Below are 57,671 nucleotides of genomic sequence, written 5' to 3'. Positions count from 1 at the left end.
CATTAAGAGAACGTGCGTAGTAACCTTTTTCTTCATCATTTTGTTCAGGCACTATCGCCGCTACAAAATAATGCTCAATCATCGCTGCCCAGCCATCCTTCGCTTTCTGATCGAATGGTTTTTCATCCAAATCATCAAACTTCACTTTTTCATATTCATTACCTGTGTTTGAGAATACAGGTCCGCTATAGGTATAAATGAAGCGTGAACCACTGGATTGTTTTTGACGATTGAATTGTGCATACGGGTAAGCAGAAAATGCATCAGCGGTATTATTGATAATCTTGTAGTCAACATTCACCACATAGCTATCACGTTTGAATGTATAGGTTTTCACTACTGTCAGGCCGTTATCAGCTTGCCAGTAGAGCGGCACTTTAATTTCGTCCTGGCCATCTCTTAATTGATAGTTTTGCTGATCAGCTTTATAGATAGCGTAGTGTGTTGGCACATCCATATTCGAACGCAAGCCAGATTGTGAAACGAAATAAGCATCACTTTTATCACTCAAAAACTGCACCGGTGTATTGGGCTCTTCAGAGCTAACGGCATATTTCAATAAGGCCAGATTTTGAATATCACCACCTTGTGTGCTGATTTCAATATCCATCACATCCGTTGTTACATGGATTTTTTGTTTCGTCGCTGCAGACGATTGCGCCGATTCAGGCACATCAGGTAAGGCTTCAGCAGAAACCGAAGGCATATCTGGCAACGCTGCATCGTTTGCGGCCAACGAGCCATCATCGATCTGGGTCGAGGTCGTATTTTGTTCGGTTTGTTGAGGATGTACGTAATCTTTTTGCCATGCCTGCCATAACAATAATGACACGATGAGCAGACCAAAAATAAATAGGGTTCTGAGATTATCCATTACGATTCTTTGTTTTTAGTTCAGGTACAGGATCAAGTCCACCCTCATGCCAAGGGTGACAGCGGGATATTCGACGCAAACCAAGCCAAGTTCCTTTTACAGAACCATGACGTTCGATTGCTTCTATCATGTATTGTGAGCAGGTTGGCTGAAAACGACAATGCATGCCGATGAAAGGGCTCAGTAAAAGTCTATAACCTCGGACGAGGCTGATTAGGATTTTTGCCATTGCGCCACCACTGTTAACCAATGTCGCTCCAATGCTGCCCATATTTGAGTGCTATCTCGTTCTGTCACACCGGGGCGTGACAATACAACAATATCGATGTTTGATAAGGCGGATTGATTCTGTCGAAATGATTCGCGAATAATCCGCTTTAAGCGGTTGCGTTGATTGGCTAATTTCACGTGTTTTTTAGCTATCGCTAGTCCCAGTCGGGGATGTCCCACTGAGTTCTCAACCGTTAAAACCGTCAGGCCCCCACCACCAGTGCGTTTTCCTTGACGGAACACCCGAGAAAAGTCTCCCGGGCGATTCATTTTCATGGCTCGGCCGAATGTTGCCAAGTCATGCCCTCCCTGAAGGATGTCAGAGAAGATTATACTGACAGTCTTGCGCGACCTTTTGCACGACGTGCGTTAATAACGCGACGACCACCAACTGTTTTCATACGTGCGCGGAAACCGTGTGTGCGTTTGCGCTTCAGATTGCTAGGCTGAAAAGTTCTTTTCATTTCACCAACTCCAGAAATATTGATTGTTTTGCTGCCTGCGGTGCTAACAGCAGCAAAAACCGCCGAGGCAAAAGACACGGGATTATAAAGTTTTAAGGCATAACAAGTCAAACCAGAGTGACTTTCATTTTTTCTGTGGTTATTTTACTTGCCAAAAAGCTGGCTTAAGGATAATACTTGCCAAAAAGCTGGCTTAAGGATAACTTTAGACCTCCTGCGTTACCAGCTATACTATCAAAAAGCTTAGCTATCCAACGCACCTCATTTTTGTTTAAACCGGTATAAATCAAGGAGTTAATGTGTCATCACCCCTTTGGGAAAAATGTCTGTCCCATCTCGAAGGTGATTTGTCGGCACAGCAGCTGAATACTTGGCTTAGGCCGCTGCAAGCGATCGAAACCGAAGAGAGCTTACGCTTACTAGCGCCCAATCCTTATGTAAAAGCATGGGTTCAGGAGCAGCTAGAAGCACAGATAAATCAGCTGGTTCATCAATTAACTCAAGGCCTTATCGAATATGTTTCGATTGAAGTAGGTACCATTGATCATGTGCCTCAACGGCCAAAACGTGTGGCAACCACTTCCGCGCCAGCCAAAACCAATAAAGAAGAAAAGTCAGAAACGATAAAGTCAGAACCCGCACTTGGTAGTCCTATCAATCCACTCTTCACCTTTGATAGTTATGTCGAAGGTAAATCTAACCAGATTGCACGAGCGGCATCGCTGCATGTAGCGGAAGCACCGGGAACAAGCGGTTATAACCCACTCTTTTTATATGGCGGTACCGGACTCGGCAAAACCCATTTGATGTTGGCCGTGGGTAATAAAATCAAGCAAAACAATCCTAAGGCTCGTGTGATTTACTTGTCATCTGAACGTTTTGTTCAGGACATGATTACCGCATTACGCAACAACGCTATTGATCAATTTAAAACTCACTATCGTAGTGCAGACGCATTATTGATTGATGATATTCAGTTCTTTGCCAAAAAAGAGCGCTCGCAAGAAGAGTTTTTCTATACCTTTAATAGTTTGTTGGAGGGTCAGCGCCAAATCATTCTGACCTGTGACCGTTTCCCCAAAGAAGTCGACAACTTGGATGAGCGTTTGCAATCACGCCTGGGTTGGGGCTTAACCGTGGCTATCGAACCACCAGAGCTTGAAACACGTGTGGCGATTCTGATCAAAAAAGCGCAACAAAACCTGATTACACTACCGGAAGACGTGGCTTTTTTTATCGCCAAGCGTATAAAATCGAATGTACGTGATCTGGAAGGCGCATTGCAGCGCGTTCTGGCTTTTTCTCGCTTTACCAATCAGCCCATGTCAATTGATATGGCACAGGAAGCATTGAAAGATCTGCTGGCACTTCACCAAAAGCTAGTGACACTGGAAAGCATCCAGAAAACAGTGGCTGAATATTTCAAAGTGCGTGTGTCTGAATTACTGGCGAAAAAACGTACACGCTCCATCGCGCGACCACGGCAAATCGCCATGGCGCTTGCCAAAGAGCTAACCAGTCACAGCCTGCCAGAGATTGGTGAATCTTTTGGTGGCCGTGACCATACAACTGTCCTGCATGCGTGCCGGAAAGTTGCTGAATTAAAAGAGTCGGATCCCCGCGTGGCTGAAGACTACCGTAACCTTTTACGAACACTGTCGAGTTAACCCGAGAGAATCATCATGCAATTTACTGTCAGCCAAGATACTTTAGTGCGACCGCTGCAACTGGTGTGCAGTATTGTTGAACGCCGCGCTACGCTACCGATCCTGTCTAACGTTTTATTACGTGTTCAAGGTGACCAACTATCTATGACCAGTACCGATATGGAACTGGAAATGATCGCTACCTTACCCGTAGCCGTTGAAGAAGAAGGTAAAACCACCGTTTCAGCACGTAAGTTGCTGGATATCGTCAGAGCGCTGCCAGGTAATGCGACCATCAGCGTGAATGCGGCAGATGGTAAAGCGGTAGTCAAAGCCGGTAAAAGTCGCTTTTCATTGGCGACATTGTCCAGTGATGACTTCCCGGACAGCGAAGGTGCTAATTACATTGATGAAATTTCATTGCCACAATCGGCACTGAAATCTTTACTCGACGAAACCAGTTTTGCCATGGCAAGCCAGGACGTGCGTTATTACCTGAATGGTTTATTGCTCGAACGTGACGATACAACCTTACGAGCTGTTGCTACCGATGGACATCGTCTCGCATTGGGCAGCCTGACCACAGCCACCCCTGTCAGCGAAAAAAACAGTGTTATCGTGCCGCGTAAAGCGATTATTGAACTCGGTCGCCTGCTCAATGACAGTGATGACATCGTTAAAATGGCCTTCAGTAATCAACAAATCAAAGTTGAATTACCTGATATTCACTTCACCTCCAAGCTGATTGATGGCCAGTTCCCTAACTATGAACGCGTTTTGCCACTCGGGGGTGATAAGGAAGTTCTGGCGGATCGTGATGAATTAAAACAAGCTTTATCACGAGCGGCTATCTTGTCGAATGATAAACACCGTAGCGTACGTATCAACTTAGATACCGATCAATTAAAAGCTACGGTTACTAACCAGGAACAAGAATCCGCTGAAGAAGAAATCAGCGTGGACTACAAAGGCGCGCCATTAGAAATTGCCTTTAATAATGCCTATCTGCTGGACTTACTGAATGCCATTCCGGATAACAAAGTGAAACTGCTTTTCACTGATGAAACCAGTAGCGCACTTGTGACCCCGGCTGATGAAAAATTCGAACGCCAATACGTCGTTATGCCAATGCGTCTCTGATATGTTTTAGAGAAACATCCTTAAACTCACATCAGCACCACATTAACAATACAAGTTTATTTGTATTCAATATGAAGGACTTGGAGAGAGTAACAGTATGAAACTAACGCCCTTTTACAAAAGGACTTTAGTCGGTCTACTGAGTTTATTTTTTATTGCTTTAGCAAGTTGTGGTCAATCACGTGATGTTGAACTGCCTGAAGACATCAAACAAATAACCCATGGCGATCTCGACGCATGGCTAAAAAAGACGCCTTTTGAAGGCTTATGGGATCCCGGCGAAGACAAAAAAGCAGATACCATTGTCATCACCAATGTGCATCAAGTATTTCCTTTTATCGGCAAATTAAAAAATGCCTCGGATGATAATAAAAACTTTACCGGGCAAGATGGTGATATCCACGAAGATGCCTGGCAGGTATTCAAAGATCCCAAATGGGGTGAAGTTGTCACCTACGCACAACTGGCTTACGACCCAGAAGAGCTGTTTTTATCTCCTTCTTACTCCGAAATGGGAAATCCGGCATTTTCAGGTAGCCAGGACATCAAGTTAAGTTATTCAGGCAATCTGACAGCCACGCAGGTCATAGATCGTAAGGGCGATAGTAAAGCCGCTATCTACTGGGTAAACAGTAATATGCAAACGTATCTGATGGGGTTTTATCAGAATCAGAACCTGGTATTTGAGGTGGCATTTCCCTGCAAAATAGAAGAGAAAGCCATGTGTCTTGGAAAATTAAAAGACATTAATAAAAAGCTGCAACTCAATATCTCAAGCTGGGAGAATGCCAGCGTCGATATGCTTCAGCCCAGTGATAATAAGGATAGTTTCTGGCAAGACCCTTATACCGGCATCTTTCCGGATGACTATGAAATCCCTTCGGTAAAGGTCAAAACTCGTTTCACTGATTTCAAACTGCAAAACCTGAATGTCCCACAGCAAAATGCTGCCTATCTATTCAGCTATGAAAATAACTATGGGCTGCATTACATCGGTTTCAATAAAGAGCCATCGCTGCTGAGCCGTGCTGAGTTTGATAAAGCACATGAAACTCAGAAACATATTGAGGCAGGTAGTCTCGATGTAAAAATTTATCTGTCAGAAAGCGAGAAAGATAATCTTCATCAGATTAAAGCAACCGCTTATATGAAGAATAAACAACAGCTGACCATTAACGCCAGTTATCCTGTTAAGGACCCAGATGCCCGTGATGAAGTCATGGATATTCTTGAGCATCTGAAAATTGCTCAATTCTGATAAATAACAAGGCGTAGATAAGAACCGTTCATATAGAAGCCAAAACTCTATTTATTATGCGTTTGATTACGATAAGCTTAGTCAGGACTAGTTGGTATTTATAAGGCTAATAAGGACAGAAGGAATAGATAGACCATGATGCACAAGATTCAATGTGAATGTGGCAGCCTGCTTGGACATATTGACGGTAAAGGTATCACCAGCAGGGTGATTTGTTATTGTACAGACTGTCAGGCATTTGCAAAGTATCTTGGTAAGTCGGCTAACATTCTCGACGCGCATGGTGGCACCGATATCGTCCAGTTAGCTCAGCCTCGTTTGCATATTACCCATGGGTTAGAGCATCTGGCCCTATTACGACTTTCTCCTAAAGGATTATTACGCTGGTACGCCTCCTGCTGTAATACTCCCATCGGTAATACTCTGAGCAACCCAAAAGTGTCGTTTATTGGTTTGGTGCACTCTTGTCTGGATAAGACGTGGTTAGAAACCGATTTTGGTCGTGACGTGGCCAAAGTGAATACGGAATCCACAACAGGTGAGCCTAAACCCAAAACCAGTGGTTTATTCGGTAATGTCATGCGTTTTTTTGGCATTGTCCTGTCAACGTTGATTAGTGGTAAATATAAACACTCCGAATTATTTACCAAAGATGGCGCACCCATCGTAACGCCAACCATTCTCACCGATGAGCAACTCGGCCAGTTAAAAAAGCAGAAGTAATATCAACATGATTTTTCGGCTTCATACCCCGATTATGATAAACCGTTATAAACCTTAAAAAGGCACAGAATATGGATATCATCAAATGGGCTGAAAAACTGATGTCGATGGACGAAAAAAGTTGGCAACGGCATGCTAACCCATGGAGTGTGTATTCACGTTTTACTACCTTGCCCTTGCTCTCTCTCGCCTTTTATTCACGTGAGTGGATGGGGATTTATTCGTTAGTACCTATTGTTTTGGCTTTTGTCTGGATTTGGCTTAACCCACGATTATTTAACGTCCCATCATCCACCGATAACTGGGCGTCGATGGGCACCTTTGGCGAACGACTGTATTTAAATCGCAAAAATATCCCCATACCAGTTCATCATCAACAGGTTTGTATGCTGCTGCAAACATTGTCAGCTTTAGGCATACCGTTTTTTATTTATAGCTTATACAGCCTGAATGTTGGGTTGCTGATTGCCAGTAATATCTGGATTATGGTGTTCAAAGCCTGGTTTGTGGATCGTATGGTGTGGCTATACAGGGAGATGAAAAACAGCGATAGCAAGTACGCTTCCGAGAAAAACCATAAACAATAAAAGGTAATCCCATCAATTATCTACATCCTATATAATCACTGACTGATTTATACAAGCCAGACAAAAAATACGATGATAAATAGCACGCCAACACATAAGCCACGCCCGTTTGTAGACCTGATGGTCAGTATCGTTTTACCGTCAGTTATCTTGATGAAATTGAGCGGACCGGAAGACTTGGGAGCCAGTGGTGCATTAATGGCGGCACTGGCTTTTCCTCTTGGCTGGGGAATATTCGAACTTATCAAATACCGTAAATTCAACTTTATCGCTCTGCTGGGTTTAATCAGTGTATTACTCACCGGCGGCATTGGTTTATTTGAGCTCGATACTAAATGGTTAGCCATCAAAGAAGCGGCTATCCCTGCCATTATAGGTATTGCTGTTCTCGGCTCAACCTTCACCCGTTACCCACTGATCAGAGCCATTTTGTATAACCGTGAAATCATGGATGTCGATAAGATCAAAGACCGCCTTGAAGAACAAAACAGCACAGCGTTATTTGAAAAGCGTCTTCTCAACGCGACCTATTTATTAGCAGGTACCTTTTTATTTTCAGCCATTATGAATTTTTTACTGGTGAAATGGTTGGTCACCAGTCCAACTGGCAGTGAGGAGTTTAATGAGCAACTGGGCTTGCTTACACTTTATAGCTACCCGGTTATTGCGATTCCTTCCATGTTGATGATGATCGGTATCTTTTATTATTTATGGCGGACTATTCATGATTTAACCGGCCTTAAACTTGAAGAAGTTGTATCACCGAAGGTCGCCAATAAATAATCACGTGTCCTCTGTCAGACTGATTCATCATCCAGACTATCTCGTGCTGTTGCCAGCAGAGCGATGCAGAGTTTTAAGCTCGGCTGTGTTAAACGGCGGACTGCAAGAAGCCAGCGCTTTACTCAATATGCGGGTGGACAAACATTCTCCGCTACCCTGTCTGGCACCAGAACAAACCTTACTAGATAAAGCAGAAGCACTGGCATTACCAGCAGTCACTATCGGCATGATGACCGCTGCCTCCATGCAGTCATTAGGTCACCATATTGAACACAGAGAGACTTTAACGGTTGAGTGCTGGGTAACGAGCGGGCTGAGTAATGTTAGACGAGTAGGTGATAAAGCCGATGATCACGCTGTGCCGGGCACCATCAATATCTGCTTATATATTAATCAAGCATTATCCGATGCTGCACTTGCCGAAGCCTTGATATTACTCACCGAGAGTAAAGTGACAGCTATTCGTGATGCCGAGATTATCAGTCCGGTTTCTGGCCTGCCCGCCAGCGGCACAGGCACTGATAGCCATGCCGTTTTTTGTCCCGAAGCTGAACCTCAACATGCTTATTGCGGCAAACACACAACGCTCGGCGAGTTAATAGGTAGGGTGGTACTGCAGGCCTGCACCATCAGTCTGAATCATTCTTTACGCAGTCTGACCGAAAGCTGATAACACGATTTCCCCCCTTTTCGATTCGGCTCAGCTATCATGCTACGAATTTTGTCTGCTGAGTGATGACTGTATGGATATTCTTCAAAGTATTATTTTGGGGTTTGTTGAAGGCCTGACGGAGTTCTTACCCATTTCTTCCACCGGACATCTGATTGTCGTCAGTGACTGGCTCGGACTGGCACAAACAGACAGCAATAAAGCTTTTGAAGTCATTATCCAGTTAGCCGCAATTCTGGCGGTGATTGCCAGTTATAAAGAGCGTTTTTCACCTAAGTATGTCGGTTTGTGGACAAAGGTTGCTTTATCTTTTGTCCCGGTCGGGCTTGTTGGTTTGTTATTTCACGATCAGATAAAAGCCCTGTTTTCTGTTCAGATTGTCGCTGTGATGTTTATCGTCGGCGGTATTATTTTTTTACTGACAGAAAAATTTATCGGCGAGAAACCACCACAAGTTGATGATATCAATGAGGTTAGCTACACGCAGTCTTTGATTATCGGCATTGCTCAGGTGTTTGCATTAATTCCCGGCACCAGTCGAGCAGGTTCCACCATTATCGGTGCACTGCTTGTAGGCTTGAGTCGCAAAGCCAGTGCTGAATTCTCATTTTTACTTGCCCTGCCAGTCATGGCGGCTGCATCAGGGCTGGATTTGATATCGCATTATCAGGATTTTGCCAATACATCCTTCTTACCGCTGATCGTTGGTTTTGTTGTCGCTTTTATCACCGCTTATCTGGTCATTAAATTATTTATCCGTTTTCTGGCGAACTTTACCTTTGTTGCTTTCGGCTGGTATCGCATTGTGTTTGGCGTCTTGTTACTCGTGCTGTATTAAACAACATCGCCTTGAACAGACTCATTTCAGCTTGAATTCATCGTATTTTGTATACTAGCTTGCATGGCCTCTAAACACGTCACTAAAGCTATTGAGCAATTTTTCTTCAAAGGTGGAGCTACACGAGCATTATTTCGTTGGCTGGATTTTCGTTTATTTGTTTCACAAAAAAATAATAAGTTAATACCGTCATCTGACAACCGTTCTCACTCCGCCACAGAGTACTTACAGGCATGGCAACAGCAGATGTCACTGACCACACCAGCCACGGGTATTTTACGGCTCCTTGCTGTCATCGCCGTGCTGATTGGTTTTACTGCCATGGCTGGGGTGTTAAATGTCAGTCAAGCCTCATTTATTAACATCTGGGTGCCACTCGCTTTATTTGCGTTTTTACCGCTATTACTCACATTAAGCAGCTTTTACTTTTCTTTTGTATCGCCCGCCAAACATAATCTGCATCATCATCCATTGCTGCATTGGTTGATAAATAAACTGAACCTGCAACAATTCATTCCCTACAAAAATTTACTGCTACCCTGGTTATTGTGGCAATTACAATCAGCGGCTATTTTATTTTCAGCCTCTGCATTACTGGCTTTTTTTATTCTGGCGACATTTCAGGACTATCTGTTTGGCTGGTCATCCACCCTCATTACTGATAGTGCCACTATGACACAATTAATGACGGCGATAAGCTGGCCCTGGCATTGGCTGCTAGAAGCGCCCACCGCCGAGTTAATCCAGCAAACTCGATTTAGTGCTCAGGCCAGTGATCTGACTGTTTCGGCCAACGATGTATGGTGGATGACATTGGTGATGGCTATCGTGGTTTACGGTATTCTGCCCCGCCTGCTGTTAGCATTATTATTGCGCCAACAGTTTATCCGGCAATTGCGTAGTAATATTCAAAACAGTAGTGATGTGGAACAGTTTATTGTGGCGCAACAGCATCAGGTCAGTCGTAATCCTATTCAATCTGATGATCATCATGTGGAAAACGGCACGGTCAGTTTACCCTCGACAGAAACGGTACTGATAAGCTGGCAGCAACCTGACATTCACTTTAATGTGGAAAAAAACTTAGGCTCGGATGACTGGTTACAAGATGAACAATGGCTAAACTCAGCAGCCAGCCAGTTTGATAAACCGGTATGGATTATCATTGATCCTATGCAGACACCCACAGGTGAACTGGCAGATTGTATTGAATTACTTCAACAGCATAATGAGTCAATCAATCTGGTGTTATACCCGATTAATGCTGATGATTCACGTTACCAGCAACAACGAAAATCATGGCAGTTTTTTGCTCAACGGCATGCGGTTACATTAAAAGAAGGTCATGCACATGTCTGAGTCTGTCACACATCCTGTCTTCGCCGTCGTGGGTCATCCGAATAAAGGTAAATCCAGTATTGTCGCTACCCTGACCCGTCAGGATGCCGTCAAAATATCGGAAATTTCCGGCACCACCACATCGGCACAGACCTTTGATCTGAATATTGATGGTGAGACACAGTACACACTGGTGGATACACCCGGCTTTCAACGTCCAAGACAAGTGATGTCCTGGTGTCAGCAACACGCCCCGAACGCAGCTGAACGCAAAAATACCATTCAGGCATTTGTACGTGAGCAGCGCGCCTCAGGCAATCATAAATTTCATGATGAAGTTGAGTTATTACAGCCAATTTTAAATGGTGCCGGCATTATTTATGTGGTGGATGGTTCTATTCCCTATAGCCCTGAATTTGAGGCCGAAATGACCATTCTGCAATGGACAGGTCAACCACGTATGGCATTGATCAACCCGATTGGTGGCGAAGCCTATGTGCAGGAATGGCAGGATGCATTAAGCCAGTATTTCAGTGTGGTGCGGGTGTTTAACCCCATGACGGCAGACCATCAGAAACAATTCACTATTTTGTCGGCCTTTGCTGAGTTATACGAACCCTGGCGTCACAATATCGAGTCCACGGTTGAACTACTCAAGCAATATTTCGAGACCCTCGAACGACAAGGTGCATTCGTGGTGGCAGAGCATATTCAGCGAATACTCAGTCATGTCAGTGAAATCAAAGTGCCTGCCGACTTTGTGAAATCGCGTTTGCAAGACAAATTAAAACATGATTATCAAAGCACGCTGCGTCATATTGAAGCGAGCATGCAAAAACAGTTACAAGCCTTATTCGCACATCCTGAAATGCAGATGCAAACGCAGCAGTTAAGCGCCGACTATCCTGACTTATTTGATAGCAGTCATTGGTATCTTTATGGTTTAGACAGACAAAAAATTGTCGCTTTATCTGCCTCTGCTGGCGCGGCGGCTGGTGCTGTCATTGATGTTGGTATGGGTGGCACATCACTGATGACCGGCGCATTTTTTGGCGGCTTAGTGTCTGGCGCCGCATCATTATTCGCTACAGCCAAACCAGAAAACCTCAAAATTAATGGTATCCCCTTAGCGGGTGAGACATTAAAAGCCGGGCCAATGAAAGAACTGACCTTTATTTTTGTGGTGCTGGGTCGTGCCGTCGATTTTCTGGAAATCATTCTACGCCGCACCCATGCCGATCGTTCTGTCGCAGAGCTACCTGAGACTAACCTGACCGCACGTATGAATCATTTACCCAAAGTTGAACAGGTGCAACTCACCCGCTTGTTACAAAAAGCGCACAAAGGTTTAAGTGACTCAGAATTAGTCAAACTGCGTGACTGGATATTAAAACTCTGCCTATCCCCTTCAGCATAAACCGGACAGTATTTACATTTTCTTAACAACGGCTTTTATACCTTGGTTTTATCATTTTGATAAATAAAGGGGGCAGCTATGTCTCGTATTTTGCTGATTTTACTTATGCTATTAAGTCCTATTGCCTGGGCAGAGGTAATACAAAGCCTGCATTCACTGTCAGAGCTAAAATGGAAAAACCGACTTATCCTGATTGATGCCGGTGATGATATTAATACCTATCAGGATGAACTCTCGCAGAGGGATGCAGAGATAAATGACCGTGATATTGTCTGGTTTCTGATCAACCAAAGTTCTCTACGTACTAACTACACAGGTACAGTTACGGATAATCTCACCAGAGAAGTTCGTCAAAAACTACAACACCATAACAGCTCAGTTTTATTAATGGGTAAAGATGGTGGAGTCAAAGCTACTGACACACAGTTAAGACTTCATAAGCTCTTCAGCGAAATTGATAGCATGCCGATGCGTCAGCGTGAATTACAACATCCCTAGCTATATTAGTCACTTGTAAGCTGAACCAGCTAGGACTTGTGTCTAACTATACGCAGTCAAGACACTGTGCTATTAATGACCATAAACCGGTGCGAAGAGTCATCAGTGTGATGATGCTTTCGTCAACGCTGTTTTAGTCATGGAGGGTGTGTCTGTGGATATCATCAGTGCATTATTTGATGGCAGTTTTATGCCCCATGGCCATTGTTTAAAATGGCAAGCAGACTTACTTTTCCTGCATGTTGTTGGCGATACGCTGACAGTCATTGCCTACTTCCTAATTCCTATCGCCCTCATTCAGCTGGTCAGAAAAAGAGACGATCTCGCCTTTAACTGGATATTTGTGATGTTCGCTGCCTTTATTTTTCTCTGCGGCGTGACACATCTAATGGCTCTGATTAATATCTGGCATGGTTATTATTTCCTTAGCGGACTCAGTAAACTCGCTACCGGCATCGTATCCATTATGACCACCGTGATGATTGTCTATTTATTACCCAAAGTGATTGCGATTCCCAGTAATAAAGACTTTAAAGTAAAAAATGAACAATTACTGTTGGTACAAAAAGAGTTACTTGCAGCAAATCAATTATTAGAACAACGGGTGGAAGCACGTACCAAAGAATTAGAAAAGTTAGCTCGTACTGATGCACTGACCGGTGTACTTAATCGAGGTGGTTTGATAAACAATTTAACGGATGAAATTGATCGGTCAGTTCGCTATAAACATCCGCTAAGCTTGTTGATGATTGATCTTGATCATTTCAAATATGTGAATGACCAATTTGGTCACCAACGTGGCGATACCGTATTAATTGAGGCTGTTAACATCGTCTCGAAAGCATCTCGACACAGTGACACACTAGGCCGCTACGGTGGGGAGGAGTTCCTTTTACTGCTTCCTGAGACAAATGTTACCGAGGCAAAAATACTCGCTGATCGCATCAGACATGATATTGAGCAACATCCATTTTGTCAGGATGAGGGCCTCAATATTTCATTGACCTGTAGTATCGGGGTGACTGAATATGAAGCTGGGCAGACACAATCCAAGCTACTACAAACTGTCGACCAATTGTTATACAGTGCCAAAAATTCTGGCAGAAACAGAGTCACTGTTAATGATGATATAGCCGCAAAAGATCCATAAAAAAGCCATACGGCATGGGGCTTTTACCCAATTCCGCATGGCTAATCAGCTTTCGAATATGAACTTAACTTATTCCGGCTTAGAACTCATAACCATAACTCACCATATATTCTGCCGGTGCGCCATAACCAATTTGGTTTCGACCTGAGGAGCCACCTGTTGCACCCAGGAAATATTTTTCATCAAAGATGTTGTAGGCATTGAACTGAATTTTATGCTTACCCACCCGATAAGCCGCCATTAGATCCACCAAGGTATAGCTATCTAATTTAACTGCTTCATTGTCACCAGCATAGCGTTCTCCGACATACTTGATGTTGCCACCCACTCGCCAGTGACTATCAATTTGATAGGTTGAACCTAATGAGAACAACTGATCGGACACATCATTCGGTTTTTTACCTGTATCTTCATCTTCTGCATCTAAATAAGTATAGCTGGCAGTGGTACTCCATTGCTCTGTCAACTGACCACGAAGCTCTAATTCAAAACCATTATGTTTTGAGGTATTTCTATCCGTTACATCGCCTGTTGTGGCATCCGTTACAGGCCGCTCTTGTTCAATTTGGAATATGGCAGCATTGAACATTAAAGCATCACCTAATGTATAAGCTTTGAAACCAATTTCTTTTAGATCAGCCGAGTAAAACTCCGCCGCACCATTACTTACAAAGGTGCCGGCATTGGGCAGTTGCCATGACCGTGAAAACGTCGCATAGGTCGATAAATCTTCAGTCAGACGATAACTGGCACCTACACGATAACTCCATTTGTCATCATCCAGGTTTTCTTTCGGGTTACCCACACGCTGTTGTTCCAGGTCCATCTTGTCGTGACGCACATTACCGGTCAACGTCAGATCACCAATGGTGTACATATCCTGCACATACAAACCATAGGTTTTGGTATCATTCTTTCTGAAGGGTTCAAAACCACCATTAACCACATGCTCCGTGACAGGATCATAGATGGATTGGTCTGCTTTTGAGACAGTACTTAAGTCTAAGTCAATTTTGGTTTGTGTATATTCTGCACCGAACAAGAATTCATGTGAGCCGACAGACCATTTTAATTCCGATTGCAGGGCGTTAAAACGGCGGGGATCATAGCCAAAATCATTTACAGATTGTCCGACAGTAGCTGTAGCAGCTGTTACATTCCTTTGACGCGTACCTTGTTGTTCCAGCTCAACACGGCTAATCACCACACGATTATTCCAGACTAAATTCGGGGTGAATTTGAATTCATCGTTCAGTGAGAAACGCACACTTTTTGATTCTTGATAATCATTGCTACTACCAAAGTAGGTGCTGCGAGACACATTCACTGGTTTGCCATTGATGGATGGCACACCACGGTAAGGTACCAAATCCTGTTTTGATATTTCCAAATCCACATCTAAGGTGTGATGATCGCTAGGGGTAAAACGAAGTGTCGGTGCAATGAAATAATCTTTTGAATCAACATAATCGACAAATGAATCGGCTTTGCGAACTTCCAGATTGATACGGCCATTAACTGTATCTGAAAATGAGGTCGAACTATCTACCCGCCCTATCATTTTTCCATGACTACCTAAACTGGCATTCAAACGGGTGAATTCATCACCGTTTGCACGCTTTGTCACCAAGTTAATCAAACCACCTGTTGAGCCACGACCATACAAAGCACCCGCGGGGCCTTTGACTACCTCGATTTGCTCAATATTCGCTAGGCTACGATAAGACTGCAAGCCAGTATCATCGCGCATGCCGTCACGATATACATCGTTCAAGGCATCAAAGCCACGAATGACAAACTGATCACGGCTGCCTTCCCCAAGTGTGTTATTAACACCAGCTACACCATTTAATGCATCAACCAAGCGCACTGCACCACGATCGGTAATCTCAGTATCTGTTACTACAGAAACAGATTGCGGCACATCAAGCCATTCTGCATCTGTCTTACTTCCAGATGTGGGTGAGAACTGCGCATAACCTTTGTATGCCTGACCGGTAACGACTAAGGGATTCATCGTCGCTGCTGAATTGCTCGTCTCATCTGCTAATAAGGGAAATGAATAAATTGAACAGAGTGTGACGAGAGAAGAAATGAGTCTTTTTTTTGTATTCACAATGTATGTGCACCAAGCCTATTAAAGAAATTGAGCACAAATCTTATTGATACTTATTAACATTTGCAAACATAAAAAAGCATTTATTAACATCAAACATTCCTAATTATCTTAGGAATGCGTTTATTGAACGGTAAAGAGATGATAATAAAACGTGATACTGAACAACAGAAAAAGCAGGCCAAGGCTCAATAGCCTAATGTTTTAATTCACCCAGCACGACTTTATTTTCAGTGACTTTTTTCACCACATTCGAATAGTAGTCATCCCTGAATTCATTAATAACCCGGGCAGCAACGGTATCTTCAACACCACTACCCAATAACACCTCTTCTGTCAGCCTGAGGCTGGTTTCCAGTGTTTCTGAAACGGTGGTGGTTGCACCCTGAGTGATTAATTCTGCACAGTGTTTTCTGTCGCGCGCGCGCGCATGGATCGGCATATCTGGATAATACTGGCGTACCTGAGCTACCAATCTATCTACCTGCGTCGGATTATCCAGCGTGACCACAATCATCTTGGCCCGATCGGCTCCCGCGGCCTGTAATACTTTGACCTTACTGGCATCACCAAAAAACACCGGGAACCCCTGTGCCCTGGCATCTTTTACCCGATGTTGGCGCATATCCAAAGCAATATAAGGAACGCCGGCAGCACCCAGCAAGGTACCGACACGGGCACCAACACGACCAAAGCCCGCTAGGATAACGTGCTCCTGATCATGCTCAACAAACTCGGTGGTGTAATCTTCCTCATCGTTTTCTGCATCAGGTGTATAGAATTTCAGTAATAAGTAATTGGTCGCCCTTACAACAAAGGGGGTTAACACCATGGTTAAGGCAATCACCAGCGTCAAAATGTCACTGACTTGTGCTTCTAATAAACCCAACGATGCCGCAAAGCTAAACAGAACAAAACCAAACTCACCGCTCTGAGATAACAAGGCCCCTGTTTGTAAGGAAATATCATGACGGGCACCGGTAATACGGGCCAGGATATAGACAACAACCGTCTTAATGGTCATCAGGCCCCAGGTCAGCAGTAGGATATCGCCCAGACGATCCCATAACAGACTGAAATCAATGCCCATGCCGACAGTCATAAAGAACAGTCCAAGCAAGATACCGCGGAAAGGCAGAATATCGGCTTCTATCTGATGTCGGTATTGTGATTCAGCCAACATCACACCTGCCAGGAAGGCCCCCAGCGCCATCGAGAAACCAACACTTTGCATAATCCAGGCAACGCCCAGTACTAACAGTACCGCGACAGCAATAAACACTTCCGGATCCTGGCTGGCAACAATTCTAGCTAATACCGGATTCAACAGGTAACGCCCGGCAAACAGCAGCGCAATAATCACCAGAATACCGATTAGCGGATTTACATCTGGACCAACTACTTCGGCACCGTTACCCACAGCGAGATAGGAAACCAAAGCTAATAATGGCACGACGGCAATATCCTGCAATAACAGCACAGAGAAGGACATGCGCCCCATCACGGTGGAGATACCGCCACGTTCAGCCAATAGTTTCAAACAAAAAGCGGTCGATGACAGGGCTAAACCAAAACCAATGATAATGGCACTGTGATTATCCAGCCCTAACCAGATGGCAATGCCATAAATGGCACCTGCGGTAATCAACACCTGAGCAAGCCCGAGCCCCAGCACCATTTTACGCATTTGCCAGAGTTTATCCGGCTTGAGTTCAATCCCTAAAACAAACAGCAGAAAAATAACGCCAAACTCAGCTAAATGCCGAATATCTTCAACTTCGGTGATTACACCCAAGCCCCAAGGACCGAGAATCATACCTGCGGTTAAATACCCCAGAATCGCACCAAGCCGAATAGCATGGAATGTAGGAATAATAATGACCGTGGCCAATAATAAGGCCAGAATTTCTACCAGATAATCGCCACCCGCTTCTTGCACAAATTATCCCTTTGTTAATTAAATCGTTGCATCAGAACTAAGCATCAATGTCAGTCCTTGCTTATAGGTATCTGCAGCAGCTTCATTTTTGTCCAGCGCCAATTGCACTTCAGCTAAGACCTGATAAGTTTCGCCTTTGGCATCTAAGCGAATGCTTTGTTGTAAATATTCTTCCGCCTTTGTCCATAACTGGTTGGCTCTCGCCAGACGCCCAACGGTTAGTAATAAACAGGCATTATCCGGATTGGCTTTAAGCCACTTTTCTGCCATCGCTAAACGCGCCAGCAAGTCACCCTGCGTCAGTACTCCATAGAGATACACCAGCTTATCGCTCCAGCTATTGCGCATAAACTGTTCAATCTGGGCAATGGCCTGCTCTTCCTGGTCTTGCTGAATTAGCCCATTTACATAAGGCACAAGCATGGCTTCTGTCTGCCGTGCTTTGCTGGATGATTTTTCCCACACCTCAGCCATTTTTTGCCAGTCCTGTTTGGCTAATGCCATCTGTAACTGACCTACAGCTGCTTCCTGATCCAAAGCTGCGACTTCATTACGCTCCAACACATGGCGTTTACGTAAATCGGGTAATACCGATTGCATTTCCTGCCATTGATCCATGTCCTGATAGAGAGACTGCAATAACTGCAAAACATAAGGATGTTTCGGTGCCACTTCACGCAAATGTTGAAGTGTCGCGAGCGCCTGCTCTTTTTGCCCGGCCGATAATTGTAGCTCTGCCTGAACCACCCCGACGGCAATATCAGCGCCTTCGGTGGTTTCATGGGCCAGGCGTAGATAGTTATCACGACGTTCTGGTGCTTGTTGTTTTTGCGCCGCTCTCGCCGCCGCCAGATAATGAAGTAATGGTGTTTCACTGTGTGTGGCATGACGTACCAAAATACGTTCCGCCTCTGTCCAGCGTCCTTCTTCCAGTGTGATCAGACCACGGGTTAAAGCTCGATTAGCCCGCTTTTGTCTTTGTGTTGTCTTCCAGGCATTAATTCTTTTTGGCGTCTGTTTTAACAACACCAGACTGCGCAATGCTAAATACCCCGCCACCACTAATAGGATATAAATAGCCGTAAATACAACTAATGATGTTTCCAGACTCCACTGTCCGTATTGCAGTAAAACAAACCCTGGTTCAAAATCGGCCGCCCAGATTGCAGCAACACCCAATGCTAATGCTAAAGCGATAATGATCAGCATTTTCATTGCTGATACTCCTCTAGCCAGTTCAACGAGCCTGAAATATCCGGAATAGACACGTCAATTTTCTGTTCAGCCAGTGAATTAAGGCTAGCCAGCATGGCATCACGTTCTTCACCGGTAAAATATTGGTCCAGCCAGGTAATGGCTGTTTTTAAACTGTGCTGAAAGCTATTATTGTCAGCATTCAGTAAGGCAAGACGTGCACTTTCCAATTGTAAACGCAGATTTTGATAGAGGAAGTAGCGTTGTTCCGGTGCCAGTACAGCCGCTTCACCAGTTTGATCATGGCGAATCACCACTAAAGAGCGCAATTGTTGCCAAATGTCTGAGATGGCTTGTTTCCATGCCGGCGTTTCTGTGCTGGTAATATCGGCCGTGTCTGGAGACTCAGAGAAATCAACTTCTGGCCCTTTTTTAACTCGCAGTTTGTCGACATGGGCAGCCAATGTCTGTAGCTGAATCGCCATGCCCGGGATATCCAGAGTTGTCAGTGATTGTAATGACATTAATTCTTCTGCAATCTCAGCGCGCAGAGGATGAAGTCGATAATCAGAAAGTGCTTCTAGTTGTTTATCTGCCATGATCAAAGCCTGGATGGCTCCAACCACGTCATGTGCTAATACAGCGCGCTGGTTGGCGACATTGAGCAGGTATTTGACTTCCTGCAATGCCCACCGCTTTTGCAGCTCAGCATTGGATAACTGTTGTTTATCAGTGAGCTGCTGTAATTTTTCCGCTAATTGTTTTTGGTCACTATCAAGCCGACCTAACTGCTGCCTGTGCTGTTCTAACTTTGATTGCCAGTCACCGTTTTGGCTGGATAACTCGGTCAGCGAAGATTGAATATCGGCTTCCTGCTGCTGGAGTTGCTGATAAAACCAGCCAATACTGACAGCGGAAAGTAGTACGACAACAACAAGCGCAATCCATATCAAGCGATAGACTTTGGCATCATCCTGTTTATTCTTTTCAAGCAGCTCAGCATCCTGCACATTGTTATCTATCGTTTGCTTTGCGTCGTTATCTGCCATGTTAATCGTCCATATTTATCAGAGTATCAACAACTGCATTATCACTGGCATCGGCTGATACATGAATGGTTTTGAAGCCTCGTGAGGAGGCGTGCTGTTTTATCCTATCACTGACCACCGTCAATGGTTTATCTAACAAACCTGGCCATGTATTCATAAAGATACTACAAAGATTATCAACACCCGCCACACTGGTACAGATGACTTTATCCGCCAACATGGCTTGCTTTTGCATTGTGGCTGTCGGCTTGGCTAAAACACGTTGATAAACTTCAACATAAGTAATCTTAGCACCTCTGGCGGTTAAGGTATCGGCCATATGTTCTCTGCCGCCGTTACCCCGCACAATGAGAATATGTTTACCACTGACCTTATCAGCCTGCATTAGGGGCATTTGCAACAGACCTTCACTGCCGTTAGATATTTCTGGCTGACAATCAACAGGAATAGCATGCTCGCGCATGGCTTGCGCTGTACCTTCACCCACTGCGGCAAACTGACACGGCTGAGGCAATTCATCCCCCCAACCAGCCATAAAACTTTCTACGGCATTACGACTGACAAATATCAGCCAGTCAAAACGTTCGATATTCTCTGTCTGCCAATTTTTTCGTGCGATATGTTCAATATCAATCACTGGCAGAATCAACGCTTTGCCACCCGCGTTTTCAATCAAATCGGCAAGCGTCTGGCATTGATGCTGTGGGCGGGTCACCAGAATCTGTTGCCCAGCTAAAGGTGCTTTATTCACCGTAAACATCTGCCAGAATTTTATCTGCACCTTTCGCCAGCAGCATTTCAGCGACTTGAATACCCAGTTTTTCGGCATCTGCCGCTTTACCACGAACTTCCGCAGTGACCGTATTGGTGCCGTCCGGCTGACCGACCAGACCACGCAACCAGACGTTGTCATCATCTAACATCGCATAACCGGCAATCGGTACCTGACAACCGCCGGACAGACGTTTGTTCAAGGCTCTCTCTGCGCGCAGGACAACAGCGGTTTTATCACAATGTAATGGCGCAATAAGCGCGTTCATTTCTGCGTCATCAACTCGGGTTTCAATGCCTAATGCGCCTTGTCCAATGGCTGGCAAACTTTGTTCCGGCGTTAAAGCGCTACGGATACGGTCATCAAAGCCTAAGCGCTTCAAACCGGCCATTGCCAGGATAATCGCATCAAACTCGCCATCATCGAGTTTACGTAAACGGGTGTTTACATTACCGCGTAAAGGCAGCACTTCCAGATCAGGGCGGTGGGTGCGCACCTGACATTCACGACGCAAGCTGGATGTTCCTAAGCGCGCACCATGCGGTAATTCATCAATACTCTGGTAATGGTTGGAAACAAACGCATCATGCGGATCTTCGCGCTCGCAGATAACAGGCAGATGTAAACCTTCCGGAAACTCAACCGGCACATCTTTCATCGAGTGCACGGCGATATCGGCGCGTCCATCCAACATGCCTTGTTCCAGTTCTTTAACAAAGAGCCCTTTGCCGCCTACTTTTGCCAGTGGCGTATCAAGAATGATGTCGCCCTGGGTTTTCATACCAATCAGTTCTACTTCGATATTTTGATGTAATTCTAAGAGGCGTGATTTCACAAATTCAGCCTGCCACATGGCAAGAGGACTGTTGCGAGTGGCAATACGAACGATTCTTTTAGTCATGGAATAAGGTCACTTCAGCGTTGTCGTTAATAAATAAAGTCGATTCTAGCATTTCACGCATTGACTCTCGACTATCCGCGTTATAATGACGCCCTGTTTTCAACGAGCCTGATCTGATTGATATGACTACAGCCAATAAAAAACTCTCATCTGCCAGACTAACGCAGCCTACCGACAAATTTGTCGAAGAATTTACCGCCTCTGTGCAATTTGACCAACGCATGTTCCGACAAGATATTCGCGGCTCAATTGCGCACGCCACCATGCTGGCCGAAGTGAAGGTGCTGACTATCGAAGAACGCGATCAGATTATCGCTGGCTTGCAACAAATCGAACAAGAAATTGAAAGTGGTGACTTTGAATGGTCTATCGCTCAGGAAGATGTGCATATGAATATCGAAGCACGTCTTATCGCCCTGATTGGTGAAGTGGGTAAAAAACTACACACCGGCCGCTCACGTAATGATCAGGTGGCCACTGATGTGCGCCTCTATCTGCGCGATATGATTGATCCTATCGGTCAGCAGCTTAATCGCCTGCAAGAAGCCTTATTGAATGTCGCTGAACGTGAAGCTGACACCATCATGCCCGGCTTTACTCATTTACAGACAGCACAACCGGTCACATTTGGTCACCATATGATGGCCTGGTATGAAATGTTAGTCAGAGATGCCGAGCGTCTTGAAGACTGTGCCAAACGCGTCAACAGCCTGCCATTAGGTGCTGCAGCACTCGCAGGTACCACATTCCCGATTGATCGTGAGATGACCGCCAGCTTATTAGGCTTTGATCGTATCTGTCTAAACTCGTTGGATGCAGTCAGTGATCGTGACTTTGCGATTGAGTTCAATAGCTTCGCCTCGATTCTGATGATGCATTTATCACGCTTCTCAGAAGAGTTAATTATCTGGTCATCGGCGCAGTTTGATTTTGTTGATTTAGGTGATGCCTTCTGCACCGGCTCATCGATCATGCCGCAAAAGAAAAATCCGGATGTGCCTGAATTAATCCGCGGTAAAACCAGTCGTGTTTACGGCAATATGTTCAATCTGCTGACCTTGATGAAAAACCAGCCATTAGCCTACAACAAAGACAATCAGGAAGATAAAGAGCCGCTGTTTGATACCATCGATACCTTATTAGGTTCTCTGCGTGTTTATGCCGACATGATGTCTGTTATTACGGTCAAAGCTGACAATATGCGTCAGGCTGCATTACGTGGTTATGCCACAGCCACCGATCTGGCAGATTATCTGGTGCGTAAAGGCACCCCATTCCGTGATGCTCACGAAGTGGTTGGGTTGTCAGTGGCCTATGGCATCAAGCATAAAAAAGATTTGTCAGAACTGACGTTGGAAGAGCTGCAGCAGTTTTCAGCCAACATCGAACAAGATGTGTTTGAAGTATTAACATTGGAAGGTTCAGTCGCCGCCCGTAATCACTTGGGTGGCACCGCCCCTGAACAAGTCAAAGCGGCTATTCAAAAAGCACGCCGTCAACGCTAAATTATCTAGGTTGATGCAGTAACGACCGGTTACTGCATCAACCATAAGAAACTGGCCGACAACATCATCAAAAATGCGACTCTGACTGCCCACTTAGGCCCATAGGACAAAAGCAAGACTAATACTATTGAGGTCACGGATAATACAGAGACCCAAACGACAAAACCTGTTCCCGCCCCCCAAACCTGCCACATCGGTAAATAAGCTAATATCAGCACAAGACTTGCTGTCCAGCGTAAAACCCGTATCTGTGTAGCAGTTAAACGTCTATCAGTCACATCCATCAAATGTCTTGGCATCGCCAGACTCAAACCACTCATGGCGGCATAACACAGAGCCACGCTCATCATCATCGCCACACTCATGATATGGCCTCCGAAGGTTTTGCTGGTTGAGAATAGCGTTCAGTTGCAGTTAATTTACGGCGTAAAAATAACACCAGTCCCAGACTCATCAAACCAAACACCAGCACCGTTAGCTCAAAGCCAACACTAACCCAATCACCGGTCTGCCAATACGACACCAGCCAATGTCCCGTGGTGATGAGATTCATCACTGGCAGCAATAAGGCAAGTAAAGTAAATAAGCTCCATTGCTCAAGCCAGGCTTTCGTTGCGGGACGGCAGGCTGAATGGACTAACATCAATAACCACAGATAGAAAAAGCCTTTTATTTCCCAGGCTGCACGATCAGCAATATCGAAAGGAATCAATCGATTCAGCCAGAAATACCCAATACAAGCCACCGCTAAACCACTAATGGCAGCAATATTCAGCACCTCAATCACTCGATAAACCCGTGCGGTTTGTGCGCCAAACTCATTCAATGATTTTTGTCGACGTTTGACCAAAAACAAAATGGCACCAGTTGCCATCATCAAAGCTCCGGCCATGCCCATAATGAAATACAACCAACGCACGCTATAACCACCAAAGTTGGCAAAATGCATGATTCGCATCACACGTTGTACTGCCATCGGTGTGCCTTTATCGTATTCACCGGGCGGGTTGAGATTCATCACATCGCCATTGGTTGCATCAAACTGCACATTACCGATTTCATCTCTCAATAATTGACCGTAATAGTCCTTCTCATCAAACCAGCCAAATACTTTAGTCACGGCACTACTGTCACCAGGATGCTCAACGCTCATAAACCGCCCAGGTTTACCCATCATGACTTCTGCTCGCTGGAATAAAACGGATAAGTCAACGACATCGGCATGCACACCTGTTTCCGGTCTGTGCATGGGTTCGTCAAGCAACTCAGCAAAAAACTGTTGTGGATTGCTATAGTTGGCTAATACCCCAGCAGGCATATAGATCGATAAAAAGATCACCAATCCGGTATAGGCAATCATTAGCTGAAATGGCAGCGTTAAGACGGCCGAAGCATTATGTCCATCTAACCAGCTACGCTGCCCTTTATTTTGTCTGAATGTAAAAAAATCTTTAAAAATACGCTTATGAATAATAATGCCGCTGATAAGGGCCACCAGCATGATCATTGTGAAAAAGCCTACAAACCAGATGCCGGCCATGCCTGCATGAAACTCATAATGCATATGTACAAAATGATGGCCGCCTTCTGTTTCACGGTTTTCGACGACGGGCATAGGTTCACCTGTCTTCAGGCTGAGTAAGGTGTCTTGAGCTGCATTTTGCTGATCACGCCATGAAACGCGGATTCCTGGGTCGGTTTCTGTTGGCAGGCCAATCCTCCAGAAATGACTGTCAGAAGCATGCGCTTGTAGATAGGCCTGAGCTTTTTTTATGGCAGCAACACGTTGCTGTTCCGTCATGGCCGCTGGATCAAAATCTGACACAGCCGTCACCTCAGGTTTCATCCAATGCGTGATATCTTCGTCAAACACCCCAATGGTGCCGGTCAGAAAAATGGTGAAAAGTGCCCAACTTGCGACCAGTCCCCCCCAGGTATGCAGCCAGCCCATCGCTTGTCGGAAAGACTCTTGTTCCTTTGCCGGTTGATTTAACTCACTCATGACGCCATCCTCGAAATGAGTAAACCTGCACCGCCGAACATCAAAGTTGGTATTAACATCCCCAACCAGGCACGCTTACTATCTCTGACAACAAAGATCCAAATCACCGCTGCCGTGTAAATGGCATAACTAAATAAACTGCTGGCAACGATGGCATCGGGTTTATCCATAGGCACAATAGCCGATAAAAAAATAATAACGGCAGACGTTAAAAAATATCCGCCGATTGTGGCGGCCAGAACCAAAGAAATAATTCTAATTGGATATGGTAATTGCATAGTAGAGGTAACTCTCAAGTTACTGATTCAAATTCATTTATCAGGGTAAACAGTCATTAATCAAGGGCAGCTGAGCAAGGACTTTGGATGAGAGAACACAAACGCCCCTCATCACCTATGTCGTATGAGCGTCAAAAAAAGTGCAATATTTTTCCACTTTTATTTAACAGGCTTAAATTTATCATCTAAATACTATCATCAAATAATAATCATATGCATTTAGATTAACTGAAAAACATTCTTTTTTAGCAAACTCAGTTCATGCTTGTCCTTGTAAAGCCGTGTTTGTTTATCTCTAAAATGTCATTTCCAATGCTTCAGCACTATTCGGTTATCAACTAGTCACGAAGATAAAGCCTGGCGAGTCCGAATTTATCTGCAATTTTTATGTTTAATTTCAGAGACCTGAATACAGACTTCACAGATGGATGAATAAAGCATCTAAACATGCTGTCAACATGCCATAATTTGCATCACAAAAAATAAGCGTAGGTTGATTATGTTTAAATCTTTCTTTCCCAACTCTCCCTGGTTTTGGCCATCAGTTATTTTATGGTTAGCATTTTCCGCCTTTATTTGGGTGGCTTTTGGAGCAGATATATCTGCTGCTATTGGGTTAGCAGTTAACCCGGATGCTGAACAAATCATCGGCTTACGGCATTTTGTTACCAATGAGTTTTTAACCTTTTACCTATTCTATTTTGTCTCTGTAGCTATCTTTGCTGCATTTTGGTTTATCAAGGCACCAAGTCGCTGGCAATGGTGGTCGGTCATCGGTTCAGCGGTCATTTTCTTTTCAACTTATTATTCTGTACAGGTATCGGTGGCGATAAATAATTGGCGTCGACCGTTTTTTGATGCGGTACAAAATGCCTTATCACCCACGGGGGGTGTTTCAGTCGATCAGTTATATGACTTGATTGCCATTTTCGCGGAAATCGCCTTTTTAGCGGTATTCATTTTTGTGATGACCCGTTTTTTAGTCAGCCATTATATTTTCCGCTGGCGCACCGCCATGAATGACTACTACACAGAACAATGGGGGAAGGTGCGTCATATTGAAGGTGCTTCGCAACGGGTTCAGGAAGACACCATGCGTTTCGCGACGATTATGGAAAATCTGGGCGTCGCATTGATTGATGCCCTGATGACATTATTCGCGTTTTTACCCGTGCTTTGGTCATTATCACAATATGTAAAAGAGTTACCTTTAGTTGGTGAAATCGCCTATCCCTTATTTGTCGCCGCTCTTGTCTGGTCGATCTTCGGCACAGGCTTATTAGCACTGGTTGGTATCAAATTACCCGGCTTAGAATTCAAAAATCAGCGTGTAGAAGCCGCCTATCGTAAAGAACTGGTTTATGGTGAAGATGACCACCAACGTGCTCAACCGATGAGCTTGAGAGAACTGTTTGCCGATGTGCGTAAAAACTATTTCACGTTGTACATTCACTATATGTACTTCAATGTGGCCCGCAGCATGTACTTGCAGGCAGATAATATTTTTGCCTATGTAATATTAGTGCCTACGATCGCTGCCGGAGCCATTACTTTTGGTATTTTGCAGCAGATTTTAACGGCATTCAGTCAGGTCAGTTCATCATTCCAGTATTTAGTGAACTCATGGACGACTATCGTTGAACTATTGTCGGTTTATAAACGTTTAAAATCGTTTGAAGCGTCGATAAACAATGAACCGTTACCAGAAATTGATCAGCAGGTGACATCGTAAATCACGTCGAGATGGAATGGCGTCGTTTAAAAGGTCCTATCAACGTCACCGCTTGAAACAAAAAAATAACCCCGATAAAGATCGGGGTTATTTATTCATCACATGACTAGGTCATGTTTCAGTCTGACTTACTTTTCGATTTTCTCAAATGCTTCATTTTCATGTTTAGCGATTGAGGCAATCAGCGCAACAACAATGGCTGCAGCACAGATAGTGAATAAACCTAAAGCAATTGGATTATCAGCAAAAGTAAAGTAAGCCCCTACATTTTCCCATGAACTAATTGATGTTCCCATAATTACACTCCTGGTTCTGGATTAGCCAATTTGTTTGGCACGTCACTTGATGTTATTGCTGGTACGCCATTCGCTTCTGGATATGGTTTAGCAATGATTTCTACTTCATCTAAGCCCAGCTCTTCAGCTGCTTTAGGTACACGTAATGCATTAGCTTTTTTCAGTACCCAAGAGATCGCATAACCTGGGATGAAGCCAACTGCAGCCATTACGATGGCACCAATGGTTTGACCGACAAAACTGATAGGTGGCAAATCACCCACATTCGGCATGCCATAAGCAAATACGCCCACTAAGAACACAGCCCACACACCGGTGAAACCATGTACTGCTACCGCACCTACTGCATCATCAATACCAAAGTTTTCAACGATTTTCGCGACTTTAACTGCCATGATACCGGTCACTACAGCAATGATGAACGCTAATTCAGGATCATAAAGATCTAAACCAGCGGCTACAGAGATGATACCGACCAGACCACCAGACATTGTCCAGAATGGGTCACGGCTAGCCATGTAACAACCAAGTACACCACCCGCAAAGCCCATCAGCGTATTGAATGCAAACGCAGATAAGTTAGTTGGGTTGTTATAAATAGTTGTCCAGCCTGTTTCGCCACCGTTGAAGATGATACAGCCACCCAGGAATCCGAAGAAACCAAAGATAATCATCATCAGACCGATTAATGTCATCGGTAAGCTATGAGGTGCGATAGTTTGAGCCACACCGTTGATGAATTTACCCACACGTGGACCTAAGTTAATCAGTACACCCAATGTGAAGAAACCAGCGACAGCGTGAACCACACCTGATGCGCCAACATCGTGATAGCCCAACTTCGTCAGTAACCAACCATCTGGATGCCAACCCCAGGCACCGGCCAGAATCCAGACCACGCTACCCAGGAATACTGTCAGAATCAAAAACGCACTGACACGAATCCGTTCGATAACGGCACCGGACAAGATCGAACCGGTTGTGGCACCAAACATGGCAAACGCTGCCCAGAAAATACCTGTGCCCATATCGGTAACATCAGGTCCCATGCTTTTCGCCCAAGGTAATGCACCTGCAGCATCAATTGGAATAAAGCCGTTCGGGAAAGCGTTATAAATCCACCAGCCAAACAAATAAAACGTGGGAATAATGACCGCTAAAGCGAGAATATTTTTAATACCTGCCGCTAAAGCATTTTTACTACGTGAAGCCCCCATTTCGTAGGCCAAGAAACCAGCATGAATCATGATCATAATGGCGGTACACCACCAATAGAACACTTCGACATTCATAGACTGATGCATTTGAAAAACCGCTTGCTGAGCATCGAGTGCCGCTTGCAAGGATTCTAGCGTTGGCGCATTGTCCATCTTACTATCCTCTTATTAGTTAACATTAATACACATCCACCTTTATTGGTTGGCGCTACTTATCCAGCAAAAAGCTGGTTTGAACGGCGTTGCTATCAATAATCTTATCGGTAGAGCGATCCTTGATAGCAACGCCAGAACACTGGAGTCTGCGGGCCTCAGTCAGCAAATAAAGGCTTTTCTGAGCCGCAGCAAAATAAGAAAGTCCCGCCTTTCTTACATTGGAAATACAGTTACGTTTGTCATCGGTCAGGCCACGTTTCGCCGCCCAGGTCAGATACAGACCCAAACTATCGGGTGAACTTAATCCCGGACGTTCGCCAATCAGTACTAACACCGCTTTGGCATTTAAGGCTTCACAGACATCATCACCCACGGCAACACGACCTTGTTCGACCAATACGATGGGGGCCAGTGAGTAAGCGTTTTCACTGCCTTGCATGGCTTGCACTAAGGTTTCAATAAACACCACAGCGTTTTCTTTAATCGCGGTGGCGGATAAACCATCGGCAATCACAATGGCTAAATCGTAGGGTTCTATGGCTTTGTGTGGTTTAAGTGCCGCAAGACTGGCTTCATCAAGCTGTCTGCCCCAGTCCGGACGTTGCAAATAAGTCATTCGATCCGTTGCCAGACTGTGCAGTACCAGAGGTGTTTCGGTGTTTAATACGGGGTATTTTTCAGCCAAGGCGACTAAGTCTTGCTGTAAACCGGCAAAATCCAGCTCGGTATGCACGGCATCACGTGCCTGGGCATGAGCTAATTGAAATTCGAGAGATTCACGGGTCGGTGTACTGACACCAGCACGACCCAAGCCAATACGGGCATCCGTAAACTCACGCAGACGACGCCAAGGATTATCCGTGACAACAGCGTCATCCGTTTTTTTTCTGATAGGCGTGAGTCGTTCGGTCTTAACCATCATTGGTTCCTGTGGCTAAGCCCCTGAGAGTGCCAGCAAAGGCCGGCGGTAACTGATTTGATAACTTGGCATGACTGGCATCGGTCATGATCTGCATTTTTTCCAGCCACTTTTCGAACTCAGGTGAAGCACCTAAACCTAAGACCCGGCGCGCATATAGCGCATCATGGAATGAGGTGGTTTGGTAATTAAGCATGATGTCATCAGAGCCCGGAATGCCCATCACAAACGAACACCCTGCTGTCGCTAATAACGTCAGCAGATTATCCATATCATTTTGATCGGCTTCGGCATGGTTGGTGTAGCAAACATCACACCCCATTGGCAGCCCAAGTAACTTGGCACAGAAATGATCTTCCAGACCTGCACGGGTAATTTCTTTGCCATCAAACAGATATTCAGGGCCGATAAAGCCAACTACTGTATTCACCAGTAAAGGATTAAATTTTCTGGCAACCGCATAGGCTCTGGCTTCACAGGTTTGTTGATCCAAACCGTGATGCGCATTGGCTGATAAGGCACTGCCCTGCCCAGTTTCAAAATACATGACATTTTGACCGACCGTGCCTCGTTTCAAAGATAACGCAGCTTGGTGTGCTTCAGCCAAGGTCGCTAAATTAAAACCAAAGCTGCTATTGGTTTTTTCTGTGCCACCAATAGATTGGAATACCAAATCCACTGGTGCGCCGTTTTCAATACATTCAATCGTGTTAGTGACATGTGTTAAAACACAGGATTGAGTAGGAATTTCATAGAGTGAAATCACTTCATCCATCAACTGCATCAGGCGAGTTGCCTGAGCGACATTGTCTGTCGCGGGATTAATACCGATAACGGCATCACCGGCACCATACAACAGACCATCGAGAATACTGGCCGCAATACCATTGACGTCGTCGGTAGGATGATTGGGTTGTAAGCGTGTTGATAAGCGTTTGGGTAAACCAATCGTGCTTCTGAAGGCACTCACGACCCGGCACTTCTGTGCCACCAGAATCAAATCCTGGTTACGCATGATTTTAGAAACGGCGGCGGCCATCTCAGGCGTTACACCGGCGCGTATCTGACTCAGCATTTCACTGCTGGCTTTGTCTGATAATAACCAGTTACGGAAATCACCTACCGTCATATGTGAAATGGGTTCAAACGCATTCACATCATGTTCATCAATAATCAGTCGTGTGACTTCATCTTCTTCATAAGGCACGAGGACTTCATTCAGAAATGTTTTAAGAGGCACTTCAGACAACAATAATTGCGCAACAGCACGTTGTTCTGCGCTTTCAGCAATGACACCCGCCAGACGATCGCCCGAACGTGCAGGCGTGGCTTTTGCCATCAGATCGGCTAAGTCAGCGAACTGATAGGTCTTGGTGCCTAATTGGTAACGATATGTCTGTGTCATAAACTGCTTTATTTCCGATTACTTGGAATAAATTTTGCCTTTAAGTAAACAAAGTTTCCTAAAATGAACTTGCGAGATTTATACCGGGTGACTATCGAAAATTGGCAAAAGTTTTTTGGGTTGTTATTCAGCAACTTATTGAAACAATTTGCATAATGAAAATGAAACAAGGGGAGCAAATGAAAGAAGAAAATATAAAATTTGCACCAAAACAGAGCAAAACCGCTACGCGTTGGTGCGTTCTGGAAGCAGAAGATGTGGATGAACAAGCACACAATTTAAAAGCCTGGCAGCAACAATTTGATCAAATCAGCCTGGGGCAATTTTATGGGCGTATTGAAGAGGTCATGTTTGAACATGTTCACGCTTTTCGAGAGCACACCAGTCGTGCCGTTCGTCAGCAGTGCAATGTCTGGCCGAACGCGATCTGGATGGGCTTTGCTGTGGATGAAAAGTCATGTCGCATCAACGGGCATCAGGTAGAAAAGAACCAGCTGATGATTCGTCCTGGCAATACCCAGTTTGAACTCATTACACCGGAAGACTTTGATATTTTTGGTGTGGTGGTGAATCAGGACAGTCTGCAACAGATCGCTGAAAAACAAGGCATTCTAATTGATACCAACGTATTCAACTCGCCACTAAGAGTGTGGGAGTCACATAAGCTCAATCAGCTGCGGCGAGTATTAAACGAGGTGATATCCCCCGTTCAAAGTGATATCGCCAGACAGATACATGAGGAAAACCTGATGATGGCAATGCTTGAAGTCTTACAACAAGATGGGCCGATAACAGAAAAGCCCAGTTTTAGTAAACGTCGTGCAGTCGTTGAAAAAGTGACGGCTTACCTCGATGCCAACCCAAGCAAACACGTGACGATTACCGAGCTCTGTGATCTGGCTCATGTCAGCCGACGAACACTGCAATACAGTTTTGAAGATGTGCTGGATATCAGCCCAGTGAAATTTATTCGAATGGCTCGCTTAAATGCTGTCAGACGCCGCTTGCTTCAAGGTTTGCAGGAAGATGAAACCATTGCAATGGTGGCTCAGCACTGGGGCTTTACCCATGCCGGGCAATTTACTCACGATTACACCGAACTGTTTGGTGAGAATCCTTCCATCACCATTTCACGTCGTCATAATTAATTTGCCAGCCACGGATGGCTTTCTTACCAACCCAGTCTCATCTTTTACTCTTCAAAAATCCGACTTAACTCCTGCTGTACCGGCATTCCTTCCACGATCTGAATTTCACCGTCATTATCTTTATACACACTGGTTGGTGTCGCATGCATGTGTAACGCTTCCATCAAATGATTATTAGCCAAAACGCTATCGTTACCTTTAGATGCTTTTGCATTGTCTACGGTTATACCGCCTTTGTTACTCAACTGGCGATGCTGCTGGAAAGCCTCCTCAGGTGAGTCAGATCCCATAATCGTAGCCGCAACAGCCAGGCTGTTTTCCTGCAGAATACCCACAAGAATATGACGAAATTGCACCTTGCCTTCAGCAATGAAAGGATCCGCCATATCACGGAATTTATGACAGTAAGGACAAAAAGGATCAGTGAAAGTATAAACAATGCGTGGGGCATTTTTATCACCATCCTGCACCCAGTCAGTCTGTTCTAACTGTTGCCAGAGTTTTTCATTCTGTGGTTTGGTGACCAGTTGGTAGATGGCGTCAGCACCCAGATTTTTACCCTCAGCATCAATCAAGTCGCCCACTACGGCGTAGCGTTTATCCGCCGTCACATAAATACTCATCGGTTCATCTTTATAGGTACCGATATAGCCAGTTAGCTCTGAAGGCGTCTCAAAGCTATCAATAATCGTCACGCCCTGCTTTTTGATAAATGACAGCACATCACCCTGCTTATCTGTAGCGCCAGAGTGAGTAAAAATGTACACACCACCCGCAACTACAATGATTGCCAACAACAAGCCGATAAGCATTTTTTTCATCAGAGATCCTAACCCGCGTTTGAGTGTCTTAATTACGTGACTGTAAGTCAGCTAAAAAATGAATTAGTTTACCCGGCGCAGAACATTAACGCTCAGAATACAAAAAGGCGCTCCATTGAGCGCCTTTTTCGAGAGAGACTTTCTAGAAGGTATGGTGATTATTTAGACTCAGCTTTAATCACTTTATGAGCAATCATGCCAAGTCCACCGTGTAATTTGGTTGATTTCAATGTATCCAGATTACTGGGTTTACCTACGACAACAGCACCACCCATACCTAAACCGATATGAGGATCACATTGGTAAACATAAATACCTTCTTTAGTAAATTCCCGCGAGGTGTTCTGACCTATTTCAGACTTAAAGTCTTTGGCACCATCTGGCTGGAACATAAAGTGAACATTGTGGATGTCCATATTAGTCCAATAAACTGTGTCACCTGGATCGACATTGACGATCAGTGGATCAAACTTGGTTCCTTCTGCCTGAACAGTCACATCTTTAGCAAACACTAAACTACTGGAAAATAAGGTAGCCAGGGTTAAGACAGTAAGTGATTTTTTTAATGTACTCATTTTTTCTCCTTTTTATTATTAATTCCAAACATTACAGCGACAAACTCATAAGTACGGCATGACAATGTCACTGATGGTTCAAGGAGATCATGTAAAGTTATGTAAAACACTGAGATCGTTAGTGCTCAGTCTGAGCCATTGTCCGAATTTTGTCGTTGGCTTCTTCAGTTCGATAAACCAGCTTACGCACCTCATCTGCTACCACTGCAAAGCCCCTACCCGCTTCACCTGCACGGGCTGCCTCAATCGCCGCGTTCAAAGCCAGCAAATTCGTCTGTTGGGTTATTTCGGTGATCACATCAGCGACGGTGAGGATTTCCGTCATACGGGTTTCTGCCCGCTGCATTTCTAAATTATGCAGCTCACGTGCACTGTGCTCATGGCTGATATTACGAATTGCACCAGCTGATTTGACGGCAATACCTTCTTCGTTACGTATGGTGGCAGCACGTTCGCGAAACCAGACATACTCACCAGAGGCCATTTTTAAGCGGTATTCAGCCACATAAGGTGTGCTGCCAGTTTTATCGTTAATATGTTTGGTGAAGGCATCCAAGGTCACATCCATATCTTCCGGATGAATTGCTTTTAACCAACTGTCCCAACCATTTGGAAAGTCTTCCTGACGCTTATGCCCTAATAATTGGCGGAATTGCTCTGACCAGATAATCACACTCTTTTCATCATCAGGATCGCCATTCACCAGGGTTAACATCCAAACCCCTTCGGTCAAAGCTGACTTAGCCAAGTTATTGTCATCCAATTCGCTCGACAGACGCCGATTTTCACTCTGCAAATGATCCATTTCTGAATAGACAGAAGACAGTGTCTGGTTCAACGAATCTGTTTGCTGGCGAAGCTCATTCAATTCTCGCTCAAACGCTTCGCGCTGTTGTGTCAAATGTTGTTGATGGGAATGATTCAGTCGTTCGAGTTCCGCCTGATGCTCTTTTTGCAGGGATGACAGATAATCACCAATCCGTTCTATCGGAGCGCGTAAATAACCGTGCATCCAAATTGGCACACGGTTATATGGCGACTCAATCGTTTTATCGACGACTGATAAAATTGACTCAGAGACATACTGTAAACGCCCAGTATTAAATAGCTTCCACCCCATACAAGGTTTCCTTTTTTAAAGGTGATGAATACTGGAAGTTATGAAAGTAATCGCGCTCGCTTAGGATCATAAAACGGCAGTTTTACTACTGTGCCACCTAAACGTTTCTGAATACCGTCAAGCTTACCGACTTCCAGCTTTGTATCTTGTTTTGCAAACTCCGGGGCTACACGAATCATCGCAATTTGTTTACCTAACAAAGGCGAAAGAATGGCACTTGTCACAATGCCTACTGGAAATCGACCTTGATATACCAAATCACCATGAGCTGCAGATTCTCCACCTTCAAGAATCAGGCCAACTAATTTGTGTCGACTCTCCGGATTCTCCCGAGCCAGTGCTTCACGGCCAATAAAGTCCTCCTCTTTTGTACTTAATGGCACACTAAATCCGGTGCCCGCTTCAAAGGGAGTTACATCAGGACCGAACTCATATTCGGCCATGCTCAGGCCAGCTTCGACACGCAGCATATCCAACGCATCAAAGCCCATAGGCGCGATATCAAATGCTTGCCCGGCTTGCCAAATTGCATCCCATACCGCTTCAGCTGCATCCGGATGACACCAGACTTCATAACCCAGCTCACCGGTGTAGCCGGTTCTGGACACCATCAATGGCACACCATCCGGCCCACCTAAGCGGCCAATGGTGAAGTGAAACCATTTGAGTTTTTCCACACTGGTCTGGCTTTCTGACGTCCAGATAATCTGGCTGAGTAAGTCACGGCTATTTGGTCCTTGTACCGCCAGATTATGAATCTGCTCCGTGGCATTACGAATACTGACTTTAAAGCCTTTTTCTTCCGCTTTTTCTGCCATCCACACCATGGTGTAACTGTCACCACAAAACCAGCGAAAAGCCTGATCAGCCATACGGAAAATGGTGCCATCATCAATCATGCCGCCCGTTTCCAGACAAATAGCTGAGTGAGCAATTTCGCCTACCGCCATACGCCGCACATTTTGTGTCAATACATACTGTAAAAAGGCCACCGCATCAGGACCGGTAATATCAATTTTACGAAGCGGGGTTAAATCCAGCACGGCCACTCGTTCACGACAGGCCAGATATTCGGCATTGGCGCCCCAGCCTTCATATTCAGCCGCCACCCAATAGCCGGCATATTCAATAAATTTCTTGGTTAATGCAGATGTACGGTTATGAAAACCGGATGTTTTGGTCATACGAGGGTGCTCCTCAGCTGTAATTCGGTGGGCAATGGAACGTGGAAAATGGTGTTCAGCCCCATATATGCGGACGTGGATATCTGTTGGAATCCAGCCATTTGCCGGATCAATATCATCAGGGCAGGCCGATGACGCACAGATCAAATCTTTATCTGCCCGCATCAACACATAGTCACCAGGACGTGACCAGGGCTCGTCCATAAACACGGTGCCACAAGGCTCAATGCCGGTATTAAAAAACAAGTTTATTGCAGGCCAGCCTGCACGTGGTTTGATGCCATAAGGCTTAAGCACATTATTGAAGTTTTCAGTACAACTGATATGACCAAAATAACCACTGTCTTCGTAATATTTGGCCGTACAGGCAAATAAAAAGCTGTCATGACGGCCTACGGTGTCCTGCACCACTTCCACCATCGACATCATATCCGGCCCCAAAAACCGCGAATGTAATCCCGGTACAGGATTGCTTAGCCCCATCACCGTACGTGTCGCAGTGGAATCCAGACCGACTTCATTGCCCTGCTCCAGCGCCTGTTTATCAAACACAATAAAGTCAGAGCATTGCTTGCCTGATACATCGATGATCTGGATCCACTCGCCTTTTTTCACCTCATAGGTACGGGCAGACGCACGGGGAATGCGTATTTCTTTTTTTACTTCCGCGAGCGGCTCTGGCAGAACTTCATCAATGGGTTCAGCATATTTCACCACCACTTTTAATTCGGTGGGCGGTGTATGCGCTTCAATAGACATGCTGGGTCCAGCGGCGACAATCACCACCGTCAGATCGGCATAGGCTACGAATGATGATGACTCATCACCCTCCACACGTAATACCGTCTGATAATCTTTAGCTTGAATCTGCCAGCTCTCGAACTGCTTAGCTAGGGCCTTGGCTGCTGAGCCTGTTTCCTGCAACTGTTGCTGAATATTGTCGCCCGTCACCGGTAGACGGCTATCTAGTAGCTGTGGCGCGGCATGGCCATCCATATCCAGCACAATTAATTCAGCCGCCTGCTCGCCATCAACACTGATGATTTCAAGTACATCACCTACGTGTAAACGCAGCCTGATCGCCTGCTGTCCGTCAACACGGAATTGTTGGCTATCAATGGGAGATTGCAGATTCAAAAATCTGTCTTCTTCCGATTCTTCTTTAATCATTTCTAACATGATTCACCTTGTTTTCCAGCCAAAAGCTGAAGTGATTTTGTTCATATCTGGTGCAGCCCCATGAGATTTTGAACCAGAAAAGTGCACCTTATTTCGCTTCATCTCTGTTACAAAAATAAATTTCTCTGGGTTTAACAATATTTACCTTCAGGAAACATAAATCAATCCTCCTGATGGGTTACCTCATTGGTTATAAACCAGCAAAATTCGAATGAAATGGCACAAAATCTGCTGTTGTAGAACAAACATATGTAATACAGACCACCTCCTGCTGAGGTGGATGTTACAAAGGTAGTAAAGATGCTCAATATCAAACTCAAAACTTGGATAGATGGACAATCCTGGTTTGGTGAAACAGTGCGTGCTGTGACCAAAAAAAAGGAATTACCGTCTCTCGACTTCAACGATTTGGCTTTTAAACTGGCTACGGCTGAAAATATCAGCGAAACACTGCCTGCCGTACTCAAATCCTTACAGTGGCTGATAAACGATCTATTTTCACCTGCACAACAGCCAGAGCTGCTTGTTTTATTCAGCAACCCATCTACCTCAGAAACGTTTATGCACCATGGTCTGGATCAGGCTCCATCAGCAAAACTGATGCAGTCTCTGCATCATCTATTCACCGTGGGTAAAGCCCCTGATACTGACGAGATGATGAAGGTGGATGGCCTGACGATCGCACCCAGCCGTTTATTTGATCACGACAACCTAACCGTCTGGTCCTTATTTCTATTCCGTGATGCCGCGCCTAGCGCTAAACAATTAAAGTGGAAAACATCTAGCATTGAAAATACCTTATATAAAGGCTTACAAGCCTGGTATCACAATGAAAGCAAATTAAAAAAAGCGCTGGAATCCGAGCGCGCCATGTATGCAGCTGAGCTACATGATTCACTGGCACAAGTATTGGGTTACTTACGTTTGAAAAGCCTGAAGCTGGATAAACTCTGTCAGCAGGATGAGTTCAGTTCTCTAAAACCCATTACTGAAGATTTAGCTTCCTACACACAGTGTGCTTATCACCAAACCCGTGAACTCATTACATCTTCACGTCTGACCATGCAAAGTGACAATCTGTCACAAGGTGTGATTAATTCTATTAAAGAGTTTGAACATCAATCCGCCATCGTGTTTGAGCTGGATAATCGTCTGCCGTTGAATATGTTGTCACCGCAGCAGTCGATGCAAATGCTGTATATCGTGCGTGAAAGCCTCAGTAATATCGTCCGTCACTCTCATGCCACCCATGCACGTGTGGTGTTGCTGCTCAAGACCAGTTCACTGATACATATTCATATCGAAGATAACGGTACCGGCATTGACCCCGAAGCGGCTCGCAGTGACAGCTTCGGTTTACAGATCATGAAGGAACGTGCTGATCGCATCGGCGCATCATTAGTGATTAACAATCGTCCGGAAGGCGGCACCCGGGTTGATCTCAGCCTGGATCTGGAGGCGAATGAATGAGTGACACCCCTATTACCGTGGTGGTTGTCGATGATCACCCTTTATTTCGTCGTGGCGTAGTCGAGTTGCTAAATGATAGTGAGCAGATGACGGTTATCGCCGAATATGACAATGCAGAAGCCTTACTCGACAATATCGAAAACACCTATCCGGATATCTTATTGCTTGATATGCAAATGCCCGGTAAGTCAGGTCTCGGCGTATTAAAACAGTTACGCGAGCATGATAATCAATTAAAAATCATCATTATCACTGCCTGTAACGAACAGGATAAATTGCTCGAAGCCTTACGTTATGGTGCCAATGGCTATCTGCAAAAAGACACCCCGCCCGATGAAATTTTGTCGCAACTCATGTCGGTATTGCATGGCAATGTGGCGATGAACGCTGGGGCAGTCACCTCATTAGCCAGTCATCTTCGTGATAATAAGGAGGATGAAAACAGTCCATCCAATGCCATTCTGGCTCATATGACGGAGCGCGAACGAGAAACCTTGTTTTATATCGCTAAAGGGCTGAATAACAAATTGATCGCGCGTGAACTGGGCATCAGTGACGGCACCGTCAAAGTCTATGTAAAAAGTCTGCTGCGTAAGGTTAATTTACACTCACGACTGGAATTGGCCGCCTGGGCACATCGCAACCTCTCCGCTGAGTTGCTGGATAAGGAAGTGTAACCATGACACTGTTGAAGTGGCCTCGCCGTCATTCACAGGCTCAGGAAGAAGAGTCACAATTACTGCAACTGTTTAATAGTCTGAATGAAGTCGTGTTATTACTCGACAAACAGCATCAGGTGCAATTTGTTAATCAATATTGGGAAGTCATCACTGGGATTCCGGTTGAACAAACGCTGGGCCGCATGTTCTCCGATTTTCTGCATCCGGAAGAAATCCCCAGCTGGTCACAACTATTAAATAAAATCACACCTCGCCAACATGAAAACATCTGGTTTCGTTTGATTAGTGCCAGTGGCGAGCTACGTTGGTGTGAAATGCGTATTCAGTCGGTGAATAAAGATCAACCGTATCCCCTGTCTGCCACCTTATGCGATATAACGCCACAAGTACGTAATGAAGAAGTCCGCCATGCCAGTCATCGCAGCTTACAAAGTCTGGTTGATCGTTTGCCTGCCATGCTTTATCGGTCAAGAAACAATGCCAGTTGGAGTATGGAATACGTCAGTGAAGGCTGCGAGCTCATCACTGGTTACAGCGCAGAGAGCATGTTAAATCAGTCGCAAGTGTCGCTCGGTTCCATTATTCATCCGGATGATGCTACGCGTGTCTGGGATGATGTGCAGCAGGCACTGGAAACTATTTCACCGTTTGATATTCACTACCGTTTAACCAGAGCAGATGGCACTGAAGTCAGTGTTCAGGACAAAGGTCGTGGCCTGTATTCGGGAAGTGGTATGGTGCTTGGCGTTGAAGGGATTCTACTACTGACAGGAAAATCATAAGAAGCTGATTAAACTTACTTTTTTCAGACTAATCTACCCCCATTTTTACCCTTTTGGGATACCCACTCAAGAGGATTTCTCCCGCTAAAAAAGCGAGCTATTTTGGTTATTAAGCGCTGACGATTTTCGCAGCATGATTGACTAAAAATACTGATGGAGAGAACTTTATGGCAACTCGTATTGCGATACTTGGTGCAGGCCCAAGTGGTATGGCACAACTCAGAGCATTCCAATCCGCCCAGGAAAAAGGTGCAGAGATCCCTGAACTCGTTTGTTTTGAAAAACAAGCTGACTGGGGCGGCCAATGGAATTACACCTGGCGCACAGGTTTAGATGAAAATGGCGAGCCTGTTCACAGCAGTATGTATCGTTATCTATGGTCAAACGGCCCGAAAGAATGTCTTGAATTTGCTGATTATACTTTTGACGAACACTTTGGTAAGCCCATCGCCTCTTACCCGCCTCGTGAAGTGTTGTGGGACTACATCAAAGGCCGTGTTGAAAAAGCCGGCGTCAGAAAATATATCCGTTTTAATACCGCTGTTCGTCATGTTGAATTCAACGAAGACAGCCAGACTTTTACCGTCACCGTGCAGGACCACACTACTGACACGATTTACTCTGAAGAGTTTGATTATGTGGTTTGTTGTACCGGTCACTTCTCAACACCGTACGTACCTGAGTTTGAAGGTTTCGATAAATTTGGTGGCCGTATTCTGCACGCGCATGACTTCCGTGATGCACTGGAATTTAAAGACAAAACTGTCTTACTGGTGGGCAGCAGTTACTCAGCTGAAGATATCGGTTCACAATGTTATAAATACGGTGCGAAAAAACTGATCAGCTGCTACCGCACCGCACCGATGGGCTATAAATGGCCTGAAAACTGGGATGAAAGAGCCAATCTGGTTCGTGTAGATACAGAAAATGCCTACTTTGCAGATGGTTCATCAGAAAAAGTCGATGCCATTATTCTGTGTACCGGTTATATCCATCACTTCCCGTTCCTCAATGACGATCTGCGTCTGGTCACCAATAACCGTTTATGGCCGCTCAACCTTTATAAAGGCGTGGTGTGGGAAGATAATCCAAAATTCTTCTACATTGGCATGCAGGATCAATGGTACAGCTTCAATATGTTTGATGCCCAAGCCTGGTATGCCCGTGATGTGATTATGGGTCGACTGCCATTGCCATCAAAAGAAGAGATGAAAGCCGACAGCATGGCCTGGCGTGAAAAAGAACTGACGCTGGTTACGGCTGAAGAAATGTACACCTACCAGGGTGACTACATTCAGAATCTGATTGATATGACTGACTATCCGTCATTTGATATTCCGGCAACCAACAAAACTTTCCTGGAATGGAAACATCACAAAAAAGAAAACATCATGACCTTCCGTGATCATTCTTACCGTTCACTGATGACTGGCACGATGGCACCGAAACACCACACCCCATGGATAGATGCACTGGATGATTCTCTGGAAGCCTATCTCTCTGATAAGAGCGAAATTCCTGTGGCTAAAGAAGCGTAAACAACATATTCAAACTGGAGAATATCATGACGAGCGTCACCAAGATTATTGATAAAACCGTCGATCCGATTGAATCGGATTTGGATGGCTGGGTGAAACAGACGGGTAATCCCACCATGAAAACCTGGATCGAATATAAAAGTGAAGATGGCAGCATTTTATCTGGACGCTGGGAAGCGACTGAAGGCACCTATCATGCTACCTATGGTGGCTGGGAGTTTGTGCACATCATGGCAGGTAAAGCGATTGTCACGGCTGAAGGCGGTGAACCTCTTACGCTCAGTGCAGGCGAATCCATGGTGTTTGAAAAAACCTTTGTCGGTACATGGGAAATTATCGAACCGATTACCAAACACTTTGTGCTGAAACTCTAGTTGAAGATAGGTAAATGATCTGTTCCGTGGAGTGAATACCTCAGGTGTTCACTCCTTTTTTTATTAGGACATCGCTATGATTCATACCATTTTTATTGCTGAACACAGTCTTGGAAAACAGGTTCAGGTCAAGAAAATTGATCTGATCACAGCTAAAGGTATCGTCGGTGACCGTAATTTTGATCGGGCACAATGGCCGGGACAGAATATTACCTTTATTGAAATAGAAGAAATCGAAGCCTTTAACAATAACTACCAGCAACGTATTAAACTGGCCGATACCCGGCGTAATATTATCACCCAAGGTATTCGTCTGAATGACCTGGTTGGTAAAGAATTTTCGATAGGGAATGTTCGTTTCAAAGGTGTTGAACTTTGCGAACCCTGTGCCACATTGGGCAAATTACTGGGGAATGACACTCTGGCAGCAAAAGACGTCGTAAAAGCCTTTGTGCACAAAAGCGGCTTACGTGCCGATGTGCTCACTGATGGGGAAATCCATACCGGTATGAGGTTTGACGTTATATAAACGGTGTAGCGACTAAGCTGTCACTACACCCATTATTTAGTCATTCATCTGATGCAGTAACGCAAAAATGGCTTCACGGCTTTGTTGCAGGTAAGGCGTGTCATCAAATAACTCGGCTTCACTCTGTACATATTCACCATCAGGTAAAGACTTCTCGATAGCATAAAAAGCTTCTACCGTGCCGGGTTCTGCTTCTAAATGAAACTGTAATGCCCAGACATGTTGTCCCAGATGAAACCCCTGATAAGGGGTAACCAAGCTGCTGGCAAATGGAATGGCATTAACCGGCAACTCAAAACACTCACCATGCCAGCTTAATGGCTCAAATGAATCCGGCATCCAGGTGGCAGTATCATCCGTCTTAGTCACCGTATGCCAGCCAATTTCCTGCTGCTCATTCTGGTAAACCTTAGCCCCCATTGCACAGGCAATCAGTTGTCCACCCAGGCAAATGCCCAGTACTTTTTTACCAGCTTCAATCGCTTCTTTAATCAGCTTTTTCTCAGCAGGTAACCATGGATAAGTGTCTTCATCATTCACACTCATCGGGCCGCCCATGATCACTAGCCAGTCAAAGGTATCAATCGTCGGTAACGCTTCATTAAAATCCAGACGATAGGTCTGCAACTCAAAATCTTTATCAGCAAACCAACCCTGCATTGAGCCAATCCATTCACCCTCTGCATGCTGCAAAATGGCTACTTTCTGCACTGTAAATACTCCGTAAACTTTCTTTTAGAGACGCTGATTGAACTGAAACCTATCAACCATCCCTTAGATAATGATCGTATCGATCATGCTAAATAACTGTTATGGCTAGAATAGTTGAAGAAAGAAACGAAAGAAACAGTGCTTTATGATCTTTGCCGAAATCCGATATGTTTAGCTGATATGTTCCCTATCGTTAACGGTTGAGCACCTGGTGCAACATAATATCTTCCATCAGACCAATTTCATCTTCGCTGATCAGTAATGATGGCATAAATCGTATAACATCCGCCTGCGCCGCATTAATCAATAAACCCGCCTGAAACGCTCGTTTCATCAGCTCTTTGGCTACCGGACGATGAAAACAAATCGCTTGTAATAAGCCCTGACCTCTGACTGACTTGATAAGCCCATACCGGTCATGCTGCTGAAGTGTTTTTAAACTACGACTGAGCTGCTGACTTTTTTCATTCACCGCGTCCATAAAACCGGGACGTATTAACTCAGTTAATACCGCCAGCCCAACAGCTGTGGCTAAGGGGTTACCATTAAAGGTGCCGCCCTGATCACCAACGTCAAAACAGGCCACCTGATCGGTGACTAAAAGTGCAGAGAGGGGAAAGCCCCCGCCCAGACCTTTACCAAGGGTCATCATATCGGGTTGTATACCTGCATGCTGATGAGCGAATAACTGTCCTGTCCGGCCCATGCCTGTTTGCACCTCATCGACGATCAGTAACAAGTCCTGCTTTTTGGTCATGTCCCGTAGCTGTCTGAGAAAAACTGGATCAGCGGCGATGACCCCGGCTTCTCCCTGAACTGGTTCCAGCATCACCGCCACCGTGTTCTTATTAATGGCTGCTAACACGGCATTGATATCGTTCAATGGCACATGCTTAAAACCCGCTAATTTTGGAGTAAATAACTCGGCCCACTCGGGCTTGCCTGAGGCAGACATGGTCGCCAGAGTTCGACCATGAAACGCACGCTCAAAACAAATAATTTCATAAGCACCGTTTTTGTATTTGCTCCCCCATTTTCTTGCTAGTTTAATCGCCCCTTCATTTGCTTCCGCACCACTATTGGCAAAAAAGACCTGATCAAAGCCACTGTATTTAACTAATAACTGACTCAGGGCAATCATCGGTTCGTTATAAAACGCCGGACTGGGATTCATAAGTTTGGCAGCTTGCTTTGAGATTGCCTCAACAATCGCCGGATGGCTGTGCCCTAAACAATTCACTGCCCAGCCCTGAAGGAAATCCAAATAACGATTCCCCTGATTATCGGTCAACCAGGAACCCTCTCCGGCCACCATCACAATATCTGGCCGTTCGGCAATGTTCATGACTGCGTCCACGTTCCACTGTGCCATGTGTTATTCCCTCTCTACCGCCGTCATTTCGTATTCTACGGCCAGGGTTTTTAAGCCACTGTGGCTGGTTTCCAGAATGCGGCGAGACTCATGAGCCTGATATATTTCAATAGAAAACCCTTCCGTTTTCGGATAGCGAACCACCAGATCCGCCAGCACATCTTCTGCCCATGTGCTGTCAATATTCATCTGACACCAAAGTTTGTGCTGTTTTTGGATGTTGATATGGTAACGCGACTTCATGATTGTTTATCCGGTGTTGTTAAACGATGCTGCCATGATTCAACCTGTCCGGAATCAATACGCTTTTGAGCAAGGTCGCGCCAGGTTTGAGCCAGAGAAGGAATATTGACCATGTTTTTTAATGCCGTCTGGTTCAAGGTCTCTTCAAACAGATAATCTAATAATCGGGCAATAGACCAGTCAGGGTATAGGCGTTCCAGTAGCACTAAAGAATCACCGGCCTGAATATAACCGGGATTGATAACGCGGTAATACCAACCCGTCGATTTCAGTTTTTGAACCTGTTTTGCCATCTCTGGGTAGTCATAGCGCGCATTCAGTTTCCAGCATGGCTGCCTGCCTTGTGACACCTGAATAATGGCTTCACCCAACTGGAAAATATCACCAATACAGACATCCGACTCGATTAAGCCTGTGGTACTGATATTCTCACCAAATCGACCGACACTAAACGCGCCATCGGTATACTTTTTCAGGTGCTTTTGCAGTGTGGAATAATGCTCCGCGGGAAAATGATGCAGCGCTTTCTCCACGCCGCCGTGATGACGCCTGTCAGCTTGTTCATCTCCCAACAAACCTTCCGTTCCCAAATACACACGGTCCTGAATAAGGTGTTTGTTCATCGCACTCGGCTCACCATTAGGGCCTAATGGTGCTGATTTGCCTATCAGGACGGCATCCACCGTGACTATCGGTAATAACAATTTCATAATCCAATGATCTCGAGCCAGTCTGTAAAGAATAAGCGGGCTTGTTGTTCCAATTTTGGTCCGTAATGTGAGCTCGCCTCCCGTAATGTCATAACAGAGACGTCTGCCTTGGAAAGCTCACAGATATGCCCCACAAACCAATGCTCTAATGAGGCAGTGAAAACTTCAGGGTGACATTGCACTGCCATCACCTTTTCGCCCCATGAAAATATCTGGTTTTCATACCTGTCAGATGAAGCAAGTAAGGTCGCCCCAGCAGGCAAATCAAAGGTTTCGCCATGCCAGTGAAACATCGTGGTCATCGCCGATGAAAGGTGCTTAACGGGAGAGTGCTGTGCAGATGAGCTAAGACGTAAGGGATACCAGCCAATTTCAGCTTGCTTGCCAGGGTATATGTTTGCTCCCAGGGCTTTTGCGATCAGCTGTGCACCTAAACATACGCCGAGTGTGGGCAGACCCAGCTCTAGGCGCTGTTTTATCAAGGCCAACTCAGAGGCAAGAAATGGAAACAGGGCCCCATCATTAACGCTGATCGGTCCACCCAATATCAGCAGTAAATCGATCTTCGCATTGTCGAGCTGACTGAGATCGGATGTTGCGACATCAACATAAAACAATGTTATGCCTCGCTCCATAAGCACACTGCCCAATATCCCAGCATCCTCAAAAGCAAGATGTCTGAGTGCAATCGCTGTTTTCATCTCTGCTCCTAGTCAATAAGTTCATGTTCAATAGCTAACTTCACTAAGTCTGCAGTGCTGTTCAGTTCCAGCTTGCGTTTCAACTGAGTCTGGTAGGTCGCTACTGTTTTTTTACTAATACTTAATATGTCGGCGATATCACCGACTCCCTTGCCATTGGCCAACAGACATAACACTTCAAATTCACGGGTACTGAGCTTATCTATCGGGCTGTCACCCATGACATTGCACATCGCCATTTTCTGAGCCACCTCATGACTCAAATAGCTGCGTCCTTGAGCCACCTGTTTAATCGCATGAAATAAATCATCAATCGCCGTCGACTTCAGTACAAAAGATAATGCACCAGCCATTAAAGCCTGCTTGGCATACATCACGGCTGAATGCATGGAATAAATGATGATGCGCGCATCAGTATCACGTGCTTTAATTCGTCTCGCAGTCTCAATGCCGCCCATACCTGGCATGGATAAATCCAATACCACCACATCGGCTTTTTGCTGACAGTAATGCTCATACGCCAACTCACCGCTACTTACACAGGCAGACACCTGCCAGTTCATGTCTTTAAGCATCGCTTCCAGTCCGCTTCTGATGGCGGGATGATCATCGGCTATCAAGATGTTCATCTGTGTCAGTTCACTAATGGAAAAAGTGCATTGATATGTGTTCCGGCATGCTGGTTTATTTCAAATTGACCGCCCAGCGCCAGCACCCGATCACGCATACCCGTCAGCCCTAATCCAATACGTTGCCCCGAGGCTGATGACATACCCCGACCATTATCAGAAAGTGCGAACTGAATAAGGTCAGGGGCATAACACACCGTAATGGTGACAGCTGTAGCCTGAGCATGACGAACCACATTGGTGAGCCCTTCCTGTAGCAGTCGATAAATGCTGTGGGCGTGGTCACGAGGCATGGCATCCACATCGCCTTCGAGACTGAATGACACCTCTAGCTGACTTGATGCTTGCCACTGTGCCACCAATTCAGTCACTTGTTGTCTGAAGTCGACATCCTCCGGAACGGGTGATTTTATATTTTGTAATAATCCCCTCACCTGCTGATGCGTTTTATCCAGCGTGCAAAGTATCTGCTGAGCGTATTCCTGTGCTGCACCCAGTTGAGATGATCGTAAGATCCGTTCAGAAAATAATTTGATTAAAATTAACTCTTGCCCAAGCTCATCATGCAGCTCTCTCGCCAGAGACTGGTGAAATGAACTCAACTCGTCATTAACAGCCGCCATTGGCTGTTGTTCTAGTCTCGCATTCATCATTTTTACCCTTTTTACACCAAAACTGTCTGAGTGATTTCAGAATAATTCCCTGATGTGTGAGCAATTCTCTCAGAACAAAAGTTGCATGTATAAGTTTAAATATTTATGTTATTGATAACTTTTATGAATCAATTGATACGATATGGAACTCAGACATTTACGCTACTTTAAGGTCGTTGCTGAACTACAGCACTTTCATCAGGCTGCTGAAAAACTGCATATCACCCAACCGGCTTTATCTAATCAAATGAAACAACTGGAAGAGGAACTCAACATTGCTTTATTTCATCGGGTTGGTCGTCACGTCAAACTCTCGGAATCCGGTGCAAAAGTGTTGGACGTGGCCAATAAAATTCTGAATGAGGTCGACTTACTGAAAGAAGCAGTGAGTGATATTGAATCAGGTCAGACAGGCAGTTTACGTATAGGCGTTTTACAATCGATTAATGCTTTGTATTGTCGGGAAATTGTCTTAGAGTTTGACCGGCTGCATCCGGGTATCGCTCTGCACATAGAAGAGCTATCTAATCGGCAAATTGAGCAGCGTTTATTGACTGGCGATATTGATGTTGGCATCGGTTTTATTCTTGATAAGAAATACCATCATGATCTGCTTTTTGAATCTTTATTTTCTGAAGCATGGAAATTGATCATCAATCATGAGTCGGTCCAATATGCTTCAGCCATCATGCAAGGCCAGCCACATCCGCTGAAAGCCGTGTTGTTACCAGAAGGATTTGAAACCCGAAGCGTGGTTGATCAGTTTTTCGAAGATCACCAGATATTTACCAGCAAAATAACAGAAGTAAATACCATTTCCTTTATCCTGGATCTGGTTGAAAACGGCATGGCATTCAGCATTTTACCGGAGGCTTTTTCGCGGCTAAATACCTCTGCTAAACGTCGTGTATACGACTTAAGCCCCGCCCCCAAAGAACGACAAATTGGTCTGTTTACCGTCAAAGATCGACTGCGTAAAAAAAGTGTCGAACATTTCTGCACTTTAATCAGAAATCAATTGAAACAATAAAAAAAACCCGGCATGAAAACCATGCCGGGTCGAGGTCATTTACTGTGAGAATATAACCTCTTATAAGCTAAACACACTCAACACACCCCCCAGGTTTGTCCAGTTGGATAAAGCTCTATAAGCACCAACGGCACCTAAACCATCGGCATCATTTTCAAGTGATGGAATAGCCATACCAATACCAGCCCAACCACCAACACCAGACAAAATAGAAATATATTGCTTACCATCATGTTTGTAGGTGTTCACATTACCAATAATGCCCGAGGCGGTTTTAAAGCGCCAAAGCTCGCGACCTGATTGAGCATCTACTGCTTTTAAATAGCCTTCAAGCGTGCCATAAAAAACAACATCCGTAGCCGTCGCTAAAGCACCAGACCAGACTGAAAAACGCTCAGGATTAGACCAAACGATTTTACCTTCTCGGGCATCCCAGGCAATAAAGTTACCCATATTGGTGCCACCCGGTGCCGGATACATACTTAGCGTTGCCCCGACATAAGGCTGACCAGCAACGTATTCCACCTCAAATGGCTCATAATCCATACAAATATGATTTGTGGGGACGTAGAAAAGTCCAGTCCGTGGTGAGTAGGCAGCAGGTTGCATATCTTTTGAACCCTGCGCTGCAGGACAAATACCGCTGGTGGTGACATCCGGCCCATTCTTCGCCGTTGAGTATTTTGCCACCCGATCATGCAGGCCTGTTTTTAAATTGACCCCGTTTGACCAGTTCACTGTAGGGTCATATTTTTCTGCCACTAACAATTCACCATTTGCCCGATCCATCGTGTAGGCAAAACCATTACGGTCAAAATGCACCAGCGTTTTTCTTTGTTTGCCTTTGACTTTTTGATCCACCAAAATATTTTCATTGATACCGTCATAGTCCCATTCATCAAACGGTGTCATCTGATAAACCCATTTTGCCATGCCCGTATCAAGATCACGGCCGAAAATCGACATAGTCCATTTGTTATCTCCAGGACGTTGTGCAGGGTTCCACGTCGATGGATTAGCCGTCGCGTAATAGAAAGTATTCAATTCCGGATCGTAGGAATACCAACCCCATGTGGTGCCACCGCCAATTTTCCATTGATCGCCCTGCCAGCTATCCAGCGATGAATTTTTTCCTACTGGTTTTAACATTGACGTGGTTTTATCAGGATCAATCAGCATATCTTCATCTGGGCCGGTGCTATAGGCCTTGTATTTCACATTGCCATCCAGATCATAGGCCTGAACATAACCACGCACACCAAATTCACCACCGGAAATACCGACAATCACTTTATCTTTAAAAACATGAGCCGCTGCAGTACTGGTAGCACCTTTTCTTGGGTCATCACGCTTATCCGACCACACTACTTTTCCGTCTTCAGCATTCAAAGCGACTAACTTGGTATCAGCCTGATTAAGAAAAATTTTGCCATCAGCATAAGACAAGCCACGATTGACTGTGTCGCAACACATGACGGGTACAGTTTCATCGTAATTTTGCTTGGGCTCATATTTCCATTTAATGGCGCCATCATTATTTAGGTCCAGCGCATAAACAATGTTTGGAAATGGCGTATGTAGATACATCGTGCCATCAATAACTAAGGCATTTCCTTCGTGTCCACGTAAAACACCGGTCGAAAATGACCAGGCCATGCCTAAATCTTTCACATTATCTTTATTAATCTGTGTCAGCTCAGAGTAACGTTGATTATTGTAATGACCTGCAGGCATAACCCAGTTATTAGGGTTTTCCTGCATTTGTTGAAGTTCGTCAGCAGCCACCAATGCTGGCGTGGCTGATAGCAAAGCAATAGAAAGTATTTTCAGCTTCATTTCTTTGTCCTTTTATCGTTGTTTTTGGCATGTTCGACATGCCATACAACTGTATAAAAGACCGTGAGACGGGTCATTTGGACAAAGGCTTGTTTAAGACTCAGAGAAACGCTGATCTGTTCTTATCTACTTTTCATTATCAAAAATGTGAATCATGAGTACATCAACTCAATATACCTAGTTAGTGGCTGAGCGTTAACACATCGATAATTACTGGCACCACAGAAATAGCCAATAACATTCCCATGCTCAGATTAATCAGTCGCATCGCTTTATTCGAATGAATAAAAGAACGTGAAGCATGACCAAGATATAACCATAACGAAAGACAAATCGCTGTGACCACTAAAAACATAACGGCCATCAATACAATATTTCCCCAACCTGAATCCAGCGAGGAGTAGGTCGTCACGGCACCAATGGCAATAATCCAGGCTTTGGGGTTTAACCATTGGAAAATCATTCCCCCCAACACAGACATCGGTTTTTGTTGAATACCGGTGTTGGAAGACGGTTTTTGGGTGGCGATCAACCAGGCCAGATAGAGTAAATAGACAATGCCAACAACTTTTAAAATCAGATGCAACACCGGGTATTGCTTAAACAGCGTGTTCAAGCCCATACCGATGGCCAGCAACATCAATGGAAAGCCAAAACACACCCCCAAATAAAACGGCAGGGTACGTTTAACCCCGTAGTGCAGCACCGAGTTTAGAATCATGATGTTATTCGGACCCGGCGTGATGGTGGACGCAATCGCAAACAGTAAAAACGCCGTTACATTCATACACTGATCTCAGGCATAAATAATAAATCTGTCACCCCGACATCGACACCAGTCTGGTTCAGTGCTGTGGTGATTTGTCCCCGATGATGGGTTTGATGGTTAAAAAAATGAATAATCGCTTGAGTGAAATCGACATTCTTTTCGGCAGCAGCTGCCAGACTGGTATAGACCAAGCGTTCTGGCAGAACTGTCTCATCGAGTGAAGCTGCCCAATCAAGTATCTCCAGATCTAATTCATCACGCGCTTTTTTTAGCTCCGTGAACTCACTGTAAAGTTCCTGATCCAATGCCTTCAGATCAGCTGAAGGAATCTGACCTTTAAATCGGTCTAGCCACATCCGATCGCACAACAATAGGTGATTTAAGGTGCCATGAATGGATTTGAAAAACAGTCCACAGTCGGCCTTGCGATCCTGATCACTTAATTGACTGGCTGCCAGATAAACAGACTGGTTCATCCATTGGTTATAACGTGCCATTAACTCCGTATAAATCGCGATATCCAGCTTCATCACAAGCTCCTTCATTGAGAGCAAAGAAGAAAATTCTAAATCATTCCATCTTATTTTTTTCAATCAAAATCAGTGGCTAAGGCAAGTTTATGATGTCTTTTTTTGAAGGTTTTAGTAATAAAAGTGAAAATCATCCACCGGCAACTCATTGATTATGCAAGTACTTAACGATAGAACAAAAACGCGATTAAGACTGCATAGCAATAGCATAGTCAGAGTTTGTCTTATAGAAAAATGAGCCAAACACTCAGACTTTTGAAAGCCGATCCTATTTGATCCATAGCAGTTGTCAGCGAAGTAGCTACCTTACTGCGCCACCAACGTATCAGCCCGATAAAATGCACCTGCATTTTCACCCAAGACTTTCACTAGTTTGGGCAGTAATGCCGTCATGGTCTCCATCAATTGCCAGGGTGGATTGATGACATAGATGCCCGATGACGTCATACCACGTGTGGAAGCATCCGCATCCAACCCTAGTTCATAGCGTTGTATATGAGTGATACCACTATTAATCAACTGTTTATCCAGGCGGTTAATACGTGACCTGTCGACCACCGGATACCAGATTGCATATGTACCAGTAGCAAACTTTTTGTGGGCTTTCTCGACCGTATGAAACACCTCATCGTAATCCGATTTGATCTCATAAGACGGGTCAATCAACACCAATGCCCGACGTGACTCCGGCGGTAATAAACTCAGCAAACCTTTCAAGCCATCTTCTCGCCGAACACGAGCCTGCTTATATTGGCGCAGGTTATTGGTCAGAAATACACTATCTTCCGAATGCAACTCAAAACACCATGCCTGATCCTGAGCACGTAAATATTGCATCGCCAATAAGGGTGAGCCAGGGTAAAACGTCAGATCATTGCCATCATTCACCGTCTTCACTGCCGTCTGATACGCCGCCAACTCTGGCCAGTCCAGATGAAACACCTTAGCAATACCTTTCTGATATTCCTGAAGTTTTTCTGCATGGTCTGAACGCAGGTGATATAGCCCCGCCCCTGAATGGGTATCAATATAACTAAAGGCTTTCTCTTTTTTCACCATATGCTGAAGCAACTCGATCAGCACGATATGTTTCAACACATCCGCGAAATTACCCGCATGGTATGAGTGACGATAACTTAACAAAGCAAATTCCTATGCAGGTGAATGACAGTATTCTGCAAATTATGCCTGTTAGTTACTGGTTTGAGTGGAAAATGTTTTGAAACTAAAAATTCATGGTTACTAGGATGAACGTGGGTAGAAAAGGATTAATCGATTAGTTTGCTTGATCAAGTTAAGACCGTTACTGAGCCTATCGATTCCAGATGCTTTTGCCTTACCCCACTAATGATTTTTTTATTCACCAATCGGTAGATACGACAGGAAAGTATGACTCACTTTCCTGCCGCTTTTTATATTCAATCTAGATACTCATTTGAGAGGACATGGTCTGTGCAAATTCACGGTAGCTATGCAATGGTCGGCCAAGCATTTGAGTCAGACGCTCAATATCACCATTCTGTGAGATCATGCCGTCACTGACATAACGTTCAGCCATCAGACGCATTTCATAGGCCGTCCATTTCGGCATAAAGGTCGCCATATTCTGTTCAAACTGGCTGGGATCGTCTCCACCATAGTTCACCGTTCGACCGAGGACGTCAGACCAGATTTCAGCCACGGCTACTCCTGTTAAATTGTCAGGACCAACCAGATTGATATTGGTAATGGATTGCTTACCCTGACCCTTATCACATCGGAGCAACTCTATTGCCGCTACCTCAGCAATGTCACGAACATCGACCATGGCAACCCCTTTGCTTCCGATCGGCATCGGATAGATACCATAATTGACAATCACATCCCTAATCATCTGATCATTGTCTATAAAATAGGCCGGACGCAGAATAGTCCCACTGAACCCATGATGCTCCAGCATACGCTCAGCACCATATTTCACAGCAAAATGTGGCACATTAACCGCTTTATCAGCCTCAAATACCGATAGATAAACGACATGTTCTACACCAGACTCTTTAGCAATGTTTAAGGTTATTAGTGCCTGAGTAAACTCGTCACCAGTGACGGCATTGAGCAAGAACATACTTGTCACACCAGTAAAAGCGTTACGTAAAGCATCAATATCAAGCAAATCACCTTTCACGACATCAACGCCGTGCGGGAAGCTGGTTTTTGATGGATCACGTGTCAACACTCGAACATGTGCATCGCGATGGATGAGTTGGTCTACGACATGCTGACCGACACGGCCAGTAGCACCAGTTACAAGAATAGTCATAAATTTTCTCCAATTAAAAAGTTAAGGTGTTGTGTGGCTACTGGTCATACTCTATTAGTTTCACTAAAGGCACGATAGGTGCTATATTTGGACAAACTGTCTCATATACGGAACACTATGAATCTACTTGCACTGGCTGATTTCAATCTAGTTGCCAAACATGGTGGGGTTGGGCGAGCTGCCCGAGCTACGGGTCGTGCCAAAGCCACCCTTTCACGTCGAGTTAGTGAATTGGAGAGCAGTCTTCAACTGAGACTTTTCGAACGCGGTTCGCATAACCTCAAATTGACTCAAGAGGGAATCGCCCTCTACGAGCGAACGAAAACTTTATTTACCGAGTTGGATGAGACCATTAATTCAGTCACTTCAGGTGCAACCCAACCTTCAGGGCGATTACGCATCAGCGCGCCACTATTATTCTGCCAACTTGCAATGGGTAAGCTTGCCGCTGAATTCGCTATGAAATATCCAGATGTACAACTTGAAGTTACGACAGAGGATCGACCCGTAGATATGGTTGAAGAGGCTTATGATCTGGTTATAAGGGTGAATCCCGACATCGATGAAAACCTTTATGGTCGTGTATTTTTAAGAGATCGACTGCTGGTTGTTGCTAGTCCAGACTTGATACGCCCATCCAAAAAACAGTCGATCTCGGTGGTTGTTCGCGGAAACAGTCCCACCCCATCAACATGGCACATAGTGACGCCTTCAGGCAAAGAACATCTTACATTGACTCCAAAGCTCCATCTTTCGTCAATAATTATGGTGCGCGATGCAGTCCGTGCCGGTGCTGGTGCCGGCTTACTACCTGTTTCTCTGGTCAGTGAGGATTTGAAAACGGGACGACTCGTGTCGTGGGGAGAAACCGAAGGTCCAGAAATTACCCTTTGGGCTCTCTATCCGTCTCGGCGACTGCTCAATGCGCGTGTTACCGCATTTCTGGATTTTTTAAAAGAAGCTTTTCCCACTGGTGAACCTGAAGAACTCGCTGCGTACGTGGGCGCATAATATCAACGATGAAAGTGAACACCATGGAATCAATAAGCTCAAAATCACCCATTTTTGCTGACTTCTGACTGCTTCATCACTCATTACACACATTTTTGAACTCATCAGATGCTCATAGAGTGCCCTGGCCGTTGTGTGGCTTCCATCTAATGATTCTTATATGTATCAAGAATCAGTCACTTATGTTCCATCAGGAATCTATGGTCATTCGCTCATCAAAATGACTTATTTATACTCATTTTGAAACAGCTTGACCCTGTTTCGACCATGTCTCTTCGCCTCGTACATAGCAAAATCAGCACAATTTAACAGCCCATCCTCTTCCGTGCTGTGCAGTGGATAAAGTGCAACGCCAATGCTGGCACCGACACTGACGCTTAAACCCTCAAATGTCATAGGGCTTTGCAAAACTTCCAGTACTTTCTCAGCGACTTGCAAGGCGGCCTGCTCATCAGTGACTTTATGCAGCAACACGACAAACTCATCACCACCTAGTCTGGCAACTGAATCAGGCTTACGCAGACATGCACGGATTCGTTCGGCACACTGAACCAACACAGCGTCACCCACATCATGTCCGTAAGTATCATTAATTGGTTTGAATTCATCCAAATCGATAAACATCAAGGCTAACGCGTATTTATCCCGTTCGGCCATGGTCATCGCCAAATGCAGTCGTTCTCTGAATAAGATTCGATTTGGCAATCCGGTCAGTGCATCGTGATGAGCGAGATGCTGGGCGTGCTCTTCCATGACTTTCCTATCTGTAATATCGTAAAACCAAGCCAGAATCATTTGCTTGCTGTGATATTCAATTTGAAGATAGGAGGCGAGAACCCATTTAGTTGTTTGCTGGCTATCAGCAATGTGGAGTTCAACTAATTGGTTATTCACCTGCTGACCGAACTCAATTAACTTCACCGTATCATCATATTCAACCTTATTCGCGTAATAACGTCGAAGCGTGACGCCTAAAGCTTCCTGATGTTTCTTTTCGATTAAAGAAGCATAACTTTTATTCGCAAAGACCACTTCTTGTGTATCGGTATCAATAATCGATGCCGCGGTGGGGCTAAAGTCCAACATCATTCGCAAGCGTGATTCGCTCTCTAATGCTTTTATACGTAATCTGGCATTTTCCAGAAAAGTTTCGCCTGACTTTCTTGCCATCAGAAAGACAAAAAACAAAAATAGCAACAGCATGGCACTCATGCCATATGTGATGGGTTCACCTTGCTGAATAAGAATCAGAATATGTGGAATCATCGACGGAAGAACAAAAGCCACAACCGACCTTCGATCAACTGAGAGTGTAGCCATACCGCCAGAAGACAATCCGCCAATGGTGAATGATAAGAATGTCTGATAAGCCATACTATCTTGCGGCATTAGGATCACGCCACCTACACCCCAAATGCTGCCGGTGACGAAAATACTGAAACGAAAGTACTGAATCCAGCGAGCCTGACTACGCTCTGTTTTGTCCTCATCTCGCTGCCAGTAAACCAACAAAACGCATCTTGAGATCAAAACCGTCACCAACACCGCATACCAACTTAATGAGGTTGAAACGGGAATCACAGGAAGCTGGACTATAATCAGTATCAAGCCCACGGTGGCATTGATAGTGATAGAAAAAATGCTGCCAGAAAAAAGCATTTTGACTTTCTGTTCTAAAACGCTTTCAACGAAAACTGGCTGGTCAGATCTGCTCTGGCACATCTGAAGACCTAAACGGATCTTTTATTACGAACGCTATTTTTACTCTTCACGTTTCACTCCCCCAGCATTTTTTTGATTGGGTGAGTTCATCTTATACCCGTATGTAAATAGAAGCCACAGAAGCAATCACTCTGTTTACCTCACTCTGAATAAAGCATGCTTCTATTGGTATGAAACCCAGTTAATTGTTTTCAAGGGTTTATTTTGCTAGGGTAAATTTAAAGTAGCGGTAGAATAAAATCCGTTCGGTAATGACTTATTTTTACCACCCATATAATCAATTACATATTTGATAAAACCTTTTTGACAACAGCTATGCCGCCTTAGCGGTTATCAATCTCACTCATCTTAAAATTATCAAACAAGTCATTCCATCCTCTTGTAATAGCGAGAAGTCTTTTTTTCACTAACTCAAGGAACAGCAAAATGACACTACACAAAACAGACACAGAAATATCAACAAACCTTTCGAGTATTATTGCGGCTTCGATGAGGCTCTCAGATGAAGAAGAAAAAGAAGCAGAAGAAACGCCTGAAGCACCAAAGCCCTCAGAAGGTACATATCAACCAGACGATCCTGACGAGAAAAAACAGAAAGATGCCGAAAAGGCACCGATTATGCCTCAACCACCAACGCCGCCATCAAAGCACTAATCATTCAGCTCAAGTAAGATCCGTGTTTGATTTAAAAACCGGCCTATCCCCTTAATGCTTCAGTGGCAGTGATAAGGCTTTGAACCCGCATGACAGCATTTTCCTGGAGGACTGTCTTTACGACAGCCTCCGCTGTGAGCGAATGCCGTTGTGGTAAAGACTAAAATTGAAACCAGTAATACGAGTTTTCTCATAGAAGCCTCCAAAACCATCATCGACATATAAATCTAAAGAATCAATCACTCTGACCCTGAGCTATCCCCA

Annotated in this window: 58 protein-coding genes (1 of these 58 running past the window's edge); 24 read left to right on the top strand and 34 right to left on the bottom strand. The window is 44.8% G+C overall.

The window, feature by feature from the left end; all coding sequences use genetic code 11:
* The 4 genes in view from yidC to rpmH are tightly spaced (at most 47 nt apart) and all read right to left on the bottom strand, a layout consistent with a single transcriptional unit that may run on beyond the window.
* Positions 1-874, bottom strand: partial view of a membrane protein insertase YidC gene (gene yidC, locus B2248_RS12125; protein WP_007144024.1) — the 5' portion only. 773 nt of this gene lie to the left of the window's left edge; the window shows 874 of its 1,647 coding nt (coding positions 1-874); its start codon is at positions 872-874; the stop codon falls past the left edge of the window.
* Positions 867-1,040 carry a membrane protein insertion efficiency factor YidD gene (gene yidD, locus B2248_RS12120; RefSeq protein WP_414673490.1) on the bottom strand — a complete coding sequence of 58 codons (174 nt, stop codon included), beginning with the start codon at positions 1,038-1,040 and terminating at the stop codon, positions 867-869. The genes yidC and yidD overlap by 8 nt, the downstream gene beginning before the upstream one ends.
* A 47-nt stretch (positions 1,041-1,087) precedes the next feature.
* Positions 1,088-1,441: a ribonuclease P protein component gene (gene rnpA, locus B2248_RS12115; RefSeq protein WP_237701183.1), complete on the bottom strand. Its 354-nt coding sequence runs from the start codon at positions 1,439-1,441 to the stop codon at positions 1,088-1,090.
* 32 nt (positions 1,442-1,473) lie between these two features.
* Positions 1,474-1,608, bottom strand: coding sequence for a 50S ribosomal protein L34 (gene rpmH / locus B2248_RS12110; RefSeq protein WP_040576298.1), 135 nt, complete (start codon positions 1,606-1,608; stop codon positions 1,474-1,476).
* A 299-nt stretch (positions 1,609-1,907) separates the two neighbouring features.
* On the opposite strand from rpmH, the gene dnaA reads away from it, so the two are divergent.
* The 12 genes from dnaA to B2248_RS12050 all read left to right on the top strand — a co-directional run bounded on the left by dnaA (position 1,908) and on the right by B2248_RS12050 (position 13,656).
* A complete protein-coding gene (dnaA, locus tag B2248_RS12105; RefSeq protein ID WP_007144027.1) occupies positions 1,908-3,275 on the top strand; it encodes a chromosomal replication initiator protein DnaA in 1,368 nt (455 codons plus the stop codon).
* A gap of 15 nt (positions 3,276-3,290) precedes the next feature.
* Positions 3,291-4,394, top strand: coding sequence for a DNA polymerase III subunit beta (gene dnaN / locus B2248_RS12100; protein WP_273181006.1), 1,104 nt, complete (start codon positions 3,291-3,293; stop codon positions 4,392-4,394).
* Between the two features lie 97 nt (positions 4,395-4,491).
* Positions 4,492-5,652, top strand: coding sequence for a hypothetical protein (locus tag B2248_RS12095; RefSeq protein ID WP_273181003.1), 1,161 nt, complete (start codon positions 4,492-4,494; stop codon positions 5,650-5,652).
* A gap of 135 nt (positions 5,653-5,787) precedes the next feature.
* Positions 5,788-6,375 (top strand): DUF6151 family protein, encoded by a 588-nt coding sequence (locus B2248_RS12090; RefSeq protein ID WP_273181001.1) that lies wholly within the window; start codon positions 5,788-5,790, stop codon positions 6,373-6,375.
* 71 nt (positions 6,376-6,446) lie between these two features.
* Positions 6,447-6,962 (top strand): DUF6653 family protein, encoded by a 516-nt coding sequence (locus B2248_RS12085; RefSeq protein WP_273180998.1) that lies wholly within the window; start codon positions 6,447-6,449, stop codon positions 6,960-6,962.
* A 72-nt stretch (positions 6,963-7,034) separates the two neighbouring features.
* Entirely contained in the window at positions 7,035-7,745 is a 711-nt protein-coding gene (locus tag B2248_RS12080) for a VC0807 family protein (RefSeq protein WP_273180996.1), read from the top strand.
* 4 nt (positions 7,746-7,749) lie between these two features.
* Positions 7,750-8,415, top strand: a complete 666-nt coding sequence (locus tag B2248_RS12075) for an adenosylcobinamide amidohydrolase (protein ID WP_273180994.1) — start codon at positions 7,750-7,752, stop codon at positions 8,413-8,415.
* 73 nt (positions 8,416-8,488) lie between these two features.
* Positions 8,489-9,253 (top strand): undecaprenyl-diphosphate phosphatase, encoded by a 765-nt coding sequence (locus tag B2248_RS12070; protein ID WP_007144034.1) that lies wholly within the window; start codon positions 8,489-8,491, stop codon positions 9,251-9,253.
* Between the two features lie 63 nt (positions 9,254-9,316).
* Positions 9,317-10,612 carry a DUF2868 domain-containing protein gene (locus B2248_RS12065; protein WP_273180990.1) on the top strand — a complete coding sequence of 432 codons (1,296 nt, stop codon included), beginning with the start codon at positions 9,317-9,319 and terminating at the stop codon, positions 10,610-10,612.
* Positions 10,605-12,008 carry a DUF3482 domain-containing protein gene (locus B2248_RS12060; RefSeq protein WP_273180988.1) on the top strand — a complete coding sequence of 468 codons (1,404 nt, stop codon included), beginning with the start codon at positions 10,605-10,607 and terminating at the stop codon, positions 12,006-12,008. Before B2248_RS12065 ends, B2248_RS12060 begins: the two co-directional genes overlap by 8 nt.
* Positions 12,009-12,086: 78 nt before the next feature.
* Positions 12,087-12,506: a DUF4174 domain-containing protein gene (locus B2248_RS12055; protein ID WP_273180985.1), complete on the top strand. Its 420-nt coding sequence runs from the start codon at positions 12,087-12,089 to the stop codon at positions 12,504-12,506.
* A gap of 154 nt (positions 12,507-12,660) precedes the next feature.
* Positions 12,661-13,656, top strand: a complete 996-nt coding sequence (locus B2248_RS12050) for a GGDEF domain-containing protein (RefSeq protein WP_273180983.1) — start codon at positions 12,661-12,663, stop codon at positions 13,654-13,656.
* Between the two features lie 79 nt (positions 13,657-13,735).
* Here the strand turns inward: B2248_RS12050 and B2248_RS12045 are convergent, their stop codons facing one another.
* The 6 genes from B2248_RS12045 to hemC form a co-directional block, all read right to left on the bottom strand.
* Positions 13,736-15,673 carry a TonB-dependent receptor gene (locus B2248_RS12045; protein WP_273180982.1) on the bottom strand — a complete coding sequence of 646 codons (1,938 nt, stop codon included), beginning with the start codon at positions 15,671-15,673 and terminating at the stop codon, positions 13,736-13,738.
* 295 nt (positions 15,674-15,968) lie between these two features.
* A complete protein-coding gene (locus B2248_RS12040; protein WP_273180979.1) occupies positions 15,969-17,711 on the bottom strand; it encodes a monovalent cation:proton antiporter-2 (CPA2) family protein in 1,743 nt (580 codons plus the stop codon).
* A gap of 18 nt (positions 17,712-17,729) precedes the next feature.
* The gene (locus B2248_RS12035; protein ID WP_273180976.1) at positions 17,730-18,926 is read right to left on the bottom strand and encodes a heme biosynthesis HemY N-terminal domain-containing protein; all 1,197 of its coding nucleotides are present in this window, start codon (positions 18,924-18,926) and stop codon (positions 17,730-17,732) included.
* Positions 18,923-19,954 carry a uroporphyrinogen-III C-methyltransferase gene (locus tag B2248_RS12030; protein ID WP_273180973.1) on the bottom strand — a complete coding sequence of 344 codons (1,032 nt, stop codon included), beginning with the start codon at positions 19,952-19,954 and terminating at the stop codon, positions 18,923-18,925. The genes B2248_RS12035 and B2248_RS12030 overlap by 4 nt, the downstream gene beginning before the upstream one ends.
* 1 nt (position 19,955) lies before the next feature.
* Positions 19,956-20,714: a uroporphyrinogen-III synthase gene (locus B2248_RS12025; RefSeq protein WP_273181016.1), complete on the bottom strand. Its 759-nt coding sequence runs from the start codon at positions 20,712-20,714 to the stop codon at positions 19,956-19,958.
* On the bottom strand, positions 20,698-21,627 hold the full coding sequence (hemC, locus tag B2248_RS12020) for a hydroxymethylbilane synthase (RefSeq protein ID WP_273180970.1): 930 nt from the start codon (positions 21,625-21,627) through the stop codon (positions 20,698-20,700). Before hemC ends, B2248_RS12025 begins: the two co-directional genes overlap by 17 nt.
* A 122-nt stretch (positions 21,628-21,749) precedes the next feature.
* On the opposite strand from hemC, the gene argH reads away from it, so the two are divergent.
* Positions 21,750-23,132 (top strand): argininosuccinate lyase, encoded by a 1,383-nt coding sequence (gene argH, locus B2248_RS12015; protein ID WP_007144045.1) that lies wholly within the window; start codon positions 21,750-21,752, stop codon positions 23,130-23,132.
* 29 nt (positions 23,133-23,161) lie between these two features.
* Here argH and B2248_RS12010 read toward each other — a convergent pair whose 3' ends face one another.
* From B2248_RS12010 to B2248_RS12000, 3 genes are read right to left on the bottom strand one after another with little or no spacing between them, the layout of a single operon-like run.
* Complete coding sequence (locus B2248_RS12010) at positions 23,162-23,497, bottom strand: DUF3325 domain-containing protein (protein WP_273180966.1); 336 nt, start codon at positions 23,495-23,497, stop codon at positions 23,162-23,164.
* On the bottom strand, positions 23,494-25,134 hold the full coding sequence (locus tag B2248_RS12005) for a PepSY-associated TM helix domain-containing protein (RefSeq protein ID WP_273180964.1): 1,641 nt from the start codon (positions 25,132-25,134) through the stop codon (positions 23,494-23,496). Before B2248_RS12005 ends, B2248_RS12010 begins: the two co-directional genes overlap by 4 nt.
* Complete coding sequence (locus B2248_RS12000; protein WP_273180962.1) at positions 25,131-25,412, bottom strand: DUF3649 domain-containing protein; 282 nt, start codon at positions 25,410-25,412, stop codon at positions 25,131-25,133. Before B2248_RS12000 ends, B2248_RS12005 begins: the two co-directional genes overlap by 4 nt.
* A gap of 499 nt (positions 25,413-25,911) precedes the next feature.
* Here B2248_RS12000 and sbmA point away from each other — a divergent pair, with 499 nt between their 5' ends.
* A complete protein-coding gene (gene sbmA / locus B2248_RS11995; RefSeq protein ID WP_273180959.1) occupies positions 25,912-27,144 on the top strand; it encodes a peptide antibiotic transporter SbmA in 1,233 nt (410 codons plus the stop codon).
* A 128-nt stretch (positions 27,145-27,272) separates the two neighbouring features.
* Here the strand turns inward: sbmA and B2248_RS11990 are convergent, their stop codons facing one another.
* Genes B2248_RS11990 through B2248_RS11975 form a run of 4 tightly spaced genes read right to left on the bottom strand, consistent with a single transcriptional unit; the run spans position 27,273 to position 31,137 of the window.
* Positions 27,273-27,440 (bottom strand): hypothetical protein, encoded by a 168-nt coding sequence (locus B2248_RS11990; protein ID WP_007144051.1) that lies wholly within the window; start codon positions 27,438-27,440, stop codon positions 27,273-27,275.
* 2 nt (positions 27,441-27,442) lie between these two features.
* On the bottom strand, positions 27,443-28,810 hold the full coding sequence (locus B2248_RS11985; RefSeq protein WP_273180955.1) for an ammonium transporter: 1,368 nt from the start codon (positions 28,808-28,810) through the stop codon (positions 27,443-27,445).
* Positions 28,811-28,865: 55 nt separating this feature from the next.
* Positions 28,866-29,732, bottom strand: a complete 867-nt coding sequence (eutC, locus tag B2248_RS11980; RefSeq protein WP_007144053.1) for an ethanolamine ammonia-lyase subunit EutC — start codon at positions 29,730-29,732, stop codon at positions 28,866-28,868.
* Positions 29,725-31,137 carry an ethanolamine ammonia-lyase subunit EutB gene (locus B2248_RS11975; RefSeq protein WP_273180952.1) on the bottom strand — a complete coding sequence of 471 codons (1,413 nt, stop codon included), beginning with the start codon at positions 31,135-31,137 and terminating at the stop codon, positions 29,725-29,727. The genes eutC and B2248_RS11975 overlap by 8 nt, the downstream gene beginning before the upstream one ends.
* 179 nt (positions 31,138-31,316) lie before the next feature.
* On the opposite strand from B2248_RS11975, the gene B2248_RS11970 reads away from it, so the two are divergent.
* Complete coding sequence (locus tag B2248_RS11970) at positions 31,317-32,285, top strand: helix-turn-helix domain-containing protein (RefSeq protein ID WP_273180949.1); 969 nt, start codon at positions 31,317-31,319, stop codon at positions 32,283-32,285.
* A gap of 44 nt (positions 32,286-32,329) precedes the next feature.
* On the opposite strand, the gene dsbG is transcribed toward B2248_RS11970, so the two are convergent.
* From dsbG to B2248_RS11950, 4 genes are all read right to left on the bottom strand, one after another.
* On the bottom strand, positions 32,330-33,106 hold the full coding sequence (gene dsbG / locus B2248_RS11965) for a thiol:disulfide interchange protein DsbG (protein ID WP_273180947.1): 777 nt from the start codon (positions 33,104-33,106) through the stop codon (positions 32,330-32,332).
* Positions 33,107-33,264: 158 nt separating this feature from the next.
* Positions 33,265-33,681: a plastocyanin/azurin family copper-binding protein gene (locus B2248_RS11960; RefSeq protein ID WP_273180945.1), complete on the bottom strand. Its 417-nt coding sequence runs from the start codon at positions 33,679-33,681 to the stop codon at positions 33,265-33,267.
* 118 nt (positions 33,682-33,799) lie between these two features.
* Entirely contained in the window at positions 33,800-34,801 is a 1,002-nt protein-coding gene (locus B2248_RS14785) for a methyl-accepting chemotaxis protein (RefSeq protein ID WP_413661958.1), read from the bottom strand.
* 38 nt (positions 34,802-34,839) lie between these two features.
* Positions 34,840-37,164 (bottom strand): DUF1989 domain-containing protein, encoded by a 2,325-nt coding sequence (locus tag B2248_RS11950; protein ID WP_273180941.1) that lies wholly within the window; start codon positions 37,162-37,164, stop codon positions 34,840-34,842.
* Positions 37,165-37,464: 300 nt separating this feature from the next.
* Here B2248_RS11950 and B2248_RS11945 point away from each other — a divergent pair, with 300 nt between their 5' ends.
* The 6 genes from B2248_RS11945 to B2248_RS11920 all read left to right on the top strand — a co-directional run bounded on the left by B2248_RS11945 (position 37,465) and on the right by B2248_RS11920 (position 42,537).
* On the top strand, positions 37,465-38,634 hold the full coding sequence (locus tag B2248_RS11945; protein WP_273180938.1) for a sensor histidine kinase: 1,170 nt from the start codon (positions 37,465-37,467) through the stop codon (positions 38,632-38,634).
* Positions 38,631-39,311, top strand: coding sequence for a response regulator (locus tag B2248_RS11940; protein ID WP_273180935.1), 681 nt, complete (start codon positions 38,631-38,633; stop codon positions 39,309-39,311). The genes B2248_RS11945 and B2248_RS11940 overlap by 4 nt, the downstream gene beginning before the upstream one ends.
* A gap of 2 nt (positions 39,312-39,313) precedes the next feature.
* On the top strand, positions 39,314-40,096 hold the full coding sequence (locus tag B2248_RS11935) for a PAS domain-containing protein (protein ID WP_273180932.1): 783 nt from the start codon (positions 39,314-39,316) through the stop codon (positions 40,094-40,096).
* A 167-nt stretch (positions 40,097-40,263) separates the two neighbouring features.
* Complete coding sequence (locus B2248_RS11930; RefSeq protein ID WP_273180930.1) at positions 40,264-41,634, top strand: NAD(P)-binding domain-containing protein; 1,371 nt, start codon at positions 40,264-40,266, stop codon at positions 41,632-41,634.
* A gap of 26 nt (positions 41,635-41,660) precedes the next feature.
* Positions 41,661-42,008: a cupin domain-containing protein gene (locus B2248_RS11925; protein ID WP_273180927.1), complete on the top strand. Its 348-nt coding sequence runs from the start codon at positions 41,661-41,663 to the stop codon at positions 42,006-42,008.
* Between the two features lie 76 nt (positions 42,009-42,084).
* Positions 42,085-42,537 (top strand): MOSC domain-containing protein, encoded by a 453-nt coding sequence (locus B2248_RS11920; RefSeq protein ID WP_273180922.1) that lies wholly within the window; start codon positions 42,085-42,087, stop codon positions 42,535-42,537.
* Positions 42,538-42,573: 36 nt separating this feature from the next.
* Here the strand turns inward: B2248_RS11920 and B2248_RS11915 are convergent, their stop codons facing one another.
* The 7 genes from B2248_RS11915 to B2248_RS11885 form a co-directional block, all read right to left on the bottom strand.
* Entirely contained in the window at positions 42,574-43,248 is a 675-nt protein-coding gene (locus tag B2248_RS11915) for a type 1 glutamine amidotransferase (protein ID WP_273180920.1), read from the bottom strand.
* 193 nt (positions 43,249-43,441) lie between these two features.
* The gene (locus B2248_RS11910; protein WP_273180918.1) at positions 43,442-44,620 is read right to left on the bottom strand and encodes an acetylornithine transaminase; all 1,179 of its coding nucleotides are present in this window, start codon (positions 44,618-44,620) and stop codon (positions 43,442-43,444) included.
* Between the two features lie 3 nt (positions 44,621-44,623).
* Positions 44,624-44,863 carry a hypothetical protein gene (locus B2248_RS11905; protein WP_273180915.1) on the bottom strand — a complete coding sequence of 80 codons (240 nt, stop codon included), beginning with the start codon at positions 44,861-44,863 and terminating at the stop codon, positions 44,624-44,626.
* Positions 44,860-45,573: an MOSC domain-containing protein gene (locus B2248_RS11900; RefSeq protein WP_273180913.1), complete on the bottom strand. Its 714-nt coding sequence runs from the start codon at positions 45,571-45,573 to the stop codon at positions 44,860-44,862. The genes B2248_RS11905 and B2248_RS11900 overlap by 4 nt, the downstream gene beginning before the upstream one ends.
* Positions 45,570-46,274 carry a glutamine amidotransferase gene (locus B2248_RS11895; RefSeq protein ID WP_273180911.1) on the bottom strand — a complete coding sequence of 235 codons (705 nt, stop codon included), beginning with the start codon at positions 46,272-46,274 and terminating at the stop codon, positions 45,570-45,572. Before B2248_RS11895 ends, B2248_RS11900 begins: the two co-directional genes overlap by 4 nt.
* Before the next feature lie 8 nt (positions 46,275-46,282).
* Entirely contained in the window at positions 46,283-46,903 is a 621-nt protein-coding gene (locus B2248_RS11890) for a response regulator (protein ID WP_273180908.1), read from the bottom strand.
* A gap of 5 nt (positions 46,904-46,908) precedes the next feature.
* Positions 46,909-47,553, bottom strand: coding sequence for a sensor histidine kinase (locus B2248_RS11885; protein ID WP_273180905.1), 645 nt, complete (start codon positions 47,551-47,553; stop codon positions 46,909-46,911).
* A 145-nt stretch (positions 47,554-47,698) separates the two neighbouring features.
* Between B2248_RS11885 and B2248_RS11880 the strand changes: the two genes are divergently transcribed.
* Positions 47,699-48,586: a LysR family transcriptional regulator gene (locus tag B2248_RS11880; protein ID WP_273180903.1), complete on the top strand. Its 888-nt coding sequence runs from the start codon at positions 47,699-47,701 to the stop codon at positions 48,584-48,586.
* A 60-nt stretch (positions 48,587-48,646) separates the two neighbouring features.
* Here B2248_RS11880 and B2248_RS11875 read toward each other — a convergent pair whose 3' ends face one another.
* From B2248_RS11875 to B2248_RS11855, 5 genes are all read right to left on the bottom strand, one after another.
* Entirely contained in the window at positions 48,647-50,422 is a 1,776-nt protein-coding gene (locus B2248_RS11875) for a methanol/ethanol family PQQ-dependent dehydrogenase (protein WP_273180901.1), read from the bottom strand.
* 181 nt (positions 50,423-50,603) lie between these two features.
* The gene (locus B2248_RS11870; protein WP_273180900.1) at positions 50,604-51,209 is read right to left on the bottom strand and encodes a LysE family translocator; all 606 of its coding nucleotides are present in this window, start codon (positions 51,207-51,209) and stop codon (positions 50,604-50,606) included.
* Positions 51,206-51,721, bottom strand: a complete 516-nt coding sequence (locus tag B2248_RS11865) for a DinB family protein (RefSeq protein ID WP_273180898.1) — start codon at positions 51,719-51,721, stop codon at positions 51,206-51,208. Before B2248_RS11865 ends, B2248_RS11870 begins: the two co-directional genes overlap by 4 nt.
* 306 nt (positions 51,722-52,027) lie before the next feature.
* On the bottom strand, positions 52,028-52,864 hold the full coding sequence (locus B2248_RS11860; RefSeq protein ID WP_273180895.1) for a 23S rRNA (adenine(2030)-N(6))-methyltransferase RlmJ: 837 nt from the start codon (positions 52,862-52,864) through the stop codon (positions 52,028-52,030).
* A 280-nt stretch (positions 52,865-53,144) separates the two neighbouring features.
* Complete coding sequence (locus B2248_RS11855; RefSeq protein ID WP_273180894.1) at positions 53,145-54,020, bottom strand: SDR family oxidoreductase; 876 nt, start codon at positions 54,018-54,020, stop codon at positions 53,145-53,147.
* Positions 54,021-54,137: 117 nt separating this feature from the next.
* On the opposite strand from B2248_RS11855, the gene B2248_RS11850 reads away from it, so the two are divergent.
* A complete protein-coding gene (locus B2248_RS11850; RefSeq protein ID WP_273180892.1) occupies positions 54,138-55,031 on the top strand; it encodes a LysR family transcriptional regulator in 894 nt (297 codons plus the stop codon).
* Between the two features lie 225 nt (positions 55,032-55,256).
* Here the strand turns inward: B2248_RS11850 and B2248_RS11845 are convergent, their stop codons facing one another.
* Positions 55,257-56,753: a sensor domain-containing diguanylate cyclase gene (locus B2248_RS11845; protein WP_273180890.1), complete on the bottom strand. Its 1,497-nt coding sequence runs from the start codon at positions 56,751-56,753 to the stop codon at positions 55,257-55,259.
* A gap of 426 nt (positions 56,754-57,179) precedes the next feature.
* On the opposite strand from B2248_RS11845, the gene B2248_RS11840 reads away from it, so the two are divergent.
* On the top strand, positions 57,180-57,407 hold the full coding sequence (locus tag B2248_RS11840; RefSeq protein ID WP_273180887.1) for a hypothetical protein: 228 nt from the start codon (positions 57,180-57,182) through the stop codon (positions 57,405-57,407).
* Positions 57,408-57,671: the final 264 nt, after the last annotated feature.

Source organism: Methylophaga sp. UBA2012 (assembly GCF_002335235.1).
Taxonomy (GTDB): Bacteria; Pseudomonadota; Gammaproteobacteria; order Nitrosococcales; family Methylophagaceae; genus Methylophaga; species Methylophaga thalassica.
Note: the sequence above shows the minus strand (reverse complement) of the source record. Positions and strands in the feature narration are given on the sequence as shown.

Coding starts and splice junctions, on each gene's coding strand:
- yidD (WP_414673490.1), bottom strand. CDS start 1,040: ATGCATTGTCGTTTTCAGCCAACCTGCTCACAATACATGATAGAAGCA.
- rpmH (WP_040576298.1), bottom strand. CDS start 1,608: ATGAAAAGAACTTTTCAGCCTAGCAATCTGAAGCGCAAACGCACACAC.
- dnaN (WP_273181006.1), top strand. CDS start 3,291: ATGCAATTTACTGTCAGCCAAGATACTTTAGTGCGACCGCTGCAACTG.
- B2248_RS12095 (WP_273181003.1), top strand. CDS start 4,492: ATGAAACTAACGCCCTTTTACAAAAGGACTTTAGTCGGTCTACTGAGT.
- B2248_RS12090 (WP_273181001.1), top strand. CDS start 5,788: ATGATGCACAAGATTCAATGTGAATGTGGCAGCCTGCTTGGACATATT.
- B2248_RS12085 (WP_273180998.1), top strand. CDS start 6,447: ATGGATATCATCAAATGGGCTGAAAAACTGATGTCGATGGACGAAAAA.
- B2248_RS12080 (WP_273180996.1), top strand. CDS start 7,035: ATGATAAATAGCACGCCAACACATAAGCCACGCCCGTTTGTAGACCTG.
- B2248_RS12070 (WP_007144034.1), top strand. CDS start 8,489: ATGGATATTCTTCAAAGTATTATTTTGGGGTTTGTTGAAGGCCTGACG.
- B2248_RS12065 (WP_273180990.1), top strand. CDS start 9,317: ATGGCCTCTAAACACGTCACTAAAGCTATTGAGCAATTTTTCTTCAAA.
- B2248_RS12060 (WP_273180988.1), top strand. CDS start 10,605: ATGTCTGAGTCTGTCACACATCCTGTCTTCGCCGTCGTGGGTCATCCG.
- B2248_RS12055 (WP_273180985.1), top strand. CDS start 12,087: ATGTCTCGTATTTTGCTGATTTTACTTATGCTATTAAGTCCTATTGCC.
- B2248_RS12045 (WP_273180982.1), bottom strand. CDS start 15,673: ATGAATCCCTTAGTCGTTACCGGTCAGGCATACAAAGGTTATGCGCAG.
- B2248_RS12035 (WP_273180976.1), bottom strand. CDS start 18,926: ATGAAAATGCTGATCATTATCGCTTTAGCATTAGCATTGGGTGTTGCT.
- B2248_RS12030 (WP_273180973.1), bottom strand. CDS start 19,954: ATGGCAGATAACGACGCAAAGCAAACGATAGATAACAATGTGCAGGAT.
- B2248_RS12025 (WP_273181016.1), bottom strand. CDS start 20,714: ATGTTTACGGTGAATAAAGCACCTTTAGCTGGGCAACAGATTCTGGTG.
- hemC (WP_273180970.1), bottom strand. CDS start 21,627: ATGACTAAAAGAATCGTTCGTATTGCCACTCGCAACAGTCCTCTTGCC.
- argH (WP_007144045.1), top strand. CDS start 21,750: ATGACTACAGCCAATAAAAAACTCTCATCTGCCAGACTAACGCAGCCT.
- B2248_RS12010 (WP_273180966.1), bottom strand. CDS start 23,497: ATGAGTGTGGCGATGATGATGAGCGTGGCTCTGTGTTATGCCGCCATG.
- B2248_RS12005 (WP_273180964.1), bottom strand. CDS start 25,134: ATGAGTGAGTTAAATCAACCGGCAAAGGAACAAGAGTCTTTCCGACAA.
- B2248_RS12000 (WP_273180962.1), bottom strand. CDS start 25,412: ATGCAATTACCATATCCAATTAGAATTATTTCTTTGGTTCTGGCCGCC.
- sbmA (WP_273180959.1), top strand. CDS start 25,912: ATGTTTAAATCTTTCTTTCCCAACTCTCCCTGGTTTTGGCCATCAGTT.
- B2248_RS11990 (WP_007144051.1), bottom strand. CDS start 27,440: ATGGGAACATCAATTAGTTCATGGGAAAATGTAGGGGCTTACTTTACT.
- B2248_RS11985 (WP_273180955.1), bottom strand. CDS start 28,810: ATGGACAATGCGCCAACGCTAGAATCCTTGCAAGCGGCACTCGATGCT.
- eutC (WP_007144053.1), bottom strand. CDS start 29,732: ATGGTTAAGACCGAACGACTCACGCCTATCAGAAAAAAAACGGATGAC.
- B2248_RS11975 (WP_273180952.1), bottom strand. CDS start 31,137: ATGACACAGACATATCGTTACCAATTAGGCACCAAGACCTATCAGTTC.
- B2248_RS11970 (WP_273180949.1), top strand. CDS start 31,317: ATGAAAGAAGAAAATATAAAATTTGCACCAAAACAGAGCAAAACCGCT.
- dsbG (WP_273180947.1), bottom strand. CDS start 33,106: ATGAAAAAAATGCTTATCGGCTTGTTGTTGGCAATCATTGTAGTTGCG.
- B2248_RS11960 (WP_273180945.1), bottom strand. CDS start 33,681: ATGAGTACATTAAAAAAATCACTTACTGTCTTAACCCTGGCTACCTTA.
- B2248_RS14785 (WP_413661958.1), bottom strand. CDS start 34,801: ATGGGGTGGAAGCTATTTAATACTGGGCGTTTACAGTATGTCTCTGAG.
- B2248_RS11950 (WP_273180941.1), bottom strand. CDS start 37,164: ATGTTAGAAATGATTAAAGAAGAATCGGAAGAAGACAGATTTTTGAAT.
- B2248_RS11945 (WP_273180938.1), top strand. CDS start 37,465: ATGCTCAATATCAAACTCAAAACTTGGATAGATGGACAATCCTGGTTT.
- B2248_RS11940 (WP_273180935.1), top strand. CDS start 38,631: ATGAGTGACACCCCTATTACCGTGGTGGTTGTCGATGATCACCCTTTA.
- B2248_RS11935 (WP_273180932.1), top strand. CDS start 39,314: ATGACACTGTTGAAGTGGCCTCGCCGTCATTCACAGGCTCAGGAAGAA.
- B2248_RS11930 (WP_273180930.1), top strand. CDS start 40,264: ATGGCAACTCGTATTGCGATACTTGGTGCAGGCCCAAGTGGTATGGCA.
- B2248_RS11925 (WP_273180927.1), top strand. CDS start 41,661: ATGACGAGCGTCACCAAGATTATTGATAAAACCGTCGATCCGATTGAA.
- B2248_RS11920 (WP_273180922.1), top strand. CDS start 42,085: ATGATTCATACCATTTTTATTGCTGAACACAGTCTTGGAAAACAGGTT.
- B2248_RS11910 (WP_273180918.1), bottom strand. CDS start 44,620: ATGGCACAGTGGAACGTGGACGCAGTCATGAACATTGCCGAACGGCCA.
- B2248_RS11905 (WP_273180915.1), bottom strand. CDS start 44,863: ATGAAGTCGCGTTACCATATCAACATCCAAAAACAGCACAAACTTTGG.
- B2248_RS11900 (WP_273180913.1), bottom strand. CDS start 45,573: ATGAAATTGTTATTACCGATAGTCACGGTGGATGCCGTCCTGATAGGC.
- B2248_RS11895 (WP_273180911.1), bottom strand. CDS start 46,274: ATGAAAACAGCGATTGCACTCAGACATCTTGCTTTTGAGGATGCTGGG.
- B2248_RS11890 (WP_273180908.1), bottom strand. CDS start 46,903: ATGAACATCTTGATAGCCGATGATCATCCCGCCATCAGAAGCGGACTG.
- B2248_RS11885 (WP_273180905.1), bottom strand. CDS start 47,553: ATGAATGCGAGACTAGAACAACAGCCAATGGCGGCTGTTAATGACGAG.
- B2248_RS11880 (WP_273180903.1), top strand. CDS start 47,699: ATGGAACTCAGACATTTACGCTACTTTAAGGTCGTTGCTGAACTACAG.
- B2248_RS11875 (WP_273180901.1), bottom strand. CDS start 50,422: ATGAAGCTGAAAATACTTTCTATTGCTTTGCTATCAGCCACGCCAGCA.
- B2248_RS11870 (WP_273180900.1), bottom strand. CDS start 51,209: ATGAATGTAACGGCGTTTTTACTGTTTGCGATTGCGTCCACCATCACG.
- B2248_RS11865 (WP_273180898.1), bottom strand. CDS start 51,721: ATGAAGCTGGATATCGCGATTTATACGGAGTTAATGGCACGTTATAAC.
- B2248_RS11855 (WP_273180894.1), bottom strand. CDS start 54,020: ATGACTATTCTTGTAACTGGTGCTACTGGCCGTGTCGGTCAGCATGTC.
- B2248_RS11850 (WP_273180892.1), top strand. CDS start 54,138: ATGAATCTACTTGCACTGGCTGATTTCAATCTAGTTGCCAAACATGGT.
- B2248_RS11845 (WP_273180890.1), bottom strand. CDS start 56,753: ATGTGCCAGAGCAGATCTGACCAGCCAGTTTTCGTTGAAAGCGTTTTA.
- B2248_RS11840 (WP_273180887.1), top strand. CDS start 57,180: ATGACACTACACAAAACAGACACAGAAATATCAACAAACCTTTCGAGT.